Here is a 43,193-nt window from a genome sequence, read left to right as displayed (position 1 = left end):
CAATTCAGAGCGCAGTCCTCAAAAACAAAGCTGATTTGGGCCTGATTTTCGACACCGACGTTGACCGAATGTCAGCCGTCCTCCCTGACGGAAGAGAAGTGAACCGAGACGCAATCATCGCCCTCGTTGCGGCAATTCTCGCCCCGGAATATCCAAATTCTACTATTATTACAGATTCTGTCACATCGGACAGACTCACCCGCTTCCTCGAAAAAGAACTGGGCCTCAAGCACCACTGTTTCAAGCGCGGCTACAAAAATGTAATCAACGAATGCAAACGCCTTAACAAAGAAGGAATTGTCTCGCCGCTCGCAATGGAAACAAGCGGTCACGGTGCCCTCAAAGACAATTTCTATCTCGACGACGGAGCTTTCCTTGCAGTCAAAATCGTAATCGCTCTGGCAAACGCAAAAGCTCAGGGAAAATCCCTTGCAAGCCTGATTGAAAAGCTCGACCCGCTCGTTGAAGCACAGGAAATCCGCTACAAAATCAATTGCGAAGATTTCGGCTCTTACGGTGACAAAGTTCTTGAAGAATTCAAAAAACGCGCCGAAGAAGCAAAAATGATCATGCCAAAATCTTACGAGGGAGTTAGAATCAGCTTCCAGGACGAAGACAAAAAAGGCTGGCTTTTGCTCCGAAAATCCCTGCACGACCCGGTAATGCCACTCAATGTTGAAGGCGAAAGACCTGGCGACGCAAAAAAAATCCTCGAGACAGCACAGAAACTACTCGAAGGATTTGATAAACTGAGTTTGTAAAAAAAGAACAAAAGCGGTGGTTTTGACATGTTCAGCCACCGTTTTTTTTGGACATTTTAATTTCTATCGCTAGTTTATACTGAATAAAAATTCAGTGAAAAAATTATTCAGTAAACTAATCTTTTTGACATATTCGATTATTTTGATGCAGCTCTTTTTTACCCAAATCTCAGCATTTGCGAGAAAATCCGATGCAACTTGCAGAATGTGAAAAAGAAGAATCTCAAATCCGGGAAATCGCGGAACTTTCATGTAAAAAAACCGGTTTCATCTGCTCAGCAGGATTTGATTTCAAAACCGACAAATACGAATGCATCACCGCGAAGACATTTACGGAATAGCACGAGTGTGAGGGTGGACTAACAGGATTTACTGGAATAATTTCAGAAATTTAGATTGGAACACTTTTGGTTTCAGTTGCATCGTTCGTTCTTGATATATACAAGACCTTCGCAAAAAAAAGACAGTAAAAGCAATTAGATAAAAAAATAAAGCCTACGAAGGTTCCACACCATAAAACTGACACGGCAAACAAAAATTCCCAGTAAGTGTTTAAAGATGAGAAAGTAAGTGTTTAAAGATTTTTCTAGTAAGTGTTTAAAAACTTTTCTAGCAAGGAATCAAACTTATTACAGTAAGTGATCAAAAATCATTCTTGGCTTGTATCAAAAGTATGAATGATGCTTATCTCACTTTTTGATTTGATATGATACTGAACCAGGGCAGAAAAAGTGCCTGTTCTTGCGGATTGTCAATATACAGCAAAAACAGGCTCCCAGTTCGAGCATGGCTCTCCCCGAGAATCGAGTACCTTTCATCCAATAAAAAACGGCGGCTGAATGATTTAACCGCCGGAAAATCCATGCTAAGCACGATTTTTTATTGCTGCGGAAAGCTTGCTACAGACCGCAGCTTCCCCATACGCCGAGGACAATGGCTTTATGGGGAGAAATTAACCAATCATACTCTCCGCTTCTATAATAATGAAGCGGAGAACACTGTGCAATGGTTTGTACAGTTAGAAAATACTGATTAGGCTTTTTACGACATTGACAACGGTATCACCAAAGCAAATTGATGAAGGTCCACTTTCCACCGTACCAAGAGCGGCACGGTGGGGGAATACAGGTTAGTTACCTTTTGTGACAACAACTTTATACAAGTAATCTTTCGATGCACTAGTACTAATTTGCATTTTCAAATATGACTGATCTTGCATAATAGCAGCACTACCAGTATCGGTGTAAGTAGCCACCATATCGCTATAACTAGTTAAATCTGAAGCTGCAACTGTAAATGTTGCCGTCATTTCTCCTTGATTACCAGTAAAGTTTGCACTTGCTGGAAGAACACCCCAATTATCTTTTTGATAAACAACAATTGTAACTGAATCTCCAACATTAGCAGGTATATAGAAACAAGTTCCTTTATTTGCCTGTGATGAAGTTGCAACAAACTTTCGTCCACTAGCTTCAGCATCAACAAACAGTAATTGAGGAGTTGTCAAATTAGCAAGATTTGCAGCAATTGTACCATACCCCTTTTTTGCAGTGCTAGAGTTGTATTGAATAGTTGCAGAAGTTGTTGATCCAGCACCCAAAACCAAATTTCCATAGCCAGAAGTCTTGAAATCCCATGTTGCAGTTGGAGTTGTAACCGCAGCATTAATAGTTACATCTTTAGTTGCTGTAAGCCCATTATATGTTGCCGTGATTGTTGCAGTTCCAGTTGTTGAGCCGTCGCCTTTAAGTTTTTCATTTACAACTGTCGCATTTGCCCCTTCTGCGCTCAAAGTTGCTGTAGCAGATGAAGAATCAAATCCGTAAGAACCGATTACATAAGCATTTATGCTTGTTTCAGCATTTGCAGCAATCGAATCAGCACCAGTAACAAGTACAATAAAGCTTGCTGCAGGTGTAGTATCAATTGTTTTTGTCAAATCGTAATCTTCAAGCTTAATTGTTGAAAGATATGATTTATCAATTGTTGTCCATACAACAACATTTACTACAGAAGTTCCTTCGTTTTTCCAAGAAAGAGTTCCGGCTTTTGCAAGTTTTGTCGTTGAAGTTCCATTATTATAGAAGAAACCAGAAGAACCGTTATCATTTGGAATTGTAAGAGTTGCACCCGGAGTTACAGGAATTGTAAGAACCATGTTGTAAAGTTCAGAGCGGTTATTTGTAGAATCCCATGCCTTCATCTTCGTATTACCCCATGCAGATGGTTCAAAACGAAGGTCAAGTGCTACTTTTTTGTTTCCTGTGTAGCCTGCAATTGTTCCGTCATAACTATTTTTTGAAAGAGAACTAACTTCAGCTGTTGCGATACTCTCGAAGTTCCATGTAACAGTTGCTTTAGTCTCGTCAAATGCATCAGCAACTGGATTTTCTGTTCCTGTTGCCCAGCCGTATGTGCCAACATCCCAAATTGCTGTGTCGCTCTTATATTCAGCAGTTCCTGCATCAGCATCTGTAATCTTGACAATTTTATTCAAGATATAGCCACGGTTATGATAGATTCCTGTTTTGTCAGCATTAGAGATTGTTCCTACACCTGTTGCCGTAAGAACACCATCTGTTTTCCAGCCGACTTTGCTTTCATCACCAACTCCGAATGCCTCGCTCTTTTCAAGGACAGAATTAAGCTGTGAAGGGCTGTTTTCTGCAACTGTTGTTCCGACAAATGCCGCCTGATTGTAATATTTGCCTTTTGCATCAGCAAGTTTTGCAGCATCGCTTGAGAACCAAGGATTTCGGAACAAGTATGCGTCGACACCCTCATCAATTGTAATTGTTGAATTCAAAACTACAACACCAAGACCTATTGAGCTTGCCTTTGTTGCGCGAGGTGCTGCAACATAAGCAGCCTTTGTTCTGTCACCGAGCATGTGAAGTTTGCAGTTCTCATACAATGCAACAGTTCCGTTTGATTCCATCCAAATGAAGTCTACATCACCTGCGATATAGCACTTATAGAACCATGCTTTGCCAGTTGTTCGGATTGTGTCCTGATGTGAAATGAATGAACAGTTATAAGCCGCAATCGTTCCAGTACCATTTGAAGCAAGAGCTTCTGCCTGACAATCACTTGAAAGTGAATATGTGTTTTTTACAGTAATGTTCTTGAGTACGAAATTACCGTTGCCTTTCAAATAGAGAAGGTTTCGGGTGCTTTCAGTATTGTTATTCGGATTACCGATGATTTTTACATCTGCACCGTACTCGGTTGTTGTGTCACCTTCAATTGTAAGGGTTCCTGTTCCTGTGTATTCAAGAGTCTTTCCGACTGGAACAATATAAGAACCTTTGCTGAGTGTGATTGTATGATCCGTATTGTCAGCAGCAATTGAGTCAAATACAGTTTTAAGATCATCAGTCTTAACAACACCGTCAAGTTTTACCGTTCCTGAAACAGCTACTTCAACTGCAATCTCGACAGTTGGTTTTCCTGTGCCTGCTTCATTTACTACAGTTACTTTTCCTGTTCCTTCGCTGCTTCCGGCTGCGATTGAGATTGTTTTTGCAGTTTTATCAACTGTTACTGTTGCAAATCCTTCTGGTGCAACTGTAACTTTTGGCTCAACATCTGAACCGGCCTTGTCTTTTGCAGAATATTTGTAAGTTACTGTTTTTCCTGCTGAAACAAGAACTGATTTTACTGCATTTCCGCTTTCATCTTTAACGGTCATAGAAGACTGATCCTGTGTGTTAACGATTTTTTTCATCGTGTAAGTCTCACCGTTATTGATTTTTACAGTTACATTTGACCATGTTGTATAAGCTGAATCGTTGCCCATTGTTCCGATTGCAAAGTAGATTTTTGAATCTGAATCCGGAGTCATCCATACAGGATATCGAACTGCTTTGTTTGCAACTTTCGTTCCTGCGGCATCAAATACATCGACTTCAAATCCTCGCTGTCCGTTGTCTGCAGAGCTTGTAGAAGTGATTGAGCCTTTCAACGCAATTTTGACAGTATAATTAGTATCTTTTGCGAATTTGCCGTCTGTAAGAGTTGTGGTGTCCCAGCCAGAGCCGTTCTCTGTCGTTTTTGACGGTGAAACAGTGTTTTTCGGATTGAGGTAGCGGATTTTATTTCCAGTAGTAACAAGCCACCATCCAATAACCTTATTGTCCTGAATCTGAACAAAACCAATGCCCTGTTTGCCGGAAATGTTGTTTCCGTTAACGACAGCACTGAATTCACCTGTGTCAGAAGTCAAATCTACCGGAGTAGGATAATATCGGAATACGCCGTTGGTATCGTCCTTTCCAAAGTCTGTGATTGAATACGGAGCTGCATCAGAGAACTGGTCATCTGATTTACCGTTATATCTGAACATATACTGATTTGGGAATTTTTCAACAATCTGAGCCTCTGTCAGCTGCCCAAGCTCTCCCTTTGATCCACTGTCCCCAGCTGAAGGAACTTTCACTTCATCATCTGAAACACCGCTTCCACTTACAGCACATGCCGAGAAGAGAAAGCCTAAACCAGCCAACATACCAAGCAAGACTGCCAGCTTGTTAAAGATTTTTTTCATACAATCCTCCATTTTTATTTTTGTATGTTTTTTTCAAATATCGTAAAAATACAATTTTCTGCTCAAGTCGGATTTTTACGACATTTTGTTAGTGTCTAATTTATTCGCTGGATGTCAATTTTGATATGCAAAATATGAATTTTTTAGAGTTAAGTTTGTACAAATTTTAAATAAGGCGTGTTTAAGAATTTGAATTTGACTACTAAAATACAATTTATTCACACAAAATATATAAGATATTGCTATTTTTTAAGAATTAGCCGTTTTAATCTATAAAATTTAATCATCCTCATGTATAATATTTGTATGAATCAGGAAATCACCCGGCGAAGGGAATTTTTGGCCAGCCGCAAAAGCTCAAACAGCGACAGACTCACAATCGGCTTTACATGTCTTGCCGACTTTCGCAGCTTTATCGGTCAGGAATACATTGCCGGGATTGTAAAGGCTTGCGAAGACTACGACATCAACTTCATCAACATGAGCCAGGCAATCAAATATTCCATTTTCGATGACGCAAATTTCATCTCCCAGTATCAGAAAAAATTCCGGTTCATGAAGGCTCCCCTTATCGACGGTCTGATTACATGGGCTTCCTCGATGGCGCCTTACATTTCAAACGAAGAAATCGTCCAGCAGTTCAAGTCCCTCATGCCGCTTCCCATGGTTGACATCGGTTACCTTGAAATTCCGGGTGTAACGGCGGTCAGAATCGACAATTCCTGCTCAATGAATCTTCTCGTCGAGCATCTTTACAAAAAACATTCCTTCACAAGAATCGCATTCATGGGCACAAAAGCATCCGGCCCGCACCTTGAGCGAATCAGTTCCTTCAAAAAAGCCCTTCAGAAATTCAAGCTTGACTCAGAAAATGCCCCGGTTCTCATGGCTGAAAATCTTGATGAAGCAACAATAATCCACACCGCCGAAGAATTTTTCTATCAGTGCATAAAGGACAAGGAAAAATCGGAACGGATTGAGGCTGTCGTCACTTCAAGCGACATCGTTGCCTCAGTATTAATCACGTTCTTGCAGGGAAAGGGAATCAGCGTGCCCGAAGACATTGCCGTCACCGGTTTCAACAATCAGTACAAGGGAATCACGACTTCTCCGCCTGTCACCACAATCAACCTTGAATATTTCAAGCGCGGCTACATGGCGGTCGAACTTTTAATCAACAAAATCATGGATCCAAAAAGCCCGGCCGAACTCATCAGGATTCCGACAAGCCTGATTGTACGCGAAAGTTGCGGCTGCTTTGAAAGTGAAATCCTTGAAGCCGAAGAAGAATTTTCTGAAAATCCGGAACTCAGTGAAGAAGCGAGCGAAGACGAAGGAAGGAATTTTCTTTTTGAAAAGATCAATCAGATTTTTGCAAAGGAAAGCCACGAACGGAAAATCGCACTCGTGAACGCAGTTTTTGAAGATTTGTACGAAAAATTCACTCCGCCAAAAACGCTTTCCTGGTTCAGGAATTATTTCAGCGGCGAACGAGGCTCGCACTTTAAGGCAACGAACTGCCAGAAAACAATCACGAATTTCCGCTCATGTCTTCTTGCTCTTGCAGGACACGACTGCAACCAGCGGTTCAGAATTGAAAACATCGTCAGCCAGCTTCGGGTCATGTGCTCCACTACTTCGGACTATGAAAGCCGGGCAAAGAACGAAAGTCCGTACACATTCAACAACATCACTCAGGCGGCGATTCATTTTGCTTCGGCGACCACAGGTCCGCAGATGAAAAGCGTGCTTAAAACACACCTTACGGAAATGGGAATCCCCGGAATCATCCTTTCTTTGAGCGACAACATGACGACGGATTTGGAAACGAGCAATGTCGAGCTTGTAATTCCCGCGCAGAACGAATTTGAAAAACTTCCGCTGCCCTACCGTGTGAACGAAGTCGCAAATTTTCCGAAATCATTTTTTCCGAAAAAAGGCCGTTTTTCAGTCGTTCTTGAAATCCTCTATTATAATGAACGATATTTCGGATTCGCTTTCATGCAGATGCGGTCAAAAAACATGGCTCTCTACGATTCAGTCCGCTCGCTTTTATGCCACTCGCTCTACGAAATTTACCTCAAGGAAGGGCGCACAAAAGAACATTCCATGCAGCTCAACACCAAGCCAATCGAAGGAATCCTCTCGCTTTCAGACGGCAACGCGGTCATGCTTGACTCAGGAAAAATCACGCTCAAAAAGATTCAGTCGTACCTTCTGGAGCATATCGGCGAAAAAACGAATCTCGACCAGATTTCAAAAGATTTGGGAATGAACAAAACAAAGCTGATTCGCCAGACAAAGGCGGTTACAGGCTACACGGTGCAGACATTGCACGAAAAATTGAAAATCGAACTGGCAAAAAACCTGATTATTGAAGGAAAACTGACGCTTTCAGAAATTGCGGAGCGGCTGGGCTTCCTTAACAGCAATTATTTCTCAAATGTATTCAAGAAAAACACTGGTGAAAGCCCGCGCTCCTGGGGTAAAAAACAAAGGAACTAGTCCTTTTCGATTTCCATGCATTTCAAATGCAAGTCATCCAACTGTTGCTGGTCGACAACTGACGGGCACTCGTCCATTGGGCTTGCTGCCAGATTGTTCTTCGGGAATGCGATTACTTCGTGGATTGATTCCTCGTGGCGCATGAGCATTACGAGGCGGTCAAGTCCCGGTGCGATTCCGCCGTGTGGTGGGGCACCGAATTTGAATGCCTGAACGAGGAAGCCGAATGCTTTCTGTGCGCGCTCTTCTGAGTAACCAACGATTTTGAAGATTCGCTGCTGCAAAGCAGGATCGTTGATACGCATGCTACCAGAAGCAAGCTCGTAGCCGTTCAAAACGAGGTCGTAGAGGTCGCCATTGACAGCCCCCGGGTCAGATTCCAGAGTGTCCCAGTATTTTTTCTGCGGAAGAGTGAACATGTGGTGCTCAGTCTCCCAGTGATTTTCGTCCTCATTCCATGCAAAGTAAGGGAAGTCGATAATCCATGCGAAGTGGAATTCATCGGCCGGATTGTAAAGGTTCAAGTCCTTTCCCAGCTGTTTTCGGACTGCGCCCATTGCAACACAGGCAACCTGCCATTTTTCATCGCTTACGAAGAGGAGCAAGTCGTTCTTTTCTGCGCCGAGCTTAGAGCAGATTTCAGATTCTTTTCCGGCGAAGAATTTTGAGATTCCGCCTTCGAATTTGCCTTCTGCATCAACTTTCATCCAAGCCAAGCCTTTTGCGTGGTTGATTTTTGCAACTGATTCCAAAGCCTCAATCATCTTGCGGCTGTATTTGTCAGCAACGTTCTTAACAACGAGGGCTTTGAGTCCGCTTCGCTTGTGTCGCTCGATGTCCTTAGAAGCGGCAGCAGCACCGGCCTTGAATGCGTTGAAGTCGCTCAAGTCAGCCATGAAAGCTGCGTCCTGCATCTTGAGGTCGAATCGCAAATCAGGCTTGTCGCTTCCGTACAAATCAAAAGCGTCATCCCATGAAATGCGGTCAAATTTTGCTGGCAAATCATAGTTCAAAGTCTTTTTGAAGATGTACTGCATCATTCCTTCGGTAGTTGTAAGAACTTCCTCGCGGTTTGTGAAGCTCATCTCCATATCAATCTGCGTGAATTCCGGCTGACGGTCGCCACGAGCATCCTCATCACGGTAGCAGCGGGCAATCTGGAAATATTTGTCGAATCCAGAAACCATCAAAAGCTGCTTGTAAAGCTGTGGTGACTGCGGGAGAGAATAGAATTTTCCAGGGTGAACGCGTGAAGGAACGAGATAGTCGCGTGCTCCCTCTGGAGTTGACTTGATGAAAGTTGGAGTTTCAATCTCCAAGAAACCTTTGCTTGTGAGATATTCGCGTGTCGCAAAAGTGACCTGTGAGCGCAGGATGATGTTTTTCTGCATCGGCTCACGGCGAAGGTCAAGGTAGCGGTACTTCAATCGCAAGTCTTCGTTAGGGAGAACAACAGTTCCGTCCTTCTGGCGAACTTCCTCGATTGAGAAAGGCAATTCCTGAGAAGTTGTGAAGATTTCGATTTCTTTTGCTTCAACTTCGACTTCACCAGTTGCCATGTCAGGGTTTACATCTTTTTCGCTTCGGGCAGCAACAACGCCTGCGACAGCGATACAATATTCGCTCTTCAATGACGAAGCAATTTTTTTGAGCTCGTCGCTTGCACCGTCACCGACCATAACCTGAGTGATTCCGTAGCGGTCACGGAGCTGAATAAAAACAAGGCCGCCCAAATCTCGTGACCGGCTGACCCATCCGTTCAATACAACATTCTTACCAACATCGCCCTTGCGCAATTCACCGCAAGTGACTGTTCTTTTTGAGTTTTCCATGCTGAATATTTTAGTGATATGTAAGAGTTTGAGCAAGAAAAATAGAGTGCGACCCAACCGCCTCCCGTCCTTCCGCAACTCACTCACGCTCGGTCGCTCCGCGACTGCCTCTGGCATTGCTCCAGCACGGCGCATACATCACTTCTTCAGAACAAAAGTCCCCTTCGGTCAGGCCGCACCGGATTATCCGATTAATCAGCTAAAGTACAGCCCGCACCTGCGTTGGCAGCGACAATCTCCTTGATTTTTGAAGCATCGTCCAAAGTGCATGAGTAGCTGATTTCAAACGGTTTTTCGCTCTGAGTTGCGAGACTGCTAGTTCCCTCATTTCGCGAAGTGAACACATTTCCCTTCTCATAGCATTTTCCGCTTGGACTTGTTGATTTTGAAATACAGTATTTTACGCCTTCACCAAAATAATTATTCTCGGCAATAATTGTATAAGCTCCGTATCGTGCAGCAATTGAAGCCTGCTGTGAATAATAAGCGTTTGAATCACGCTCGTAACTGTTGTTGTAAATGTGCATGTTCGGATAAGCCGTCAATGGCAAACGCTGACCGCAGTTCAAAAATCTGTTGTGGTGAATCGTAATGTTTCCGCCGCTCACATCACTAGAGCTTGAACCAATCAGCATAGTCTTGTCATGATTTTTGAAAATACAATTTGAGATAGTAATATTTTTTGCACCTTTTGTGATGTCACAAAGACCGTCATAATTCTGCCATTTTTCTTCTGAGTTGTCAGATATTTTGACTTTTGAATATTTCATAGTGTCTTCAAAAGTACAATGGTCAATCCAAATATCGTGAGTTTCAGCATCTTCAATGGCAATGCAATCCCACTGTGCATTAAAGCCATCACCTGTTTCATGATGAGGGAAAGGATCATAAGAATCCTGAACAGTAATATTTCGGATAATAACATTTGAAACATTCGAGATTTTGAAACAACCGCCCTTGATTACTGCATCTTTCAAACCAATGATTGTTGTGTTCGAGTTTAATTTGATTCTGATTTTATCTCCGTATTTTCTGTTGAGGTTCCACATTTTAGAACCAAGCAAAGACTGAGGAGAAGAAGATGATTTGTCATTAGTTGATGAAGAACAGCTTGCAGCATATTTTGTTTTAAAATCAGCATACGAATTAAATGTACTTTCATTGCTGGTTACAAACGCATCCAAAGCACTTGTCGAACCGCCCGCCTCACTTGGAAGCATTCCTTCGCTCATATCAATCATGCCTTTTATATAAATCAGTCCGCCTTTTGAAATGGCAGAAAGTAATTCTGCTCTTGTAGTAACTGTCGTTCCTGTGCCTGTCTGAGCCGTTACAGAAGCATATCCCACAGGTGCGTCGCTAAGCTTAATCGTCCGTGAAGAGTCATTGCCACCCTGCTTTTCTTTTTCCTCAACCTTTCCGTTGCCGCCTTGGCCGTCCTGTTTTGGCTGTGATACTGTTACTGGACTGCTGCTGTCGCTACCGCCGTCAGAGCAGCCGAAAAAAGCTAAAAATGAAGCAAAAATAAGGGAACTAAAAAAAATCCCGAACGATAAAACTTTATGATTTTTTGACATGAAATGCCTCCATGCCCACAATCTTAAAGTATATGTTCGGAATTTTCTTGTATAAAAAATTGCAATTATTGAATAAAAACAGACAAAAGTATCGTTTTTACACACTAGATTCGGTGCATTGACGAGAATACTTTTTCAGCCATGACATTGATTTCAACGCCCATTTCCTCGCCTGTCTTTGTAAGGACATCGCGAAGGCCGTCAATCGCAATGTCTGCTCCGTCAAGAGAAACCATCATCATCATGACGAAATTGCCAGAAAGAATTGTCTGAGTGATGTCAGCAATGTTAATTTTATGTTTTGCAAGAAGCGCGCTCACTTCCGCAATGATTCCAACTTTGTCGCTTCCAACGACTGTAATAATCGCATTCATAAGTTTATTTTACAGATTTATGCTTTCTTTGGCTATTGTTTTTACAAAATCTCCTGCGATTTTCATTGCTTCGTCACGAATTCCCGGCTCCAGTTTTGCGAATGCTTTTATAACTTTTCCCGCGTTTTTAAACTTATCCTTGTCAAAATCCGAATTTGTGATTGCGTTCGTTGATTCCAAAAGACCAAAAAGAGTCTCCACGAACTGTTCCCGCTGATTCGGCAAAATCTCCTCAAACCATTTGTTGAACGACTTGAAGAAAATCTCGCTGCCCGAATCAAGTTCCTCTTTGGTCTCAAAGTCTGTGCCTTTTATGAACCAGCTGAACGGATTATGCTGCATCACAAGCCTTTCATCGCTCAGGGCAATCTTGTAAGAATCATAATGATGGAACAACATCCCGATTATCGAGAACTGCGGATAAACTGAACAAATCAACTGTTTAATAGAAAAGAATTCATCGCTATCAAGAGAATTCTGAGAAAAACCAGGGCCGTCAAAATTATAAACGCGGCAAAGATTCTTCTTGGATTTTTCGTTCAGGAACGCGCTAGCAAAAATCGCGAGATTTCCGCCCTTGGAATGGCCGCCAACAAAAATCTCGGCTTTTTTGAACTCAGCGGCGGCATTTTCAAGATACGCGCTGGCATCCTGCTGAGCCGGAACCTGCTCCAAGAAAGCGAGGTTGAAATCTTCCTTCCAGCCAATAAGAGTGTCGTCCGTGCCACGGAATGCAACAAAAATCTTCGGACTTTCAAGAACCCCGCCCTTATCAAGCACAAAAGTGACTGCCGAAAACTGCTCTTCCTTTTCAGAATCGTACCGGCTCACAAAACCAGTGACTTCGACATTCCCGAAGCGAACGCTCTCACCGGCCTTTTTTAAAAGCTCATTTGATTTCGGGTCAATAAGAACTCCCAGATCGCTTCGTTTTTCAAAATCACTTGAGCCGAAAAAAATCTTTGCCAATTCGGACAACTTAATAGAAGAATTAAAGTCATTCGGTGCAAGCCCGTTGAAATTCATGTAGGAAAGCTGTGCAAAAATCAGGGCATCGACATCATTAAGCGGCGAAACATCAAAGCTCAAATCGCCACGCCAGTCAACATAATCACAAATATCAGATTTCAATTTTTTCCCGAACATAAGAATATTTTAATCCATTTTTCTGATTCACTCAATTTGTTTTTTGTGCTATAGTTTGCGAACATTGACATTCATTAGATTCTGTTAAAAAGGAGTTAAAAATGAAAAAAATTCTTGCTGCACTTGCTTCATCAGTTCTTATTCTTGCAAGCGCGACCTCTCAGGTTCTCGACAAAGAACAAATGAAAAACACCGCATGGGCAGGCCTTGGCTCTCCAATCGACGGCGATCCTGTTTTCTATGGCTTCACGGACACATTTCAGGCACGATTCGACCGCGGCCAGTTCACAATCGAAGGAATGCTCAACTGGAGTTTCCTCGCAAATTACGATTACAAATACGACATCGATAATTTCGTCTTCGGAACATCAAATCTCAATCCGCTATCAATAAAATACGGAGTCCGACCGGGCGCAAATGCTCTTGGCGGAAACAACACCGTCAGCAGCGAAGCACAGGCACTTAACTTAGGTTACGACAACCGTGCGAATGTCTCAAACACAATTCAGGATTCATACTATGTCAACTTCATCTATCACCCAACAAAAAATGTTGACCTGGGCGTAGGAACAAAACTCAACTGGCAGGTCGGCCCGGCTCCAAAATACGGCAGCTGGCTTTGGGAGCATGACGCTCATGTTCGTCAGGGCGGATTCTCAACAAAATACGATGACCGCTCAGGCTCTTTCCAGCAGACATCGGCAGAAGGTGTCGGCACTTACAAATTCTATGTTGACCGACCAGGAACAGCTGATGTCGTAGGATTCGTTCCTTACGCAAACAAATATGCAAAACGCGCGGCAGGTGTGCGATACATTTCAAACGACAGCCTCAAGCTCCAGATTGGTGCGGCAATTCCGAACGGATTCAACACAGACGACCCGGCAGCAAATTTCGGTGCTCAGTTCAGCCCGGCAGACTGGCTTTCATTCGCTGCAGCACTTGAAGGCGCATTTGACGACCACGCAAATTTCTATTCAGGCGGAACTTTCGGAATCAAAAATTTCATCCTCGATGTTTATTTTGCGGCTGATTCGCTCTTCACAAGCGAAAGCAAGGATCAGGCTTACGGAACAGGTGCAGCAATCTCGCTCACAATCCCGAACACAAAGATTCAGATTCGCCCAGAAGCAGGAATCAACTTCTTCGAGAACACAGATTACACTCCGGCAATCTACGCTGGCGGTACACTTGCACTCGGCATCACAAAACAGCTTGGATTCGATCTTTGGAGCTCACTCGCATTCGGTTCAAAAGACAAGAATTGGAAAGACAACGATGCAACAGACGGCTGGGGTGGCGGACATGTATTTGACATCCGACCTGAGCTGACATTCGAAGTTTCACAACATTCAACATTTGCAGGCTACTTCGACTACGAGCATCGAAAGGCATTCGACGGCACAAAACGAAGCTGCTGGGCTAGTGGCGTTTTCTGGACATACATTTTCTAAAAAAAACTATGATTGTCGGACTCTGCTCCGACAATTTTATTTTATAAAAGTTTAAGAGGTACAAAATGGGCGGCATTTTCGGTGTAGTTTCAAAGAGCGACTGTTCTTTGGACTTGTTCTTCGGCGTTGACTATCACTCGCATTTGGGGACTCGTCGCGGCGGCTTGGCTGTTTATCGTGATGACGAGAAATTTCAGCGGGCGATTCACAATATTCAGAACTCTCCGTTCAGGACGAAGTTTGAAACTGACATCGAAGAAATGAAGGGGCGGGTTGGAATCGGCTGTATTTCTGACTACGAGCCACAGCCTCTTCTCGCACGCTCACACCTGGGCCGATTTGCCGTAACAACCGTTGGAATTGTCACTAATAAGGAAGAAATTGTAAAAGAACTCCTCGACAAAGGCGGTGCATTCCTTGAAATGAGCGGCGGTGAAATCAACCAGACCGAGCTGATTCTTGCGATGATTAACACGCAGAAAACGATTCTTGACGGAATCAAATATGTTCAGTCAAAGATTCAAGGCTCAATCACAATGCTCGTCGCCACTCCAGAAGGAATTTACGGTGCGCGCGACAAAATGGGCCGAACTCCGCTCCAAATCGGTATCAAAAAGGACGCGCAAGGCTCAATTTTGGCTCACTGTCTCAGTTTTGAAAGTTTTGCATACATCAATCTTGGCTACAAGGACTTGCACGAGCTTGGACCAGCTGAAATCGTTTTTGTGACTGCCGACCGCTATGAAGTTTTGCAAGAGCCGCAAAAAGAAATGAAAATCTGTACCTTCTTGTGGATTTACTACGGCTACCCGACAGCCTGCTACGAGGGCGTAAATGTTGAGGCAATGCGCTACAACTGCGGAAAATATCTTGCAAAGCGCGACAAGGACGACAACATTCACCCGGATTGTGCGGCAGGTGTTCCGGACTCAGGAACTGCACACGCTGTAGGATATGCGAACGAGGCAGGGATTCCGTTCACCCGACCGTTCATCAAATACACTCCGACTTGGCCACGAAGCTTTATGCCGACAAATCAGGAACAGCGAAACCTCATCGCCCACATGAAACTTATCCCGGTTCCGCAGCTCATAAAAGACAAGAGCATTCTTTTGATTGACGATTCAATCGTGCGCGGAACTCAGCTCCGTGAAACAACTGATTTCTTGTATCAGTCTGGTGCAAAAGAAGTTCATGTTCGCCCGGCTTGTCCTCCAATCATGTTCGGCTGCAAATACCTCAACTTCTCACGCTCAAAAAGCGAAATGGATTTGATTGCACGCCGCGTCGTAAAGCAGTTTGAAGGCGAAAATGTAAGCATGGAAACCTTGCAGAAATACTGCGACCCGGACACTCCGGAATACGCAAAAATGCAGGAAGAAATCCGAAAGCAGCTCCATTTCACCACACTCCGTTTCCACCGCCTGGACGACATGCTAGACAGCACCGGCCTCGACCACTGCAAGCTGTGTACTTATTGCTGGAATGGAAAAGAATGAGACTCGTCAAACAATTTTGTATTCTGGTCATCACCTGCTTTATTGGTGAAGTTTTGCACGCGCTCATTCCGCTTCCTGTTCCTGCCAGCATTTACGGACTCGTGCTCATGTTCGTGGCATTGCAGACAAAAATCATGCCTCTTTCTGCTGTCGAAGAAATTTCTGACGGTCTTTTGGGAATCATGCCGCTTTTGTTCATTCCTTCTACGGTCGGGCTTATCCTCGCATGGGATATTCTCAAAGTCTGGTGGCTCCAGTTCATGATTATCGGGATTTTGGGCACAATGGTCGTCTTTTTCGTGACCGGCCATGTCACCCAGCTCGTGATTCGGATTTTAAGGAAATTTAAGCACTAATTCTTGTTTCTTTTGAGGTCATTATGCAAAATATTTCAGATTTTCTTTCAAATTCGGTATCTTTCGGGCTTTGCATTTCGCTCGTATGCTTTTGGATTGCGGATTTAATCTACAAAAAGACAAAATTCGTGCTTTTCGCGCCGCTTTTGGTCTCTTGTACCTTCGTCATTATTTTCCTCGTGATTTTCAAAATTCCTTACGCGAAATATCTTGAAGGCGCAAAATTTCTCTATTATCTCATGACTCCTTGCACGGTCGCGCTCGCAATTCCACTTTACCGCCAGTTCACAAAGCTCAAAGAAAACGCCCCTGCAATCATTCTCGGAATCGTGGCCGGAATTTTGGCAAACGGATTTTTCGTCTTCGCGATGTGCGCAATCTTTAAAATCGGGCACACGGAATATGTCTCGCTCCTTCCAAAATCAATCACCACCCCAATCGGAATCGCACTCTCAAATCAGAACGGCGGAATCGAATCGGTCACAATTCTTTTGATTTCAATCGCCGGAAACCTCGCGAACATCTTCGGAATTATTTTCTGCAAGATTTTCAGAATCACCGAGCCTGTCGCACAAGGTCTTGCCTGCGGAACGAGCGGTCACGCAATGGGAACATCAAAAGCCTTTGAAATGGGAGACTTGCAGGGAGCAATGAGCGGTCTTTCAATCGCAGTATGTGGCGTTCTCACAGTAGTTTTCCTTCCTTTCTTTGTAAATTTGATTTAAAATACTTAGAAAGGAGTTTTTATGGAAAATATGAACCAGAACGAAATGGCCGCAAAAATGCGCAAAGTTGGAATCTGCATGAATTTTCTGATGGGCATAAGCCTCAGTTTTTTCCTTTCGCTGATTGGAATGGCTTCATCGGGGCACTTTCAGGTAAAAGGCTGGCTCGTCAGTTTTGCCGCAAGCACGATTTTGAGTATTCTGATTGGATTTTGCATTCCGATTCATAAGATTGGCACTGCTCTTTGCACAAAACTGGGATTAAAAGAACGAACTTTGCCTTTTCATCTTGTCGGTTCTCTCATTTCAGATTGTTTCTACACCCCGCTCATGAGTTTTTCGATGATCGCGCTCGCATATTATGGCATGAAAAAGCAGCTTGAAGCCGCCATTGCCAGCGGTGCGCCAGCCGAGTCATTGCCTCAAATCACTTTTTTGCAGATGTTCATTCCAAGCCTTGTGCTCACGATGATTGCCGGATTTTTTTTGATTTTTACGCTTCAACCGCTTTTCCTGAAAATTCTTCTTAAAAAATCAAAACCTCAGGCTCTGTAAAATTTATTGAAAATTCTCCATATCCATTCGCATTGCTTCACCTGCGATATGCATGGACTCCAGAAGATTTGCGCCACTTTCATTCCAGTGTGCACCAGTCGCAAGAACCACTTCAGTGCTCAATGATTTTTTCTGTTTCAGAACCTGAAATTTTTCCTCAAATTCTTCTTTTCCGCATGATGGCATGATTATCATGAATTCATCACCGCTGGAACGATAGATTTCTCCATCTTTAAATATTTCTGAAATAATTTGCGCAGCTGATTTTATTATTTTATCGCCGTAATTGTGACCATAAGTTTCATTCACCTTCTTAAGGCCATACATTGTAACAAAAATAAGCCCGAACGGCGGATTAATCATTTTTTCTTTGCGGCTAAACATGTCAACGCGTTCATTCATAACGGTACGGTTCTTTAAACCTGTGAGCATGTCCATCGTACTGATTCGCTCCAGCTTTTCCATGAGAATATGGCTTGAAATTTCTGAGGAAAGAAAAAATGTCGTAAGTTCAATAAGCTGCTTGCTCTCAACAAGTTTTTTTTCATTAAAGTTTGTAACAAACAGATAGCCAAACACGTGCTGTTCCTGAATCAGCGGATAAAGAATTAAATTTCTGACATAAGCAGAGCGTAAAGAATTTGCCCAGACAGGATTCTTTTTTTCTAGGTTCTGAATATCCTGTTCATCTTTTATGATAAGGCAGTTGCTTCCGGCTATTGTATCTTCCCATGTCTCAACTATGGAATATGGAATTTTTTGAGCCATAACACTTTCGGTGATTATATTTCCACGGAATTTTTTACAAAGGACATCATAGCTTTTATTTTGCTTGTCAACCAAAATAACACAGCAGCAGAAAGAATCTGACCTTTCAAGGATTTCAGAGACGACATACTGAATACTCGTATTGAAATCATCAGAACCATGAAGCGTGACACAGCTTTTGATTACAGATGATGCTATGTCTGGCGATACAGTGGCCATTTTTTGAGGATCCATTGTATTTGTAAACTCAATAAAAAATGCACAATATCCTGTTGAGTCGTCACCACCCTCCAGAGGAAGCAATGTAAGTTCTGACCAGCACCTCAAATATCTGGTTTCAACATAGGCATGGAGCTTTCTTTTTTCAAAAACACAGCGGTAACAATAATCTTCAAATTTTAAATCTTTGGGAACCAAATCAGAATAAATCATGCCGTCGTGATAGCGGGCTACGCCCATAGTTCCCTTGTAAAAATCATTTGCTTTGACGATACGAATTTTGCCGGAATGACCTTTTATTCCTTTTTCGACGGACAAAACCGCACATGAGGACGAGAATGTGTTTACGAATCCTTGAAAATCCATTCCTAAATATTTTATGACAGAATTCAGCATTTGGCAAATTTTTGTTTGTGAGAACGACGAATCCTCAGATAAAAGAATCCGCGGGCAGAAAAATTTCTTAAAATACAATTTAGTTGAATTCTTCTTATTTAAAAGGTATTATGTATGTCTATATATACCCTAGAATAGAATTATTGTCTTTAAAGAGGATTCCATGGAAACAGCAAACACAGTCTTCACTCCGGCAGTTACACCTGTCCGAATTGGAATTGATGTCGGTTCAACAACTGTAAAAGTCGTTTGTCTTGATGAAAAAGACAAAATGATTTACGGCGATTACCAGCGACATCGTGCGGACATTCGCAACACAATCATAACTGTCGTCACACAGGCCTTAAACGAAATCGAAAAGGTCGTCAGTTTAGGAGATAAACATACTGTTTCCGTAAAAGTCACAGGCTCAGGCGGTCTTTCTGTCTCTCAGTGGCTCAACATTCCTTTCATTCAGGAAGTCGTTGCGGCTACTACAGCCGTCAAAAAACTCATTCCTCAGACTGATGTTGTAATCGAGCTCGGCGGTGAAGATGCCAAAATCACTTACTTCACAGGCGGTGTCGAGCAGCGAATGAACGGTACTTGCGCAGGCGGTACAGGCGCATTCATCGACCAGATGGCAGCTTTGCTCGAAACAGACGCACCGGGTCTCAACAAACTTGCGGCCGGTTGCAAACAGATTTATCCAATCGCAGCACGATGCGGCGTTTTCGCAAAAACAGATGTTCAGCCTCTCATCAACGAAGGTGCGCGCCGAGAAGACATTGCGGCTTCAATTTTCCAGGCAGTCGTAAACCAGACAATCTCAGGCCTTGCTTGTGGCAAACCGATTCGCGGTCATGTAGCATTTTTGGGCGGTCCGCTCCACTTCCTTGACCAGCTCCGCGTGCGATTCATCGAAACTCTCAAACTCAAAGATGATGAAATTATTGTTCCGGATGACTCACAGCTTTTCGTTGCGGCAGGCTCAGCTTACTCAGCCGAAAAAGTCTGCAATCCGCTTTCATCTTCAATGCCAAAGAAATTCCCGACAATCGCAGAATTCCGGGACAGCCTTAAAAATCTTGAAGGAGCCGAGCTTAGCGAAGTTCAGCGACTCGATCCGCTTTTCGTTGACGAAGAAGATTTGGCAAAATTCCGTGCACGACATGGCGAAGACAAGGCTAAACGAGGCAATCTCAATGAAGAGCATGGCCCGCTTTTCTTGGGTCTCGATGCAGGTTCTACGACAACAAAAGCCGTTCTCATAAACAAAAAAGGCGAAATCTTGTGGGATTTCTACGATGTAAACGCAGGAAATCCGGTTGATTTGGCTGTCCGAGTCCTCAAAGATTTGTACAAAATCCTTCCTCAGGATTGTTACATTGCCCGCGCTGTTTCAACTGGTTATGGCGAGGCACTTTTCCAGGCAGCACTTGGCGTTGATGCCGGTGAAGTCGAGACAATCACTCACTACCGCGCAGCAGAATTCTTCGTTCCAGGCGTTGAGTTCCTTCTCGACATCGGTGGTCAGGACATGAAGTGCCTGCGCATGAAGGACGGTGCAATCACTTCTATTCAGCTCAACGAGGCTTGTTCAGCAGGTTGTGGTTCATTCCTTGCAAACTTCGCAAACTCAATGAACCTCGACATCAAAGAATTCTCTAAACGCGCATTGCTTGCTAAAAAGCCGGTCGATTTGGGTTCACGATGTACAGTCTTCATGAATTCCCGCGTAAAACAGGCTCAGAAAGAAGGAGCTACAATCGATGACATTTCGGCAGGTCTTTCTTACTCAGTAATCAAAAACGCGCTTTTCAAAGTTATCAAACTCCGCCGCGCGAGCGAAATCGGCACAAAAGTCGTAGTTCAGGGCGGCACTTTCTATAACGATGCGGTTCTCCGTGCATTCGAAAAAATTGCTGGCGTAAATGTATTCCGTCCGGATGTTGCAGGTCTCATGGGTGCTTACGGTTCGGCTCTCATCGCTTACGACCAGTGGTGCGACCTTACCGCTCCAAAACCAGGTCAGGAAAAGGGCTGGGTTCCGCCGAAGATTGTCTCAAACATCGCAACTTTGGAACAGCTTGAGCAGTTCAAGGTAGAGCTTGAGCTTACCCGATGCGGCGGCTGTCAGAACAACTGTCTTCTCACAATCAATACATTCACAACTGGCGGACAAAAACGACAGTTCATCACAGGAAACCGCTGTGAAAAGGGATTGGAGCGACATCAGCTTAAGGACGAAAATGCAAAGACCGTTGACGGCTCAAACAAAGCAAACACAGGCGTTGAGTCAACAGGCTACGAACTTCCGAATCTCTTCGACTGGAAGTACAAACGCCTTTTCAACCACTATATTCCGCTCAAACCAGAAGATGCACCAATGGGCAGCGTGGGAATTCCTCGCGTTCTCAACATGTACGAGAATTATCCGCTCTGGTTCACAATCTTTACAAAACTCGGCTTCCAGGTCAAAACTTCACCTCGTTCAAGCCGAATGATTTACGAGCGCGGTATCGACTCAATTCCTTCTGAATCAGTCTGCTACCCGGCAAAAATTTCTCACGGTCACATGGAATCGCTTCTCAAAATGGGATGCAAATTCATCTTCTATCCATGTATTCCGTATGAAAAGCTTGAGGATAAAGGAGCTGGCAACCACTACAACTGTCCGGTCGTCACTTCATATCCAGAAGTTCTCAAACACAACCTCGACACAATCAACGAGGCAAAAGATTTGCTTTTCATGAATCCGTTCTTGCCGATTTATGATTTGCCACGATTGCGCGAACGACTTTACGAAGAACTTCACAAACACTTCCATAATCTCACTCAGGAGCAGGTTTTTGCCGCAGTCGATGAAGGCTGGAAGGAGCAGGAGCAGTTCAAGATTGACACTCAGCGCGCAGCCGAAGAAGCATTGGAGCAGCTCGTTGTAACAGGCGGCAACGGAATTGTTCTCGCCGGCCGACCATATCACCTTGACCCGGAAATCAACCACGGAATCCCGGAAATGATTCACGGATTGGGCTTGGCCGTCTTCACAGAAGACTCAGTTGCTCATCTCGGCTCAGTCGAACGACCATTGCGAATCATCGACCAGTGGACTTATCACAACCGATTGTACAGGGCAGCAAATTTCGTAGCAGGAATGCCAAATCTGGAACTTGTTCAGCTCACATCATTTGGTTGTGGTCTCGATGCCGTAACAGCAGACCAGGTTGATGAAATCATGAAGTCAAAGAGCCGCATGTACACGCTCATTAAGATTGACGAAGGAAGCAACCTCGGTGCAGTGCGAATCCGAATCCGCTCGCTCATTGCGGCAGTCCGTGCTCGCCAGCGCAACCGAAAGCATCTCCCGACAAAGAGCGCGGCTTATCAGCGAGTAATCTTCACCGAAGAAATGAAGCACGAATACACGATTCTCTGCCCGCAGATGTCGCCGATTCACTTCCGCCTTTTGCAGAAGGCCTTCCAGTATTCTGGATTCAATTTCGTCGTTCTCGATTCAGTTGATCCAAAAGCCGTTGATGCAGGTCTCAAATTCGTAAACAACGATGCCTGCTATCCTTCAATTTTGGTAACAGGCCAGCTCATAGAGGCATTGGAATCAGGAAAATACGACATCAACAAAACGGCAGTCATCATTTCACAGACAGGTGGCGGTTGCCGTGCGACAAACTACATCGGATTTATCCGCCGGGCCTTGAACGATGCAGGCTGGAGCCATGTTCCTGTAATCTCACTCAACGCTTTGGGAATGGAAAAGAACCCAGGCTTCACTTTCACACCGGGAATGGTTCACAAAGCAATGATGGCAGCATTCTTGGGCGACTTGCTCATGCGAGTTCTGTACCGTGTACGACCTTATGAAGCAGAGCCGGGCAGCGCAAACCGTTTGTATGAAAAATGGAACGCCAAAGCCGAAGAAATGCTGAAGTCAAATTCAATCATCAAATACCGCAGGTTAATTCGTGGAATCGTTCGTGACTTCGACCGATTGCCGATTCTTCCGATTAAAAAGCCTCGTGTCGGCGTTGTCGGTGAAATTCTCGTAAAATTCCACCCGACGGCAAACAATGACATGGTAAATGTTATCGAAAAAGAAGGCGCAGAATGTGTAATGCCAGATTTGATGGACTTCCTGTTCTACACATTCAGTGACGGCGTATTCCGATACCGCGAGCTTGCATTCCCGAAATCCGAAGAAAAGAGCGGCAAATTCGCAGTCTGGGCATTGGAACTCTATCGCCGCTACATGAAGAAATGCTTGCGTAAGAGCCGCCGATTCGAGCCGCCAAGCTCAATCTGGGACATGATGAAGAGCGTTGAAGGCCTCGTCCAGACCGGAAATATTTCTGGCGAAGGATGGTTCCTCACAGCAGAAATGGTAGAATTGATTCACTCTGGCGCGCCAAGCATCGCATGTGTTCAGCCGTTCGCCTGCTTGCCAAACCACATCACAGGAAAGGGCATGATTAAGGAACTCCGCCGCCGATTCCCTGAGTCAAACATCAGCGCAATCGACTACGATCCGGGTGCATCCGAAGTCAACCAGCTCAACCGACTCAAGCTTCTTCTTTCTAACGCCCCAATCGGCAAAAATCCGGACGAGCTTCCAAACGGCAAAATCTGGACAAAGAAAGGCGAAGTAGAGCCAATCCTGCAGTACGCAAGCGGCGGGGCTCAGTTCGTAGACGACGATCCAGTCGATGCTAAGAATGCAATCCCTGCGACAACTGCGGTGTAAAAAGTTAGGAATTAGAAGTTAGGAGTGAGGAGTTAGAAATTGCCCGATGATGCGAGATTTTCGTGTTTTCGGGCAATTTTTTTGCTAAAGGAGGAAGTCTCCCCCTCGCTACAGCCAGCAAGCTGTCTTCCGCTACCCTCTCTGCGGGGCAAAATTCATTTGCTATCCGCCCCGCAACGCCCCAACCCCCGCAATGTGGTGCAAAAAGAGTTAGTTACTTTGTAAATTCTTTGTACAACTCATTTGAAACACTGTCCATCTCGGGATAAACAAAAGCGTCCGTGATATTCAGTTTAGCCAGCTGAGATTTTATATGATCTTTCGCAGTTGGTGGTATAAGGAAAACAACCTGTTCGTTATCGGTATTTTTGTACAAAAATCGTCTGAGATTAAACGGATCGCTTTTGAATCTTTCATCATCATTATCAAGAGAATAAGGAATAATTTTCTTAAAATGAATGTCATAGTTACAATTCTTCTTAAATTGCGGGAATTCCTTACAAAGTCCCTTTTGTAAATTATCAAGGTTTATTTCGTCAGCTCCGACTTTTTCGCTTAATATAAAATCACTAAATTCTTTTGCATTTACGATATTTTTCTGTCCATCAACATCAATTTGGTTAATCCATTCAATTTTGTTTGCATTCATGACCATAAACGCCCCTTGTTGCCTTTGAATTCTTGGATTATCCTGTTTAGTACGAACGATGACTGAACGCCTCAATACATCACGAACATAAATATAATCTGGCAAATCGGCAAGATGCCTGTCATTCTTATACTCAATCTGCAACTACCTCAAGCTAAATTCTTTTCCCAAGAAACCTGTGTTCGCCAGCACACTAACAGTTGAACTATGAGCATACTTTATATCATTCTGATAATTCGTTTTTTTGTTATAATCATTTTCAGGAGCACGAACAAGTATAACTTCTCCCCACTTATACTTGTTGCCAGTCTTATCACTTCGAAAACGCTTGTCATCTGCACATGCAAAAAACAAACCAAACAGTGGATTTTCTGTCAAATCAAGAGTTCTAGTTACAGTCTTATAGTGTTGCATGAACACAAGTTTTTCCATCGCATTCTCGCAATGTCTTATTTCATTCGGGAAACGGCGGCAAAATTCCTCATACAACAAATTTTCTTTTTCTGAAAGATTTCGCATAACGCTTGGAAGCATGAGATAATTTGCATTTGTATGGCCGCGATAAAGAATTGGATTAAAAAAATTGCAATCAAGTTTCGTAATTTCCTTTATATAATCTTCCAGAGTCTCAATGACTATCGGGTGAACCGTCATCTTGCCGTCAGATGTATGAACAATCCTGGAAGCATCTTTTATTCGTTCCCTGTCCATCGCAAAATTAGGATTTTTTTGCATCTGTTCTTCAAGAGATTTATATTCATATTCCTTGAAGCCATATCCTTTTATTCGCAAGGCTCTTTCGTATTCATTTTCGCTTTGAGTTTGATTTCCCATAACTTTCCCTCATCTGCAATTGTCTGCAATAACATATCGGAAACCATGTTCCCGAGCAAACTTTATGACATCACAGTCTAGTTCTTCGGAATTTGTCACGAAAACAAGCTTATCTGTATCACAGCCAATGAAAGCCCCATCATCAATATCTGCATCACCTTTCCAAAGCACAACTGTACGAAGTTCCGTACATCCTAAAAACGCTTCTTTTTCAATAACAACATTACAATTTTTTGGAAACACAATAGTATGAAGTTTACTACAATCCTTAAAACCTTGGTGTTGAACAGTAATTTCATTTTCCGAAGATGAAAGATTTATGACCCCCTTTACATCATTTCCCAAAATTGGTAAATCGGCAGCAGTCTCAGCTTTTTTTACCACATTTCCGTCTTGATCCTTGACTTCTTTTTTTAATTCTTCAACTTCTTCATATTCTGCAATCTGTAAATTTCTACAGTTTTCAAATGCTGAATCAAAAATAATTTTTGTATTTGAAGAAAATAATGCACATTCAAGAGTTGAATCATTTTTAAATGATTTCGAACCAATGTTTTCATTCAGATAAGCTTTCAGTAGACTATCTTCTCGAAGAGTATGAGCAGAATGAACGCAAGTTCCGTTGTTTGTGAAAACAAGATTTTTAACAATAGCCATAAAACACCTCCATAGGTTTTCATTTTATTTTTTTCCCCGCATACGCGGGTGAATTGCTTAAATTGATAAACTCTCTACGAAAACTAGTATCTGCTCAAAGTAACTTCACCATCACTACAGATGACTTTTGTTGCAGGAATGCTGTCTCTCCATTTTTTTCCTTATCAATCTGATTCCATTGTTCCATAGTACCTTCATAAATTATTGTAGATAAGGAAAAGCATTCGTAGAATGTATAATTTCCAATTTCAATTATATTCACGGGGATGACTATTGAGCTAAGGTTAGAGCAACTGTAAAACACTCCTCTTGAATAGGTGGGCTCAGAGTTTCTGAGAGCTGTAAAAGAGCTGTTTTTTGGTAAAACTATGCTTCGTAAAGATTTAGCTTGATAAAACCATTCTTGTTGATATGAAGAAAATTCTGTTAATCCAATTATAAATGATAAGTCAAGGTCAATACGAATAGTGTTGTCATTATCATATATATTTTTCATAGCAGAAGCAGATGCTTTTGCTTGACTTTGTGTGAAATTCTCTTCTGCCGTCACAGTAATCTTTGCAGAATTCGTGAGACCGCGGATTGTACTTTCGAGTTGTGACGGTTTTACAAAAATTCCGTTCGGGTAGAATTTCCATGTTGTGCCGTTGCTTATGTTTCCGAGAGCATCAACCGTCATAACTTTGAACAAGAAATAGTCATTGTCGCTGCTCGTACCTGTAGGAACTGCAAAAGTCGAAGTTCGTGTTCCAGCCGAAACGCTCGCTGCTGCAATCTGCTCGGTTCCAGTACCGTTCAGAGAGTATGTAATCTTTATGTGGCTAAAAGGGCTATCGTAAGTACTTCCGGTGCTTGTTGGATCAGTCCAAGAGACAGTCATATTCGCTCCGTCATCACTCTTTACAATGTTAAGTCCAGTCACTTCACCCGGAGCCGTCTTGTCAATCGTCTTTACCTCGACTTGCTCCCATGCTGTGTGTCCGTCGCTGTCTCTTGCAACTACATCGTAAAATCCACTGTCGGTGACTGTGAAAGTTGCGGAGTTGCTACTTACGGTTAGGGCGGTTGCTGTAGTATCAGAAAGAAGTTCGTTTGGTTTTACGCCGATTCCTTTCTGCCCGGCTTTCCATACGGCTTTTGTTATAGATGAAAGAGTTCCGAACGAGACATTTACATCTGCGCTTGTGTTGCTCAATACCGGGGTTCCGTCGGCTGGGTCGCTCGGCACGGAAAGAGTAATTGAAAGATAGCCTGCGGTCGGTGTCGCACTCACGCTCACGCCCTCACTTTTGTTTCCGCTTTTGTCCACGGATTTTACAGTGAAGGTGTATTCTGTTCCGTTCACAAGGTCGCTTACATAGCAGCTTCCTCGTCCCTGCAAAATCACCGCGAAAGCCTTTTCGCCGTAAGAAACTTCGTATCCGTAAGTGTCACTGTCAGCCGCATCTGTCCAGACAAGCTGAATCGCCCCGCCCCGGTTCAAGGCCGCAAGTTCTGTGACATTCGCGGGTGGAGTCGTGTCTTTGCCTGTCGTGTCCGTCGCGGGCTTTTCCACTTCGACGATTTTTTCCTTTTCAACCACGCGGTCAACATATTCGGTGTCAACTTGATTCTTGCATGAAGCCAAGCCTGTAAAAATCAAGCTGCCCAATAAATATCCAACGATAACTTTATAAAAAACTCTAATTCTGCGCATAAGACAAACCTCCTTGAATGTGAAAATAATACGCTCTTAGCACATTTTCAATACAATTTAAGGTCAATTTAAATGTGCTAACAACGAATTGTCAAATTATTTTATATGCTGATAGCATATCCCTATGGATTTGAGGTCTGTATTTATCGCTAATTTAAAGAAATATCGTAAAGAGAGAAACTTGTCGCAGCTGAAACTCGCGGAATTGTGCGGAACTTCGACAAGTTATATCGGAGAAATTGAGATTGGCAAAAAATTTCCTTCAGTGGAAATGATTCAGAGATTTTCAGAAGCGATAAACATTCAGCCACACATGCTTTTTATGACGGAAACAGATTCTTATTCCGAAACAAATGACAAAGAGAAAAAAGAAAAAATGATAGAAAAACTTCAGACGGCTATAAGGGAAATCGTAGAATCAGCATAAACAGAAATTGCTCCAATACATCTCACTACGCTAAAGTGCCGCATGGATGCCCCTACTTCCTTGCCACAATCACCATCGTGCGGGCGTTCTGATTGTATGGGCTGAAGTCAAAGTCGCCGTAAATTTCTACGGATTTGAATCCGATTCCTATCATCACGCGCTTTAACTCGATTGCAGAATAAAGCCGCTGGATAAATTCGTGCTCAATCCGCTCGCCTGTTTCGTTGTCGATTAAAATCCAGCGTGAGCGAAGACCTTCCCATGCGCCAACAACGCTGAAATCGGTGAGCACGGTTTTTCCTGCCCGCTCAAACCATTCGCCCTCTGTAAAGTCCTTGACCGCAATTTCGCGGCTGATGTTCTCAAGGATAAAAAATCCACCTTCTCGCACAGAATCATAAATCGACTTCAAAATCTGCACATCTTCTTCGATTGTGTCACAATATCCGAACGATGTGTACAAATTGATTGCGCAGTCAAACTTTTTTTCGCTTCTGAATGTGCGCAAGTCAGCCTTGATAAGCTCCAAGTCTACGCCCTCGGCACCTGCTGTCTCGGCCGCCGCATCAAGCTCGCTCTGAATCAAATCAACGCCTGTCACCTCTAAGCCACGGCTTGCAAGTTCCACGGCAATTCTTCCTGGTCCGCAACCTGCATCCAGAATTTTTGCGCCTTTGCCCAGGCCTGCAATTTTACAAACACTATCGGCCACGGTTGGTGCTTCTGCCCAGCGTGCCGCATCGAACATAATCGGCCCGTAATTGTTCCAGAAATCTTCTTTTTCAAACCACTCGGTTTTCTGAGGAGCGACATTTTGCGCAGTGGTATTTTTTCTGATTTTTGTCGTTTTTTCTGCCTTTTTCTTTGCCATAAAACTCTCCTATTTCCTTTTTACATTCTGATGATTATTGCGCCGGATTTTTTATCCCGCTCGGTCAAATTCTCAGGTGTTTTTATCTGCAAGAGCTCACCATTTTTTGGCTGAATATGACTTTCATCGATTGCAAGAAGCATTCCGAATTCGCTGCAAGCATAATAGCCCGATTTGTGAATCTCTGGCAGGCGAATAAAATCCGATGCAATTCTGATGAATGTTTTTTCGCCCGGCTGATTTTTTGTGGTTTTTGCTGAGTCCGCAGATTTTTTTGAAATCACAAAGCTCAAACTTGCCCTTTCCTTTGCCAGCCCTGCTTTCTCCGAGAGTTTCAGAAGTTTTGCTGGTGCCGATTCTGCATCAAAAGCAAAATTACACCACTTTGCATTTTTGCCGTAAACATTCGTTGTCTTTCCGTTGGTTCTTCCTGCCATCGGACATGTTTGTGAATGAGGACAAGGCGCGACAGGCTCATAATCCCTGCGGATAAGCGCATCACGCATAAGTGAAATAAATCTTGCTGAATGTGGGTCGCCCGGCTCCACGAGCAAAACTGATGAATCCTCATTTTTGAGATAAGAAAGAATGTCGTTCGTGTATTTTTTTGCAAGAAAATCAGTCGGCATTTCGTTGTTCTGAATAATCTCGTTAAAAACATTCGCACAAGAAACGAAATCAGCTTTTTCTTTGATTGATGTTCCGAACGCTCCTTTTACGCGGACAATTTTCCATGGCTCAGTTTGGGGCGTTGCGGGTACTCCCGCAGAAGGGGTAGCGGAAAACGCGTTAGCGGTTGTAGCGAGGGGAAGGCTTTCCCCTCCTGTTTCCCGAAGCGTTTTTGCTGCAATCGAAAGATACAAATCCTCGCCAGCCGAAAGCGCACTCTGGCTCAAATCCATACAATACCATGTAATTTTTTTGCTGCGAAGTTCCGGCCGAGCAAGCCAAAGAGCCGAGACAACGGTGAGAGTTCCGCTTCCGACATCAATCGCGACAGGATTTTCCGGATTTAAAAGAGGCGCGAATGCTTTTTTGGGCAGATTCGCAAAAAGACGCGTCATTCGCACTAGATTCCACCACATAAAATAGCTGATGTACGCGCTGATATATCCGGCTTCATTCATGTAGCCCAATCGTCGTGAATTTCTGTCGTCAGTGAGCTGATGAGAAAGATTTTTGATTGCCCCATAAAGCGAAACTTTTTGCTTGCCGCTCAAATTTCTTGCCCGCCCAACGATTTCATCAAAATTTTCAATTATTTTTTTGCTTTCAGCAGGAATTGCGGCTTCCGCGAACATTTCCCGCCTGATTGAAGCCGCTTTTGCCCTTGAATTATCCCGTTTTTCGATTCTGTGCGCATGGCTTCTGGCTCGATTTGCAGGTTTATTTTCGTTCATTTCTGGCTCCTTTTATATCAAAATAAAGCTGTGTCAGCTCGGTTCTCAACTCACGGATTGCGCTCATTGCCTCGGCGTTGTTTTCGTAGGCCTGGGCCTCGCGCAAGATTTCGTTCCGCGCGCCCTCTATCGTGAATTTTCGATCGTAAATCAAATATTTGAGCCGGAGAACGATTTCAAAATCACGCTCAGTGTACACGCGCCTGCCCCCCAAGTCTTTGCGAGGTGCAAATCCAGGAATCACAGTTTCCCAGTAACGGAGAACATTTTGCTTGATACCAGAGAGTTCTTCAACTTCTCCAATGGAATATGTCAAGATTCACCTTCACTATCAAAGCGGTTTTCCCACCTCTTTCGGCTTGGCTTCATGTTAAGCTCGACAGGGATTTGATCGAAGCCAAGGTCTTTTCGGATTGAGTTTTTGAGATATGTGACATAGCTTTCTGGAACATTGTCCGGGCTTGTGCAGAAAATGCGGAATGAGACCGGATTTGTGCTCGTCTGAGTCATGTAGCGGATTTTGAAGTGGATTGCCTTGCTTGCTGGAGGCGGATAATGGAAAAGCCAGTCCGCAAGAGCTTTGTTGAGTGCGGAAGTGTCCACTTTGCGAGTAAGCTGACCGTAAAGCTCAATCGCCTTGTTGAGCAAATCCTTGATGCCCTCGCCGTTGAGGGCAGAAAGAGGCAGAATTGGTGCCCAGTTCATGTGACCGAACATGGTCTTGATATAGTCAACTGTATCGCGGAGAGTTTTTCGGCTCTGGTCCTGAGTGTCCCATTTATTGAGAACAAGGATGATTCCCCTGCCCCGCTCATACGCCAGAGAACAGATTTTTTTGTCCTGATCGGCAAGGCCTTCCTGAGCATCAATCATGAGGAAGACGACATCGCACTTGTCCAGGGTTTTGATTGCACGGTTGACTGAATAATATTCGACATTTTCGTGGACTTTCTTTTTGCGACGGATTCCGGCAGTGTCCATAATCTCGAAATTTCGGCCTGCATACTGGAATTTGCCTTCAACTACATCGCGCGTGGTTCCTGCATAGTCCGAGACGATTGACTTTTCGGAATGAGTAAGACGGTTTGAAAGAGTGGACTTGCCAGTGTTCGGCTTTCCAAGAATTGCGATTCGGATTGGGTCCTCTGGCTTTTCACCTTCCTCGACTTTTGAGAAATCAAGATTGCTTGTGATTTTTTTTGCAAGGTCTGTGATGTGGTCGCCGTGGTCTGCCGAAACAAAAAGCAATTCCTTGAATCCGTACTGAAGATAGTTCCATGAAACGCTTTCGTCTTTGCCACCTTCGCATTTGTTGACCGCAACAATGAGTTTGTCCCAATATGGGCGCAAAAGATGAATAAATTCTTCGTCCTCGCCAGTGATTACACCTGCTTCAAGGAGGAGAAGAATTTTGTCAGCCTGTTTGATTGTCGCGAGTGTCTTCTGGACGACAAGTTCATCCATTTCGGACTCACGGCTTGTCGGGTCACGGTCAAGCTTGTAACCGCCAGTATCAACAAGACGGACAGGTTTTCCCATGATGAATGCCGTTGCCTCAACAGGGTCGCGCGTAACACCAGGAGTCGGGTCAACGATTGCCAAACGACGGTGCATGAATCTGTTAAAGAGAGTTGATTTTCCAACATTCGGACGGCCAGCAATCACTACCAAAGGAAGATTCACATAATATTTTGAAGTGTCGTAACCTTCTTTTTCAGCCTGGGCTTTGTATTCTGCATAATCAGAATCTTCTATATTATTGCTCGCATCATCTAAATCCCAGTCATCTGAATCGGTCTGATTTTCTGTGTCGATATTCTGAGAGTCAAGTTCCTGCTCAAGATTTTCGCTCTTCTTCTGAGGTTTTGGTTTTGAGAAATCTGGTTTTCGTTTTGCTTTTGCCATGCCCCTATTATAAACTATTTATTCTTTTTGAGGAAATGGATTTTAGCTCTTCCATGCTGATTTTTGAAAGAAGTTCCTTGATTTTTGTGATTAATTTGGGACTCATACTCAAAGTGCGCACGCCCATTCCGGCCAGAACCATGACGCTTTCGGCTCGGCTCGCCATTTCACCACAAACTGAAACGCTGATTCCGGCTTTGTTTGCTTCGGAAATTGTTTTGTCCAGAAGCCTCAGAACAGCAAGATGGAATTCATCGTAAAGTGGAGCGACGAGGGAATTTTCACGATCAACGCCAATAGTGTATTGGGTGAGGTCATTTGTACCGATTGAGAAGAAATCGCTGACATTTGCCAGACAATCTGAAATCATTGCGGCTGCGGCAGTCTCAATCATGATTCCGATTGGAACGGCAGGATTGAAAGGAATATTCTCTACCCGCAACTCGTCACGAACTTTAGCGGCAATAGCAAGCGCTTCTTCTACCTGCTCAACACTTGTAATAAGCGGAAGCATGATTTTAAGGTTGCCAAAAACGCTTGCACGGTACAAGGCACGGAACTGAGTGCGCAGAAGCTGAGGATTTGCCAGAGTGAGGCGGATAGCGCGCAATCCCATGAGAGGATTTTTTTCTTCGCTTGTGGAATGAGTGATGTCCAGGGCTGAAATGATTTTATCGCCACCAGCATCAAGGGTGCGGATAGTGACAGGCTTGCCCTTCATGGTTTCAAGAACAGTTTTGTAAGCGATGAACTGATTTTCTTCGCTGAATGCGGCAATTTTTGAGTGAGCCGACCCCATATTGTTGTTAACTTCGCTCATGAAAAGGAATTCCGTTCGGAAAAGACCGATCCCGTCAGCTCCTTCGTGCATGGCAACACGGGCTTCATCAACTGTACCGATATTTGCCATAAGATGGAAAAGCTCACCATCCTTTGTTTTTGCAGGAATATCACGGAATTTTTTGAGCCGTTTTTCATGCTCCTTTGCAATCTCGATTTTTTTCTGATAATCTTCGAGAGTTTTTTCATCCGGATCTTCAATTATTTCACCGGCATCACCGTCAACAATAACAAGCGAGTCAGGGGCAATCTCATCAAGGATGCTTTCAATGTCAAAAACAGCAGGGATTCCATAGTTTCGTGCAAGGATTCCCACATGAGAAGAAACGCCACCGTCAGTAAGCGCAATACCTGCAATCCTTCTTTTTGAAAGAATAACCGTATCGCTCGGGGCCATTGATCTTGCAATGATAACAACATCATCAGGAATATTTTCGATATTAAAGGGATGAAAATCAAGGAGGTCGTTCAGGACGCGCCCAAAAATATCGCAGATATCTTCGGCTCGCTCAGCAAGATAGGCGTTACCGCTGGAACGAAGTCTGTCTGCATATTCCTCGGTTTTCTGGTTCAATACATATTCAATAGAAAAGTTTGACTCATCAAAAGTTTTCCGTACATCACCCAAAAATTCCGGGTCATTGAGCATGAGGAAGTATGTCTCAAAAATTTCAGACTGAGTTTTGTCGTCTTTTACGATTTCAAGCTGCTCGGCAATCTGCCCGACAACTTTGGCAAGAGAACGTTCAAAGCGAACCAGCTGCTTTGGCTTTTCTTCATTTTTGATCTTTTTTGAGGAAATAACGCGTTTTTCTGCTTCTGGAATTACAAAAGCTCTGCCGATTCCAATTCCACTGGATGCCGAAAGACCAAAAAGAACATTCATGAGATGATTCTATTCTTATAATTGAAAAAAGTCAAATACTGTCAAAATTTTGACATTTTCAGCCAAATTTTGACAGCTCCCGCTTGCCTAAAAATTCTATTTAAACAGTTTTTTAATCTCACTAGAATAAATCTCGTTGATTCGGTAGCGCATGATTTCCTGTTTTGCAGAAAGTTCCACGCCCACCTCAAACGGCTTTTCAAGAAGCGCGATTTTGTTGATTCGCTCGTAAGATTTAAAGCCGTTCTTTGCATTGACTCTGGTAGCTACCTCGGTTTCAATCAGGTGCAAAACTTCCTGACTTTTTACCATGTCCGAATATTTTTTGTACGGCAAATCAGATTCCTTGCAGAAAGACTCAACTTCGCTCTGCTCAGGAACAACCAGTGCCGCAAGATAACGCTGGTCCTGACCAAGGACAACGGCTGTCTGAATAAAGCGTGATTCCTGCATCTTCATTTCGATTGGAAGAGGCTCCACGTTTTCACCGCCAGTCTGAACGATGGTGTCCTTCATGCGGCCGCAGAGTACGATTTCATTGTTTGCGGTGAGCCGTGCCAGGTCGCCGGTGTCGAACCATCCATTTTCATCGATAGCTTTTGCCGTAAGCTCTGGCTGCTTGTAGTAGCCTTTCATGACAGTTCCGCCCTTGATTTCGAGGACACCTTTTTTGCCCCGTTTGAGAGGCTTTCTTGTGAGCGGATCAACGACACGTGCAGAAACTCCACGTACAGGAGAGCCGACATTGCCCAGAACAGGGCGAACAATCGGTCGGACTGAGATAATCGGTGAGGTTTCGGTGAGGCCGTAACCTTCCGAAAGCTTGATTCCGATAGCCCAGAAGAATTTATCGACATGCGGTGGAAGTGCGCCGCCGCCAGGAACGCCAGAACGGAATCCTGTTCCGAGCATTTTTTTGATTTTGCGGAAAATAATTGCGTGGCCGAGCAATTTGATCGGGTAACAAATAAGCCACGGAAGCACGAAAGCAGGCCACTGAAGCCAGCGTTTGTCCATGCCATAGCGTGTGGTGCGGTCAAAAAGAACTCGGTCAAGCTTTGAGTGGAAAAGGGCGATTGCAACAAAGAATTTGAAGAGTCGGAAAACAATGCCGCCTGTTTTTCTCATGTTGCGCCAGATTCCGTCGTAAACAGCCTCGAAAACTCGTGGAACGGCAGGCAAAACCTGAGGATTGAGTGTTTTGAGGTCAGAAAGCAGGATTGGACCAACCGGCTTCGAATAGCAGATTGTTGCTCCCTGATTGAGAACGACATATTCAACGGCTCTCTGATACGCATGCCATACAGGAAGAACCATGAGACCGCGGTCGCCCGGATACAAATAGATTCGCTCACAAACTTCATCAAGCTGAGTGATGAAGTTGCCGTGAGAGAGCATTACGCCCTTTGGCTTTCCGGTTGTGCCCGAAGTGAAGATAATCGTTGCCAGGTCATCCCATTTGCCTTTTTCGATTTCTTCATTGACTTTGCCAGGATTTGCTTCGTTGTATTTTTTGCCTTCTTCGATAATCTGATCAAAAGAATAAAGTGCGACACCGGCATTTTTGGCTAGTTCCAAATCTTTTTCGGTTGGAGCCTCAAAAACAATAAGTTCGTTTACAAGCGGAAGTTTTTCTTTGATGCCGAGAATCTTTGCAATCTGAGAGGAATTCTCGACGATTATGCGCTTACACTCTGCAAAAGAAAGAATATATTCCAAGTCACCGATTGTGGCGTCACAGCCTCGCGGAACATCAATTGCGCCGAGCATCATCAGACCCATGTCGCTCTGTTCCCATTCCTTGCGGTTATCAGAAATAAGACCAATATGCTCCTCGCGCACAACTCCATGAACCAAAAGACCGCCTGCAAAATTTACGGCAGCCTCGTAAGCTTCTTTGTAAGTTGTAGGCTCAAAATGTCCGTCTTTAAAGCGGCTCATCTGAAAAGCAAGTTCCGGGTATTCTGAAGCTCTCTTTCTAAAAAGGCGAGGAAGTGTAGTTTCCATAAAATCTCCAAAAAAGAATGATTATTAACATTATATAATAAACAATCGAGAAAAGCTATAAATATAAATTTGAAATAATAAGAAGGGGTAGCGGAAGACACCGCAGCGAAGCGAGGAGGCTGGAGCGAGGGGAAGGCTTTCCCCTTTAGTATAAGAATTTATTTGCGAATTCTGGACTTCACATGTATAATTTAAAAAATACTCTTAAAAGGAGTTTTTCATGACGGCACGAAGTTTCAATTATTACGGTTACTCAAAACAGTCGTATATAGAATGTTTGGGGCTGATTAGGTCTACGAACCGCAAGCATATAAGCATTTTAAACACATGGTTTGTTCTGATAAATTTGCTTTATCTTGTGTTCTCGGCACTCAACTTGTTCGGAGTAAATCAGGAGCGCATTCCGCTTTACGGCTCTTTTCTGCTGGCGAGTACCCTTTTTGAAATCTGGCTGTTCGCCTTTCCAAAGGCAGTTGAGCAGCACAGTCATTTCGCTGTTTTTTCTTCTATTCTAATTCTATATTCTTACGGAATCATCACATCTGTCATAGAGCCTTACATGCCGGCCACGATGTTCCTTATTTTAATGTCTCTGACGGCCCTTTCTTTCATCGTCAACATGAGCACGATTATCTGTCTGGCAATCATCGGCGTAAGCGTTTTTCTTGCAACTTCGTACATGCACAAAACTTTTTCGATTGCCTATCGCGACACTTACAATGCAGTCATCGTCACGACTTTGGTCATAGGTCTTCATTATACATTCCAGCGTACCAGAGTTTCACAGTTCATTCTTTACCAGCGAGACCTTCAAATTCAAAAGGAACTTGAAGTTAAGTCCAGTTTTGATGCACTCACATCGCTTTTAAATCGGGGAAGATTTTTCTCAATCACCGAGGAAATTTTGCGTTCTCGGCCATCAGAATATCTCACGCTCTGTCTTTTGGACTTGGACGGATTCAAACAAATCAATGACAACCTTGGCCATCAGATGGGCGACAAAGTTATTCAGATTGTCGGCAAGACGATTCTTAAAAACTTGCAGCTCGAAAGGTTTGCAAACACACCTATTTCAGAATGGGATTTAACAGAAAAAGTCAGCAATGCCGGAAGGCTTGGTGGAGACGAATTCATTTTGTTCATCAGGGGCAAAAATTCCAAACAAGAAGTCACGGAACTTTTGCAAAAACTGCTGGACACTCTAAATGCGGTTCGATTTGACGGACTAAACGGAATTCACGCTTCATTTGGCGTAACGGAAATCACGAGCAACGACAGGGATATTGATAACGCCTACAAAAGAGCGGACGAAGCGTTGTACGAATCAAAACGAGCCGGCAAAAATCAGATTCGCTTCAGTTCAGAAAGCCGTTCAGGAGAAGCCTAATTATGGACAATTTTATTTTGATGAATTCGATTACAGGTTCCGAATATCTCATTATAACCGCAATCATCCTTATGATTGTGAATTTCTTAGTCACGCTGTTCTCGCTGATTCTAAGGAGCGATGCGCTCTACAACGATACGGGAATGCATTTTTCTGCAAATATCATTCTTCTTGCGCTTGAGATAGTTTTCATAATTAGTTTTGTCATTATTTTTTCAATCGAAAAATTATACTTTCTGCTTGCGATTCCAATTTTCGCATGTGCGGTTGTGTTCACGCTGATTCTTATCTGGACTTTCGTTCAGCTCCGAGGAATCAGCATCCGTTCAATGGAAATTCTTGAAACTCTCGTTGGCGTAATTGAAGCAGGCGATGAAAATCTTGATGGTCATTCGCTCCATGTACAGAACCTCACGATGATGATTTATGATTATCTTCCTTTCTTCGAGCGTCACAAAATCAATCCGATGAACTTGCAGTACGCTTCACTTTTCCTTGACATTGGTAAGCTTGGCATTCCGCGAAGCATAATCGACAAGCGGGGCAAACTCACTCCAAAAGAAAAGGAACTTATCCAGCGGCACCCGGAAATTTGTGTCGAAATCTTTGAAAAACTTCCTTCCTTTACGACGGTAACTTATTGGGTCAAATATCACCATGAACGAGTTGATGGAAACGGATATTACCATCTTAAAGGCAATGAAATTCCTCTTGCTTCGCGCATTCTTGCACTCGCGGACACTTATTCGGCAATCACTATGGACAGGTCTTACAAGCCTTCACTTCCTTACGAAAATGCAATTTCGGAGCTTAGGCTTGTTGCAGGAACTCAGCTGGACAGTGAACTTGTTGATATTTTCTGCTCAATTCCAAAAAAGAAGGTCACGGCTTGCATGGATGATGTTCGTGAACGAATGAAAAAATACCAGTCCGGGGATTTCCGCTGGTAGTCATTTAAAACAGGAAGTTTGCAAATGACCACAAAAATCTTCTATAAAGTTAGAATTTTCGGCTTTCTCATTGCATTGTCATCAGTTGTTTTTACCTCATGTTTCTCAAAAGGCGGAAAGCATTATTGCAGCGAAAATCCAAATGCCGTTCTTACGCTTGCACTCCGTGCCGGAACTTATTCCGAGGTTATCAAAGAATGTCTCCCCGAATTTGAAAAAAAATTCGATGTTCGATGCGATGTTCTTGATTTGAGCGAGGGTGGGCTGCATGACGGAATCGCAAAGGATACAGAGGGCAGTTACGATTTGTGCATGGTTGACGGTTCGTGGATGGCGGAGTTCACTTCAAAAGGAATCCTTGCAAATCTTTCGGAACTTGGCTACGACCTTGATGACGATATAATTCCTGCCACAAAAACAATCTGCTATCACAAGGGAAGCGTTTATCTTGCTCCGTATTACGGAAATGTAACGGTCTTGCTTTACAACAAACTTATGGTCAAGGAAGCCGGTCTCAAACCCGAAGAAATTGATTCGCTTGAAGATATTCTAAAAATCTGCAAATTCCAAAAAAAGAGGCACAATCTCGGATTTATGTACAGGGGCGACACGGCGAACAATATTGTCGTTGACTTCTTGCCGATCCTGCTTTCCCGCGGAACTTATGTCGTTGACAAGAACAATAATCCGACAATCAACACTTATGAATTTGCCGAAGCGATGTACATGTACAAAGCTTTGATAAGAACAGGCCGTGCCGCCAAAAAAGATGATTTGATTGCCGCAATAGCAAACAAATCTGCCGCAATAGGAATCGGCTGGCCGGGCTGGTACACGCCGACACGCAATTCATCAATGGACTACATTGCTTTGAGCGGAAGATACCGAAGTGACCGCCCCGCCTACAACTCAAACATTTATGGAATCTGGACAATCGGAATCCCGGAGAACAGCAAAAATAAGCAGTACGCAGCGGAACTTTTGAAATATCTCATGGACAAAGATGTGCAAAAGGCGACTGTAAAAGACGGCGGAGTTCCGTGCCGATATTCAAGCCTCAAAGCCCCGGAAATTTTACGAGATTTCCCGCAATACGAGGCTGTCCGCAAAGCTCTTGAAGGCGGAGTTTACAGACCTGTCATGGAAGAATGGAGTCAGTTCTACACGATTTTGGGCCGCGAAATGAAGCTGATGATTGAAGACAAAAAATCAGTCCCGCAAGGCCTAGAAGATGCCCAGCGGGACCTGGAAGAAATGCTTAAAAAATAATGAGCAATGAGAATGTGCAATGAGCAATTTTTCGGGACATTGCCTAACGGCTCGTCCCAATTTCTAATTGCTAATTTCTCATTTCTAATTTATTTACACCTGGAATTGATCGATTTGTGCTCCAATCTGGTTGATTGAGTCTCCTACTTTGCCGGAAATTTCTGACAGAATTGCACTCGTCTCATTCATTTCTTTTGCTCCGGCTGACATTTCCTTCATGCCGTCTTTGATGACCTGAGTTGCATCCTGAAGGTTATGGATTTCTTTGAGAATCGTCTGATTGCCAACCGCCATTTCATGTGATGCAGTTTTAACTTCACTCGTGCTGTCGTTCATAACTTTGAGCGCATCAACAATCTGCCTTGAACCTTCCTGCTGTTCTTCCATTGCCGCCTTAATCTGCTGTACGAGCATGTCCGTCTGCTGAATTTTTTCACTTACACCCGCAAAACTTTCTGAACTGTCGCGGCTTGTGACTACGACGGAATTAATTGCCTCGTTGATTTTGCGCAATTCTTCGCCGATTTTCTTTGACTCAGCAGCTGATGTCTCGGAAAGCTTTCGGATTTCGTCTGCAACAACCGAGAAGCCTTTGCCTGCTTCGCCAGCATGAGCCGCCTCGATAGCCGCGTTCATTGCAAGAAGATTTGTCTGGCTTGCAACCGCAGAAATTGCCTTGTTCGCATCCTGCAATGTGGTTGCCTGCTCAGCAATCTGTGTAACCTGTTCGCTCAAAACCTTCTGGTGCTGGATTCCTTCGTTGGCATTTGCTTCGAGAGAGCCGAACGAATTTGCCATTTTATCAACGCTGCTGTTGACCGAAGCGATATTACCAAGCATCTCTTCGACGGCCGCACTTGCCTGAGAAACACCATTTGACTGAGAATCAATCATTCGCTCCAGGCTGTTTATGTTTTCGGCAATTTCGGCAACTGCAGCAGAAGTCTGATTGACTGACTCAGCCTGCTGCCCGACCTGACCACCAACGCTATCGATATTTGAAAGGATTTGGGTGATTGCACTTGCCGCACTGTCAATGCTCTCCTGCAAATCAACCTTGATTACGCCGAGATTATCCTTTGAATTCTTAACATCAGTTACGATATCCTGCAATTTTGCCATGAAGTTATTGAATCCGCCGACCAGATGACCAACTTCATCCTTGCTCGAAACGGAAAGTCTCTGCGTGAGGTTCGCGTTTCCTTCTGCAATTCCATTGACCGCAACATCAACCTGATGAATAGGCTTGACGAGCGTTCGCGCAATGAAAATCGTAATTACGAAGGCACCGGCGAGACATGCAACTGTTACGAGAAGCGCGAAAAACAGATTCGCAATGATTTCCCGGAAAAGTTCGCTGTCCAGACCCGTACTTACAAAAAGCCAACCAGTTTCTTTTGGAAGAGCACAACCAAACAGATAATTGCCATGTCCTGCTTCAAGATTGACATAGCCTTCCTGAGTGTTTATGGAACCAGAAAGATTTTCAAATCCTTGCTCCGTAAAGAAGTTGCTGCTCAAAATCCTGTTTTTATCAATATGAGTGATGTAAAGGCCATTTTTATCAAGGAGATAAGAAAATCCTGAATCAGAAAGAGAAAAATCTTCGACAAGTCCCATAAGCTCGTTCATCGTGATATCCGCACCAACACAGCCGATGAATTTTCCATCTTTGTAAACGGCCTTTGAAAGGGTCGCGACCAAATCTCCGGTTACAGTATCAACATAAGGATCGGTCATGACGATTGCCTGCGAAGAATCATTTTTAGCGTTGATGAACCACCCTCGGCTCGTCTGATCCCAGTCGCTAGGCGGAGTATAGTGAATGTCAAAAGCGACCAAACCACCGTCTTTGTATGGAACAGCACTTGTAAAATAAAGAAGTGCAACGGATGAATTGCTCGTTTTTACGGTCTGCTCCATCCAGTTTTCAAGTGCAAGTTTGTCGATATTGTCAGTTGATTTTACATAGCCTTCGACCGCACTGAGAAGCGTTTTTGGAGTGGCAAGGAATTTCTCAACCTCAGCATTTACAACACGCATCATATATCCCGCAGACTCAGCAAGATTGCGCCGTTGGGTTTTGATTTGCTTTGAAAGGATTGTAAAGGAAACGAATACAAGCGATGCAAGAAGCATGGCCGATGTAGAAAGAATCAATTTGAATTTAATGCTTCGCATAAAAGAGGCTCCTTAAAGGGATAAGATATATTCCCTTTAATTATACCACCCTTTTATAAATTCGCAAATTTTCTTCTATGAAAAAGAAAAGCCCGCCTCCAAGCGGAAGCGAGCTTTCACAAGATTAGCCTAACTTAGACCAATCCTTGAGCCAATGCCTTCGCAGCATAGCTGCTCGGAGACTCGCTCAAAACCTGTCTCACAGGTTTTGCCCCCGCAAGCGGGGTCGCTCCCTACATAGCACTTGCTACTTTCAGCGCTGGATTTTTCTTGCTCGGATTAGACCAACGGCTCAGGCACAGCCTTCGCCGAGACTCGCCTACAATACAAACTCGTCTCACGAGTTTGTTCGCTTCGCGACCGGCTCCCTACCTGTGCCATCATAATCAGTCAGTCCGATTAGACCAATCCTTGAGCCATCATTGCTCTTGCTACTTTGAGGAAGCCGTAGATGTTTGCGCCTGAAACGTAGTCGATTGTTGCGCTTGGAGCGTACTTTTTGGCTGTTTCATATGCGTTGTCGTGGATGTTTGTCATGATCTGCTTGAGTTTTGCATCAACCTCTTCGCGAGTCCATGAGAGGCGCTCTGAGTTCTGAGACATCTCGAGACCAGAAACTGCTACACCACCAGCGTTTGAAGCTTTTCCTGGAGCAAAGAGAACACCCTTTGACTGCAAGAATGCGATTGCGTCTGCACGAGTTGGCATGTTAGCGCCCTCTGCAACGAGTTTTACGCCGTTTGCAACGAGTTTTTCTGCATCTTCCATGTAGATTTCGTCCTGAGTTGCACATGGGAATGCACAGTCAGCTTTAACTCCCCATGGTTTTTCGCCCTTGAAGAATTTTGCTTTTGGATATTTTTTGACATACGCGTCGATTTTTTCTTTGCGAGCGCGGAATTCCATGACATAGGCGAGTTTTTCTGCGTCTATTCCGTCTTCGTCGAGGATGTAACCTGTTGAGTCAGACAATGTGATGACTTTTCCGCCCAACTGTGTGACTTTTTCACAAGCGTACTGAGCGACATTTCCGTCACCAGAGATGATTGCTGTCTTGCCCTTGAAGTCAGTTCCAGCCGCTTTGAGCATACATTCTGCAAAGTAGATAAGACCGTAGCCAGTTGCTTCCGGGCGAATCAATGAACCGCCGAAGTCCAAGCCTTTTCCTGTGAGAACGCCTGTGAACTGGTTCGTGATTCTCTTGTACTGACCGAACATGTAAGCAACTTCTTTTCCGCCTACACCTTTGTCGCCAGCTGGAACATCTGTATCAGCACCAATGTGTCGGTAAAGCTCAGTGATGAAGCTCTGGCAGAAACGCATGATTTCGCCGTCTGATTTTCCGTGACCGTCGAAGTCAGAACCACCTTTGCCGCCGCCCATTGGGAGAGTTGTCAAAGAGTTTTTGAGAACCTGCTCGAATCCCAAGAATTTAAGAACGTCAAGACCAACCTCTGGAGAGAATCGGAGACCTCCTTTGTAAGGTCCGATTGCAGAGTTGAACTGAACGCGGAAACCACGGTTTACGTGTGGCTTGCCCTGGTCGTCTGTCCAAGGTACACGGAACATAATGATGCGCTCTGGCTCAACGAAGCGCTCAAGAACAGCTGTGTTCTCAAGCTCAGGCATTGTGTCAACAACTGGTGAAAGAGTCTCCAAAACGAGACCTGCTGCCTGCAAGAAGTGCTCCTGGTCAGCATAACGAGTTTTGAGCTCGTCCCAAACGCGCTTACAATAAGCGTTCTTAACGTTAAATTCTTTGATTGCCATTTTTTTCTCCTAT

31 protein-coding genes are annotated in these 43,193 nt (G+C 43.9%); 13 read left to right on the top strand and 18 right to left on the bottom strand.

Annotated features, from left to right (window positions below; all coding sequences use genetic code 11):
* Window positions 1-761 (top strand): phosphohexomutase domain-containing protein (locus IJJ71_RS13630; RefSeq protein WP_486389628.1); only part of this gene is annotated, 761 nt, incomplete at its 5' end.
* A gap of 191 nt (window positions 762-952) precedes the next feature.
* A complete protein-coding gene (locus tag IJJ71_RS13625) occupies window positions 953-1,102 on the top strand; it encodes a hypothetical protein (RefSeq protein ID WP_296847794.1) in 150 nt (49 codons plus the stop codon).
* A gap of 788 nt (window positions 1,103-1,890) precedes the next feature.
* Here the strand turns inward: IJJ71_RS13625 and IJJ71_RS13620 are convergent.
* Complete coding sequence (locus tag IJJ71_RS13620) at window positions 1,891-5,307, bottom strand: pectinesterase (RefSeq protein ID WP_296847793.1); 3,417 nt, start codon at window positions 5,305-5,307, stop codon at window positions 1,891-1,893.
* Between the two features lie 306 nt (window positions 5,308-5,613).
* Here IJJ71_RS13620 and IJJ71_RS13615 point away from each other — a divergent pair, with 306 nt between their 5' ends.
* A complete protein-coding gene (locus IJJ71_RS13615) occupies window positions 5,614-7,812 on the top strand; it encodes a substrate-binding domain-containing protein (protein ID WP_296847791.1) in 2,199 nt (732 codons plus the stop codon).
* Here IJJ71_RS13615 and aspS read toward each other — a convergent pair.
* The 4 genes from aspS to IJJ71_RS13595 all read right to left on the bottom strand — a co-directional run bounded on the left by aspS (window position 7,809) and on the right by IJJ71_RS13595 (window position 12,741).
* Window positions 7,809-9,644, bottom strand: coding sequence for an aspartate--tRNA ligase (gene aspS / locus IJJ71_RS13610; protein ID WP_296847790.1), 1,836 nt, complete (start codon window positions 9,642-9,644; stop codon window positions 7,809-7,811). The genes IJJ71_RS13615 and aspS overlap by 4 nt on opposite strands.
* Before the next feature lie 191 nt (window positions 9,645-9,835).
* Window positions 9,836-11,221 carry a pectate lyase family protein gene (locus IJJ71_RS13605; protein ID WP_296847789.1) on the bottom strand — a complete coding sequence of 462 codons (1,386 nt, stop codon included), beginning with the start codon at window positions 11,219-11,221 and terminating at the stop codon, window positions 9,836-9,838.
* Between the two features lie 104 nt (window positions 11,222-11,325).
* Complete coding sequence (locus tag IJJ71_RS13600) at window positions 11,326-11,595, bottom strand: ACT domain-containing protein (RefSeq protein ID WP_296847788.1); 270 nt, start codon at window positions 11,593-11,595, stop codon at window positions 11,326-11,328.
* 9 nt (window positions 11,596-11,604) lie between these two features.
* Window positions 11,605-12,741: an Mbeg1-like protein gene (locus IJJ71_RS13595; protein WP_296847787.1), complete on the bottom strand. Its 1,137-nt coding sequence runs from the start codon at window positions 12,739-12,741 to the stop codon at window positions 11,605-11,607.
* A gap of 101 nt (window positions 12,742-12,842) precedes the next feature.
* On the opposite strand from IJJ71_RS13595, the gene IJJ71_RS13590 reads away from it, so the two are divergent.
* From IJJ71_RS13590 to IJJ71_RS13570, 5 genes are all read left to right on the top strand, one after another.
* Window positions 12,843-14,195 carry a hypothetical protein gene (locus IJJ71_RS13590; protein WP_296847786.1) on the top strand — a complete coding sequence of 451 codons (1,353 nt, stop codon included), beginning with the start codon at window positions 12,843-12,845 and terminating at the stop codon, window positions 14,193-14,195.
* A gap of 65 nt (window positions 14,196-14,260) precedes the next feature.
* On the top strand, window positions 14,261-15,694 hold the full coding sequence (locus tag IJJ71_RS13585) for an amidophosphoribosyltransferase (protein WP_296847784.1): 1,434 nt from the start codon (window positions 14,261-14,263) through the stop codon (window positions 15,692-15,694).
* Window positions 15,691-16,050: a CidA/LrgA family protein gene (locus tag IJJ71_RS13580; protein WP_296847783.1), complete on the top strand. Its 360-nt coding sequence runs from the start codon at window positions 15,691-15,693 to the stop codon at window positions 16,048-16,050. Before IJJ71_RS13585 ends, IJJ71_RS13580 begins: the two co-directional genes overlap by 4 nt.
* A gap of 23 nt (window positions 16,051-16,073) precedes the next feature.
* Window positions 16,074-16,775 carry an LrgB family protein gene (locus IJJ71_RS13575; RefSeq protein ID WP_296847782.1) on the top strand — a complete coding sequence of 234 codons (702 nt, stop codon included), beginning with the start codon at window positions 16,074-16,076 and terminating at the stop codon, window positions 16,773-16,775.
* A gap of 21 nt (window positions 16,776-16,796) precedes the next feature.
* The gene (locus IJJ71_RS13570; protein WP_296847781.1) at window positions 16,797-17,330 is read left to right on the top strand and encodes a hypothetical protein; all 534 of its coding nucleotides are present in this window, start codon (window positions 16,797-16,799) and stop codon (window positions 17,328-17,330) included.
* A 3-nt stretch (window positions 17,331-17,333) separates the two neighbouring features.
* Here IJJ71_RS13570 and IJJ71_RS13565 read toward each other — a convergent pair whose 3' ends face one another.
* Window positions 17,334-18,683 carry a GGDEF domain-containing protein gene (locus IJJ71_RS13565; protein ID WP_296847780.1) on the bottom strand — a complete coding sequence of 450 codons (1,350 nt, stop codon included), beginning with the start codon at window positions 18,681-18,683 and terminating at the stop codon, window positions 17,334-17,336.
* 193 nt (window positions 18,684-18,876) lie between these two features.
* Between IJJ71_RS13565 and IJJ71_RS13560 the strand changes: the two genes are divergently transcribed.
* A complete protein-coding gene (locus IJJ71_RS13560; protein ID WP_296847779.1) occupies window positions 18,877-23,451 on the top strand; it encodes a 2-hydroxyacyl-CoA dehydratase in 4,575 nt (1,524 codons plus the stop codon).
* A gap of 214 nt (window positions 23,452-23,665) precedes the next feature.
* Here IJJ71_RS13560 and IJJ71_RS13555 read toward each other — a convergent pair whose 3' ends face one another.
* From IJJ71_RS13555 to IJJ71_RS13540, 4 genes are all read right to left on the bottom strand, one after another.
* Window positions 23,666-24,244, bottom strand: a complete 579-nt coding sequence (locus tag IJJ71_RS13555) for a hypothetical protein (RefSeq protein WP_296847777.1) — start codon at window positions 24,242-24,244, stop codon at window positions 23,666-23,668.
* Complete coding sequence (locus IJJ71_RS13550) at window positions 24,245-24,934, bottom strand: FRG domain-containing protein (protein ID WP_296847775.1); 690 nt, start codon at window positions 24,932-24,934, stop codon at window positions 24,245-24,247. It abuts the gene before it with no gap.
* 9 nt (window positions 24,935-24,943) lie between these two features.
* Window positions 24,944-25,591, bottom strand: coding sequence for a leucine-rich repeat protein (locus tag IJJ71_RS13545; RefSeq protein WP_296847773.1), 648 nt, complete (start codon window positions 25,589-25,591; stop codon window positions 24,944-24,946).
* Window positions 25,592-25,685: 94 nt separating this feature from the next.
* On the bottom strand, window positions 25,686-27,287 hold the full coding sequence (locus IJJ71_RS13540) for a leucine-rich repeat protein (protein ID WP_296847771.1): 1,602 nt from the start codon (window positions 27,285-27,287) through the stop codon (window positions 25,686-25,688).
* 124 nt (window positions 27,288-27,411) lie between these two features.
* Between IJJ71_RS13540 and IJJ71_RS13535 the strand changes: the two genes are divergently transcribed.
* Entirely contained in the window at window positions 27,412-27,714 is a 303-nt protein-coding gene (locus IJJ71_RS13535) for a helix-turn-helix domain-containing protein (RefSeq protein WP_296847769.1), read from the top strand.
* 52 nt (window positions 27,715-27,766) lie between these two features.
* On the opposite strand, the gene IJJ71_RS13530 is transcribed toward IJJ71_RS13535, so the two are convergent.
* From IJJ71_RS13530 to IJJ71_RS13505, 6 genes are all read right to left on the bottom strand, one after another.
* Entirely contained in the window at window positions 27,767-28,462 is a 696-nt protein-coding gene (locus IJJ71_RS13530; protein WP_296847795.1) for a class I SAM-dependent methyltransferase, read from the bottom strand.
* 143 nt (window positions 28,463-28,605) lie between these two features.
* Window positions 28,606-29,985, bottom strand: a complete 1,380-nt coding sequence (locus IJJ71_RS13525) for a small ribosomal subunit Rsm22 family protein (RefSeq protein ID WP_296847767.1) — start codon at window positions 29,983-29,985, stop codon at window positions 28,606-28,608.
* The gene (locus IJJ71_RS13520; protein WP_296847765.1) at window positions 29,972-30,301 is read right to left on the bottom strand and encodes a MerR family transcriptional regulator; all 330 of its coding nucleotides are present in this window, start codon (window positions 30,299-30,301) and stop codon (window positions 29,972-29,974) included. The genes IJJ71_RS13525 and IJJ71_RS13520 overlap by 14 nt, the downstream gene beginning before the upstream one ends.
* Window positions 30,298-31,890, bottom strand: a complete 1,593-nt coding sequence (der, locus tag IJJ71_RS13515) for a ribosome biogenesis GTPase Der (RefSeq protein ID WP_296847764.1) — start codon at window positions 31,888-31,890, stop codon at window positions 30,298-30,300. Before der ends, IJJ71_RS13520 begins: the two co-directional genes overlap by 4 nt.
* Before the next feature lie 7 nt (window positions 31,891-31,897).
* A complete protein-coding gene (gene ptsP, locus IJJ71_RS13510) occupies window positions 31,898-33,616 on the bottom strand; it encodes a phosphoenolpyruvate--protein phosphotransferase (protein ID WP_296847762.1) in 1,719 nt (572 codons plus the stop codon).
* A gap of 96 nt (window positions 33,617-33,712) precedes the next feature.
* Window positions 33,713-35,623, bottom strand: coding sequence for an AMP-dependent synthetase/ligase (locus tag IJJ71_RS13505; RefSeq protein WP_296847760.1), 1,911 nt, complete (start codon window positions 35,621-35,623; stop codon window positions 33,713-33,715).
* A 220-nt stretch (window positions 35,624-35,843) separates the two neighbouring features.
* Between IJJ71_RS13505 and IJJ71_RS13500 the strand changes: the two genes are divergently transcribed.
* From IJJ71_RS13500 to IJJ71_RS13490, 3 genes are read left to right on the top strand one after another with little or no spacing between them, the layout of a single operon-like run.
* Entirely contained in the window at window positions 35,844-37,010 is a 1,167-nt protein-coding gene (locus IJJ71_RS13500) for a GGDEF domain-containing protein (RefSeq protein WP_296847759.1), read from the top strand.
* Between the two features lie 2 nt (window positions 37,011-37,012).
* On the top strand, window positions 37,013-37,960 hold the full coding sequence (locus IJJ71_RS13495; RefSeq protein WP_296847758.1) for an HD-GYP domain-containing protein: 948 nt from the start codon (window positions 37,013-37,015) through the stop codon (window positions 37,958-37,960).
* Window positions 37,961-37,984: 24 nt separating this feature from the next.
* Entirely contained in the window at window positions 37,985-39,229 is a 1,245-nt protein-coding gene (locus IJJ71_RS13490) for an extracellular solute-binding protein (protein WP_296847757.1), read from the top strand.
* A 93-nt stretch (window positions 39,230-39,322) separates the two neighbouring features.
* Here IJJ71_RS13490 and IJJ71_RS13485 read toward each other — a convergent pair whose 3' ends face one another.
* Together IJJ71_RS13485 and gdhA are read right to left on the bottom strand one after the other, a co-directional pair.
* Window positions 39,323-41,410, bottom strand: coding sequence for a methyl-accepting chemotaxis protein (locus IJJ71_RS13485; protein WP_296847755.1), 2,088 nt, complete (start codon window positions 41,408-41,410; stop codon window positions 39,323-39,325).
* A gap of 399 nt (window positions 41,411-41,809) precedes the next feature.
* A complete protein-coding gene (gene gdhA, locus IJJ71_RS13480; protein ID WP_296847753.1) occupies window positions 41,810-43,180 on the bottom strand; it encodes an NADP-specific glutamate dehydrogenase in 1,371 nt (456 codons plus the stop codon).
* Window positions 43,181-43,193 lie beyond the last annotated feature (13 nt).

The organism is Treponema sp. (assembly GCF_017430385.1).
Taxonomy (GTDB): domain Bacteria; phylum Spirochaetota; class Spirochaetia; order Treponematales; family Treponemataceae; genus Treponema_D.
This window is presented reverse-complemented; position numbering and strand designations above follow the sequence as displayed.

Coding starts and splice junctions, on each gene's coding strand:
- IJJ71_RS13595 (WP_296847787.1), bottom strand. CDS start 12,741: ATGTTCGGGAAAAAATTGAAATCTGATATTTGTGATTATGTTGACTGG.
- gdhA (WP_296847753.1), bottom strand. CDS start 43,180: ATGGCAATCAAAGAATTTAACGTTAAGAACGCTTATTGTAAGCGCGTT.
- IJJ71_RS13535 (WP_296847769.1), top strand. CDS start 27,412: ATGGATTTGAGGTCTGTATTTATCGCTAATTTAAAGAAATATCGTAAA.
- IJJ71_RS13615 (WP_296847791.1), top strand. CDS start 5,614: ATGAATCAGGAAATCACCCGGCGAAGGGAATTTTTGGCCAGCCGCAAA.
- IJJ71_RS13625 (WP_296847794.1), top strand. CDS start 953: ATGCAACTTGCAGAATGTGAAAAAGAAGAATCTCAAATCCGGGAAATC.
- IJJ71_RS13580 (WP_296847783.1), top strand. CDS start 15,691: ATGAGACTCGTCAAACAATTTTGTATTCTGGTCATCACCTGCTTTATT.
- IJJ71_RS13560 (WP_296847779.1), top strand. CDS start 18,877: ATGGAAACAGCAAACACAGTCTTCACTCCGGCAGTTACACCTGTCCGA.
- IJJ71_RS13590 (WP_296847786.1), top strand. CDS start 12,843: ATGAAAAAAATTCTTGCTGCACTTGCTTCATCAGTTCTTATTCTTGCA.
- IJJ71_RS13530 (WP_296847795.1), bottom strand. CDS start 28,462: ATGTTCGATGCGGCACGCTGGGCAGAAGCACCAACCGTGGCCGATAGT.
- IJJ71_RS13500 (WP_296847759.1), top strand. CDS start 35,844: ATGACGGCACGAAGTTTCAATTATTACGGTTACTCAAAACAGTCGTAT.
- IJJ71_RS13495 (WP_296847758.1), top strand. CDS start 37,013: ATGGACAATTTTATTTTGATGAATTCGATTACAGGTTCCGAATATCTC.
- IJJ71_RS13485 (WP_296847755.1), bottom strand. CDS start 41,410: ATGCGAAGCATTAAATTCAAATTGATTCTTTCTACATCGGCCATGCTT.
- IJJ71_RS13505 (WP_296847760.1), bottom strand. CDS start 35,623: ATGGAAACTACACTTCCTCGCCTTTTTAGAAAGAGAGCTTCAGAATAC.
- aspS (WP_296847790.1), bottom strand. CDS start 9,644: ATGGAAAACTCAAAAAGAACAGTCACTTGCGGTGAATTGCGCAAGGGC.
- IJJ71_RS13600 (WP_296847788.1), bottom strand. CDS start 11,595: ATGAATGCGATTATTACAGTCGTTGGAAGCGACAAAGTTGGAATCATT.
- ptsP (WP_296847762.1), bottom strand. CDS start 33,616: ATGAATGTTCTTTTTGGTCTTTCGGCATCCAGTGGAATTGGAATCGGC.
- IJJ71_RS13545 (WP_296847773.1), bottom strand. CDS start 25,591: ATGGCTATTGTTAAAAATCTTGTTTTCACAAACAACGGAACTTGCGTT.
- IJJ71_RS13575 (WP_296847782.1), top strand. CDS start 16,074: ATGCAAAATATTTCAGATTTTCTTTCAAATTCGGTATCTTTCGGGCTT.
- IJJ71_RS13620 (WP_296847793.1), bottom strand. CDS start 5,307: ATGAAAAAAATCTTTAACAAGCTGGCAGTCTTGCTTGGTATGTTGGCT.
- IJJ71_RS13605 (WP_296847789.1), bottom strand. CDS start 11,221: ATGTCAAAAAATCATAAAGTTTTATCGTTCGGGATTTTTTTTAGTTCC.
- der (WP_296847764.1), bottom strand. CDS start 31,890: ATGGCAAAAGCAAAACGAAAACCAGATTTCTCAAAACCAAAACCTCAG.
- IJJ71_RS13585 (WP_296847784.1), top strand. CDS start 14,261: ATGGGCGGCATTTTCGGTGTAGTTTCAAAGAGCGACTGTTCTTTGGAC.
- IJJ71_RS13570 (WP_296847781.1), top strand. CDS start 16,797: ATGGAAAATATGAACCAGAACGAAATGGCCGCAAAAATGCGCAAAGTT.
- IJJ71_RS13525 (WP_296847767.1), bottom strand. CDS start 29,985: ATGAACGAAAATAAACCTGCAAATCGAGCCAGAAGCCATGCGCACAGA.
- IJJ71_RS13490 (WP_296847757.1), top strand. CDS start 37,985: ATGACCACAAAAATCTTCTATAAAGTTAGAATTTTCGGCTTTCTCATT.
- IJJ71_RS13550 (WP_296847775.1), bottom strand. CDS start 24,934: ATGGGAAATCAAACTCAAAGCGAAAATGAATACGAAAGAGCCTTGCGA.
- IJJ71_RS13565 (WP_296847780.1), bottom strand. CDS start 18,683: ATGGATTTTCAAGGATTCGTAAACACATTCTCGTCCTCATGTGCGGTT.
- IJJ71_RS13540 (WP_296847771.1), bottom strand. CDS start 27,287: ATGCGCAGAATTAGAGTTTTTTATAAAGTTATCGTTGGATATTTATTG.